Genomic DNA, 57,671 nt, shown 5'->3' with positions numbered 1-57,671 from the left:
TTTTTCGTGCTGCGGAAAAATAGTTCATGCCCCAGCTTTTTTTCCAGGGATTTGATCCCCTGGCTTACTGCTGACTGGGAAATAAAAAGCTGGCGGGAAGCCTCGGAAAAACTTAGGGTGGTGGCAACGTAGTAGAAGCATTTGTATAGTTCAAGGTTGATATCCATGGAAGTGCCTCCGTTTCTGGAAATTATTCTAATGTCTATTATTGAAATTTTATTTGATCCGTTTTTTTGTTTATTGCGATTTTCTAAACTTATAACTTATATATATAAATAATATAAGATATATTAATTTTACTTATGATAAAACCTATGATACTATAATAAGCGAAAATGTACAAGTCTGGCTGCAGTTTCGCGCAGTCATTCATATTTTTCAAAATGAAAAAGCACACCACACTACGATTTCACATTCACGAAAGGAGTTTTCCCATGAGTAACGTAAGACGAGTATACGTAGAAAAGAAACCATCCTTTGCCGTAAAAGCCAAAGAACTGAAACACGAGATCAGTTCCTATCTGGGCATTAAGACTGTAACAAACGTGCGGGAACTGATCCGCTATGACGTAGAGAATATTTCCGATGATGTATTTGAAAAAGCATGCCACACCGTATTTGCAGAGCCTCCGGTAGACGACCTTTACCTGGAGAAATTTGAGGCAGCAGACGGTGCCCGCATTTTTTCCGTAGAATTCCTTCCTGGCCAGTTCGACCAGAGAGCTGATTCCGCTGTACAGTGCGTACAGTTCCTGGATGAGAATGCGCAGCCGATCATCCGCTCCGCAACCACCTATGTGATCGAAGGTGACATCACAGAGGAAGAATTTGAGGCAATCAAGAACCACTGCATTAACCCTGTAGATTCCCGCGAGACAGGTCTTCAGAAGCCTGAGACACTGGTTGCAGACTTCAAGGATCCGGAAGATGTAAAGATCTTCGACGGCTTCCGTGACATGGAAGAAGCTCCATTAAAAGAGCTCTACAGCTCCCTGAACCTTGCCATGACCTTCAAGGATTTCCTTCATATCCAGAACTATTTCAAGAACGAAGAGAAACGTGATCCATCCATGACCGAGATCCGTGTGCTGGATACCTACTGGTCTGACCACTGCCGTCACACCACATTCTCCACAGAGCTTACAGATGTAAAATTTGATGAGGGTGATTACAAAGCTCCTATCGTTGATACTTACAATAAATATCTTGCTGACAGAGAAGTCCTTTATAAAGGACGGGACGACAAATTTGTCTGCCTGATGGATCTTGCTCTTATGGCTATGAAGAAGCTGAAATCCGAAGGCAAGCTTCAGGATCAGGAAGAGTCCGACGAGATCAACGCCTGCAGTATTGTAGTGCCGGTTGATGTAAATGGAAAAGAAGAGGAATGGCTGATCAACTTTAAGAATGAGACACACAACCATCCGACTGAAATCGAGCCATTCGGTGGAGCTGCCACCTGTCTTGGCGGTGCTATCCGTGACCCGCTTTCCGGCCGTACTTATGTATACCAGGCAATGCGTGTAACTGGAGCCGCTGATCCAACCGTTTCTGTAAAAGAAACTCTGAAAGGCAAGCTTCCTCAGAAAAAACTGGTCCGCGGCGCAGCTCATGGCTACAGCTCCTACGGCAACCAGATCGGTCTTGCTACCGGCTATGTAAAAGAAATCTATCATCCGAATTACGTTGCAAAACGTATGGAGATCGGTGCAGTTATGGGTGCTGCTCCAAGACGTGCAGTTATCCGTGAGAACTCTGATCCGGGAGATATCATCATCCTTCTTGGCGGACGTACCGGACGTGACGGTATCGGTGGTGCTACCGGTTCCTCCAAGGTACATACAGAGGCTTCTATCGAGGTCTGCGGTGCTGAGGTACAGAAAGGAAATGCACCTACAGAGCGTAAGATCCAGCGTATGTTCCGTCGTGAGGAAGTCAGCTATATCATTAAGAAATGTAACGACTTCGGTGCAGGCGGTGTATCCGTAGCAATCGGAGAGCTGGCACCTGGTCTTCAGATCGACCTTGACAAAGTTCCGAAGAAATATGCAGGTCTTGACGGTACTGAGATCGCAATTTCCGAGTCCCAGGAGCGTATGGCAGTTGTTGTTGCTCCGGAAGACGTAGAGAAATTCCTTGGCTTTGCTAACGAAGAGAACCTGGAGGCAGTTCCGGTTGCAGTTGTAACAAAAGAGCCAAGACTGGTGCTTTCCTGGAGAGGAAAAGAGGTTGTAAATATTTCCCGCGCATTCCTTGATACCAACGGTGCACATCAGGAGACAACTGTAGAAGTTGAAATTCCGAATAAAGAGGGCAACCTTTTTGAAGAGCGTCCGGACGTAGCGGATGTGAGAGAAAAATGGCTTTCCACACTGGCAGACTTAAATGTATGCTCCCAGAAGGGGCTTGTAGAGATGTTTGACAGCTCCATTGGTGCAGGAAGCGTTCTTATGCCTTATGGTGGTAAAAATCAGCTGACAGAGACTCAGGCAATGGTTGCCAAGGTACCGGTACAGAATGGAACAACTAATACTGTAACTATGATGAGCTATGGCTTTGATCCATATTTATCTTCCTGGAGCCCATATCACGGAGCTGCTTATGCAGTGACAGAATCTGTTGCAAGAATCGTGGCAGCAGGTGGTGATTATAAGAAGATCCGTTTTACCTTCCAGGAATACTTCCGTCGTATGACAGAGGATCCAAAGAGATGGAGCCAGCCATTTGCAGCACTTCTTGGTGCTTATGCAGCACAGATGGGCTTCGGTCTTCCGTCTATCGGTGGTAAGGACAGTATGTCCGGAACCTTCAATGACATTGATGTTCCGCCAACACTGGTATCCTTCGCTGTGGATGTTGCCAAGCTTCAGGATGTGATCACACCAGAGCTGAAAAAGGCTGAAAACAAGCTGGTATGGCTTCGCGCTCCGAAAGATCAGTACGATTTACCGGACTATGCGGCAATTATGGATCAGTACGAGAAATTACACAATGATATGCAGGCAGGCAAAGTGGTTTCTGCATATGCACTTGACCGTCATGGTATTGCTGCAGCTGTCAGCAAGATGGCATTTGGAAATGCAATGGGCGTGAAGATTGAGCATAACCTGGATCCAAGAGACTTCTTTGCACCAGGCTTCGGCGATCTGGTTCTGGAAGTTCCGGCTGAAATGGTTGGTCAGCTTTCCATTACTTACACAGTAATCGGTGAAGTAACAGCTGATGGTAAATTCTCCTACGGAAACGCTGAGATCACTCTGGATGAGGCTTACAAGGCATGGACAGGCACTTTGGAGAAGGTATTTAAGACTGTTTCCGGAGAGACAAACGATGGCCCGAAAGCAATTTTGGTAAAACCGGAAGATCCACAGGCAACCTATGAGAACGGTGTTTATAATACAAAGGACATTTACGTTTGTAAGCATAAAGTAGCAAAACCGCGCGTATTCATTCCTGTATTCCCGGGAACAAACTGTGAGTACGACAGCACCCGTGCTTTTGAGAGAGCAGGAGCTGAGGTAGACGTTAAAGTATTTAAGAACTTAAGTGCAGAGGATATCCGTGATTCTGTGGAAATTTTTGAGAAATCCATTGATCAGGCACAGATGATCATGTTCCCAGGCGGCTTCTCCGCTGGTGATGAGCCAGACGGTTCTGCGAAATTCTTTGCAACTGCCTTCCAGAATGCAAAGATCAAAGAAGCTGTTATGAAGCTGTTAAATGAGAGAGATGGTCTTGCACTTGGTATCTGTAACGGATTCCAGGCGCTGATCAAGCTGGGACTTGTTCCATACGGTGAGATCTGCGGACAGAAAGAGGATTCTCCTACACTGACCTATAACACCATCGGACGTCATATTTCCAAGATGGTTTACACAAAGGTTGTAAGCAACAAGTCTCCATGGCTGCAGAAAGCCACACTTGGCGGTGTATACTGCAACCCGGCTTCCCACGGTGAGGGACGCTTCGTAGCAAACGATGAATGGCTTGCTAAGCTCCTTGCAAACGGTCAGGTAGCTACCCAGTATGTAAATCCAAACGGAGAGCTGGATCAGTCCGAAGAATCCAATATCAACGGATCTACCTATAACATTGAGGGTATCACAAGCCCAGATGGACGTGTTCTCGGTAAGATGGCACATAGCGAGCGCCACGACAATGGCGTTGCAATCAACATCTATGGACAGCAGGATATTCAGATCTTTGAGTCCGGTGTTGAGTACTTCAAATAAAACGTTGCAAATAAAACGTTAAAAAAGAAATATCCTGGTAAGTACAAAGCTTTTTCCACATTGTAACTTATCCAGGATATTTTTTGTATCTTCATTACTTTGATTTTCGTCACCGCAGATGCATTGCCATCAATATAGTTCTTGCGCTATATTTAATAATTTTAATGAAATATTTTCCCGGCTATTTCCATCTAATGTATGTAAAAGGAAATACAGCAATTAATTTCGTGTACTGCAGAACACAAAAAGGAGCGAAAAACCTTATGGAAAATTTGGTGAAAAAGGCAAAATCCGGAGATTCCGGTGCATTTGCACAGCTCATCCGGATGAATACCCAGAGCATGTATAAAGTAGCCTGGGTCTATCTGAAGAATGACGAAGATGTGGCAGATGCCATACAGGAAACGATTTTAAAGTGTTATGAGAAGCTTTCCACTTTAAAAAAGGATTCTTACTTCAAAACCTGGATGATTCGGATCCTGATCAATAACTGCAACGAAATGCTTCGGCACAAAGGCCGCGTTTTCCCTACGATGGAAATGGAAGAGGAAATTTTCGAGGAACCTGGCTATGTAGATTGCGAGTGGAAGGAAATCCTGGCATCCCTGGATGAGAAGTACCAGGTGGTGATGCTTTTGTATTACAGCAAATCCTTTAGTGTAAAGGAAATTGCCGCTCTTCTGGAAATCAGCCAGAATACAGTGCTTACAAGGCTCTCCAGAGCCAGAAAACAGCTTCGTGCAGAGTATGAAGGAGGATATATTCATGGATGATAAATTGTTTGATATTTTTTCAGAAGAAACAGAAGTGCCAGAATGTGTGCTCAGGCGTGTAGATGAGACATTGGAAACGATAGAGAATTCGGCAGAGTCTGATAGAGGGTATCAGAGGAAAAACTGGAAGCGCAGTTTGATCTTGACATTTGCGGCAGTGATGGCATTTGGTGCCACTGTTTTTGCAGCAGAGAAGTATATAGGCATTTCCGGATTTTTCCAGGAAGCTGGAAATAAGATGTCGGAAGAAGCCAAGGGGCTGATTGAAAAAGATCCGGTGCAGCAGGAAGATGGTGATTCCATTCTCACTTATACCGTGAAAGAAGCCCTTTGTGATAAGAACAGTGTCCAGGTGGTGGTGGAAGTCACAGCGAAAGAAAGAGGAAAGTATCTTCTGGCAGGACAAGATGCCTTGAATGAGGATCCTGTAAGAAATCTTGGAATTGAAAGTGATAAGACAATAGAAGAATATGCCGCAGAAAAAGGACTGACCATCGTAAAGGTCGGAGCCAGCTTTGATTTTGATTCAGATCTGGGCATTGAAACAGCAGTGGGAAATTATCGAAATCTGGAAGATGATGTAGTAGATTTCTATTCTTCCGCGGCAAAGACAAATGAGAGTAAGAATCTTACCGTTTCCTGCATCGGAACTGCCACGCTTCCTGATGCTAAGTGCGTTGATGATGTGATGCGTACAAACATTACTTTTCAGCTGGAAGATAAGAGCCAGGGGAAAAACATGACCTATGTGCCTGTGGATGGTGAAGGGATAACCGCCGATGGAAAAGTAAAGATCCTGTCCGCATATATAGAAAAAACAGAAGTGAGCAATTACGTTACAATTCATTACATCTTATTAGAAGGATCCGATAGTATTTCCCTGGATGTAACGGATGTAGATGGAAATGTATGGAAAAGTTCAAACCTTGGTGGTTACGCAGAGGTTGCAGAGGTTGGAAAAGAAGCCACCTTCCAGATAAGCTATCAGAAAACGGACCTTCCCAATGAAATCGGAATACGGGGATATGACTATGAAACGGATACCGCGTATGAGATTGTAAAAATGAAGCTTAAGAAATAAAAGAATCGAATAAAAGTCCCCATTCACTGTTTTTGCAATTGGAACAGCGAGATGGGGACTTTTATTCGATTTCTTAAATTAAGATTATCCGAACTTTCGCATATTGCTCAGATCGGAAAAATCAATCATTTTGATTTCTTCAATGTTGCCGGTTGAGCCCATTGGGCAAACGGCGTAATAAGTTACTCTTATTTTGGGACGCTGTACCTTTTTATTATAGGTAAGCTTTGTGGATGATAATTTAATCTTGGTATTTTTTAGCTTTACCTTTGGTGCGGCAAATACCTGGCTTGAACTGCAAATAAGAAGCAGTAAAATAATGAGGCAGAGGTGGATTTGCCGGTGTAGATGATTTTTTTCATGGCTTTTTACTCCTTTTATGATAAGTTTATTGGGTTTTGTAAAAATATAACTATTTATGACCAGACCGCAGCAGCCATTTCTGGTCAATCTTTTTCACCTCATCATCTGCAAACCGGATATGCAGTCTGACGGAATTGGACAGCTGTACGATTTCCTCTACAGTACCTTCCCCAAATTTGGGATGAGTTACCACATCGTTTACCTGGAATTTTATTTCGCTATGTTTGGCGCTTTTGTAGGCCTGTTCACGGCGATAGGTGTCCCGGATGGGAACTGTCTTGTCGTGAATAGGGTTTTTCAGAGCTTTGTCATAATCGTGCTTCAGAAGGCTTTCTCCGATTCTGTAATAAGGAGTAGGCGCGGCGCCCACAAGAGAACAGCAGTATTTCCAGGCGCTCCCGTGCTTCCCGGCCTGCCAGTTGTACTGCGCCGGTATTTTCATATTGTATTGCATATAATGGGCGTATTCGTGCTTATAAAGATCCAGGCGATCCTCTTTGGAAAGAGGCTTCTTTACGGCATAACCAATAAACAGAAGGGAAAAATAGAAGCCTTCCTTTTCATGAGAAGAAGCAGGTGTATAAGAGCCAAGTACAGCCTCATCGTAACCAAAGCGGATAGGCACAGAAGCTCCACGAAGCCCAAACCTGCGGTCAAGAGTCTGGAACAAAGCGCGGATCTGAGCTTCGTGGATTGTAGTTTCATTATCAAGAAGTTTACGGATGGATGGGTCAATGTTCATGCAGTTACTCCTTTAAAAATTATTAACTGGAAAAATTACGTGCCAAGTTTTATGGCGGTCATGAGCAAGTAGTGAAGCAGACCTGGAATGTCCGCTTTACTGATGAACAAAAAAAGATGCTGCAATCTGCAACATCTATAATAGCGAGAGGGGGATTCGAACCCTCGACACCGCGGGTATGAACCGCGTGCTCTAGCCAACTGAGCTATCTCGCCATATTCATTTAAAAAGTTTTGCTGAAAAGTCTGTGCGTATAAAAGACTATCAGCAAAGTAGCGAGAGGGGGATTCGAACCCTCGACACCGCGGGTATGAACCGCGTGCTCTAGCCAACTGAGCTATCTCGCCATATTTATTTCATAAGTATGGGGCCTATAGGGCTCGAACCTATGACCCTCTGCTTGTAAGGCAGATGCTCTCCCAGCTGAGCTAAGACCCCATATACAAACTGTGAAGATTTATTTCTCTTCCGCAGCTCGCTTTGCTATTATACTATCAACTGTCGCAAATTGTCAACAACTTTTTTTACTTTTTTTCAAAAAAATTTAGAAACATATTTTTTCACTATTTTACAGGAAAAAGAGGAAACTTTTACAGGCAAGGACATTGCCGTAAAAACAGGAATTTTCATTTTAGGTCCTTATTTGCAAAAAGAGGAAAACAACTTGGCAAGCCAGGTTCTTTCCAAAAGAAAAATTCGTGTTATACTGAGCATGTAAACAAGAAGAGCAAACAAAACATACCGGATACCTGCCAGGAGAAAAAAGAGGATGCGTTCAGCAGCCGGGAAGAGCAGCGTATTCGTATGGCCTCTGCAAAGGAACGCGGCACAAAGAAAATATGACTCCGCATATGAAAATCCTTGAAGAAGGGCTCACAAAAAGCCCAGAGACCATAATTGCGACCAGTCAATAAGAACTTTTTCATAAGACATCTTATAGTTGGATGGAGAAAATAGGGAAAAGAAAAAGACTGGCGATACGAAGAAAAGAAAAGGAGAAGATGGTATGAAGATTTTAGATTCCAAATTTATGAAGGGCTTTATTAAAATGGCAGACGATGGTTTCCAGCAGGGCTGGCATGAGAGAAACGGTGGAAACTTAAGCTATCGTCTGAAAGCAGAAGAAGTAGAAATGATCCGTCCGCGTCTGAATGCACCAGGCGAGTGGCAGCCGATCGGTACAGAGGTACCAGGACTGGCAGGTGAGTTTTTCCTGGTAACTGGAAGCGGCAAATATTTCCGAAACATTGCAGTTGACCCGGAAGCCTGCCTGGCCATTATCGAGCTGGACGACAAGGGCGTTAATTACAGAATCCGTTGGGGACTGGTAGAAGGCGGCCGCCCAACCAGCGAGCTTCCCACCCACCTTATGAACCACGAGGTAAAAAAGAAACTTACAAATGGCAGACACCGTGTCATCTACCATGCACACACAACCAACACCATCGCACTTACCTTCGTGCTTCCGCTGGATGACAAGGTATTTACAAGAGAGCTTTGGGAATCTGCCACAGAGTGTCCCGTTGTTTTCCCAGACGGCGTAGGCGTTGTAGGATGGATGGTACCAGGCGGAAGAGAAATCGCAGTAAAAACCGCGGAGCTCATGAAGAAATACGATGTTGTCATCTGGGCACACCACGGAATGTTCTGCTCCGGTGAGGACTTTGACCTGACCTTCGGTCTTCTCCACACAGTAGAAAAATCCGCAGAGATTCTGGTAAAAGTAATGTCCATGGCACCACGCAAGCTCCAGACCATCACTCCAGACGATTTCCGCGCTGTAGCCAAGGATTTCCATGTAACTCTTCCAGAAGAGTTTCTTTACGAAAAAGAACAGTAAATTATAATAAAACTATAAGACCTGTCCATATAAGGTTTTGAATGCATTCTTTTTCATGTGAAGAATACATATCAAAAATGTCTGGACAGGTCTTATTGTTTATATTTGGAAAAATTATCTAAAAAATAGTCGCCTGTCCTCACTTGACAAAGTAGTCCCATTCAACGATAATTAGAACAGACTAATTAGAAAAGGGCAGGTGACGAAATGATCGATAAGGAACTAATGAAGCTCCTTGGCAATGGGAAAAAGTACATTGTATATGCGGTGATTTCCATGGTAATTGGCCTGTTTGCCAATCTGGGGATCACCTTTTCTATATGCAGGGCTATTTCCCTTACCATGGAGAAAGCACTGCCGCAGGCCTACGCGCCGGTGGCAATTTTTGCGTTTGCAGCCATTTTGGTGCGCTACGTCTGCACCAGGTGTACAGGCTCACTGAAAGACCAGATCGGCAGGGAAGTGAAAAAGGATCTGCGTGAGAAAACCTACGACAAGATTGTCCGTCTGGGAGGAAAAAGCACAGCGGATATGAGCATGGCAGGTCTGACCCAGGTGAGCATGGAAGGCATTGAGCAGCTGGACCTGTATTTTTCCAGCTATATACCCCAGTTTTTTTACGCCATGATCGCCCCGGTGATCCTCTTCCTGATTTCCGTAGGCATGGATGCGAAGGTGGCGCTTGTACTGCTTTGCTGCGTCCCATTGATCCCAGTGTCCATTATTGCGGTCTCTAAATGGGCAAAAAAGATCTTTGCAAAGTACTGGGATAAGTACACTTCTATGGGAGACTATTTTCTGGACAGTGTGCAGGGCTTAACAGAATTGAAAATATTCAAAGCAGATGCCAGACAGCATGAAAAAATGAACCAGACAGCCGAAGAATTCCGGCAGATCACTATGAAGGTTCTGACCATGCAGCTGGCCAGCACCACCATCATGGATCTGGTAGCCTACGGCGACGCAGGCCTTGGCATTGCCTTTGTAGTAAAAGACTTGTCAACAGGCAAAATCCCGGTGACAACCGCAATCTTCCTCATGCTGATCGCAGTGGATTTCTTTCTCCCTCTTCGTGCATTTGGAAGCGCCTTTCACATTGCCATGAACGGCGTGAGTGCAGGGAAAAAGATCCTTCATCTTCTGGAAACTCCGGACCCTGTGTGGGGCAGTCGGGAAGCAGAAGGGACAGATCTGACCTTAGAAAATGTTAGCTTTTCCTATGACGGGGAACGGCAGGTCCTGAAAAATATAAACATGACATTTCCAAAAGCAGGTATGAGTGCCATCGTTGGCGAGTCAGGCTGTGGAAAATCCACCATTGTGCGGCTGGCAGACGGAAACAGTGTCCCATTAATGGGATAGATACTTGTGGGCGGAATCCCGCTGAAGGAACTGTCCAGAAGTGATTTTTACAGTCATATTGCAGTGGTCAGCTACAATACCTATATTTTTAACGATACGGTAAGAAACAACTTCCTGCTCGCGGCACCGGAAGTATCTGAAACCCAGATGAAGGAAGCTCTGGAAAAAGTAAATCTCTGGAATTTTATCCAGGAAAACGGTGGGCTGGATAAGGTGATCGCCGAGGATGCAAGCAACATTTCAGGTGGTCAGAAACAGCGTCTGGCATTGGCTGTGAACCTGGTAGCTGACAAGAATATTTATATTTTCGATGAGGCAACCAGCAATATCGACGTGGAAAGCGAAGCCATCATTATGAAAAATATCAAGGCACTTTCCAAGACGAAGAATGTGATCGTCATTTCCCACCGCCTGGAAAATATCGTTCCAGCAGACCAGATTTACTTCCTGGCAGCAGGAGAAGTGAAAGAGCATGGAAATCATACAGAACTGATGGCAGCAGGCCAAGGCTATGCTGAGCTTTATAAACGGCAGAAAGCGCTGGAAGAGGGATACATGGAGGTGATGGCATGAGTGAAGTAAAAAATAAGGCAATGAATGCTGGAACCTACGCAAATAACATAAAAAAAGGCCAGCCCTCTGCAAACCGTGGAAATGGAGTCAGTGGGAAAGAAAAACTTCGCAGAAGCAGCCTGAGTATCATGGGAAGCCTGATCGGTCTTCTTGGAGGTTTTGCAATGGTACTTCTTGGTGCAGTCATCAACGGAAGTATCGGTTATCTCTGCGCCATGGGTGTTACTGTATTTGGTACCCTCGGTGTGGCAAAAGCCCTGGGAGAAAATATAGCACTGTCCTATAACACGGTCATTGCCCTGGCCATCGGCTGTGGAATCCTTCGTGGATTGCTGCGGTACATAGAACAGTACAGCAACCACTACATTACATTTAAACTGCTGGCAATTCTCCGCGACCGCATATTCCGCGTGCTTCGCAAGCTTTGTCCGGCAAAATTAGAGAGCAAGCAAAAAGGCAGCATTATCGCCATGCTGACTTCGGACATTGAAACTCTGGAAGTGTTTTATGCGCATACACTTTCCCCAATCTGTATCGCAACGGTGGTTTCGGTGACAGTATGTATTTTCGTAGGCGTTGCAGTAAGCCCGTGGCTGGCAGCAGCTGCCCTTCTGGGATACCTGGTGATCGGAATTCTGGTTCCAGTGATCTCTTCTGCAGCACTGAAAGAGCCAGGCGTAAATTACCGCCGGGAATTTGCCTCCTTCAACTCCTATTTCCTGGACAGCATCAAGGGCATCCAGGACATCCTGTTCCACAATGCAGGAGAGCAGCGAGAAAAAGAGGTGAATGCACGCTCCGAAAAGCTTCTGAAAGAAACCAGACGAATGAAGAATGCGTCCACGAAAGCAGCAGCAGCCACAGAACTGATGGTTTCCCTATTTATTATTTTTACTTTGGCAGTGGGAATTTTACTGTGTCATAATGGGGACATTACCATCGGAAAAATGGTTCTGGGCGTAGTAACCGTATTTGGAAGCTTCGGCCCTGTAATTGCCATATCTGCTTTGCCAGGAAACCTCACTCAGACTTTTGCAAGCGGTGACCGTGTGCTGAATCTTCTGGAAGAGGCTCCAGTAGTAGAAGAGATCACCAACGGAAAAAATATCTTCTACGAAAATCTGAAAGTAAAAGATCTTTCCTTCTCTTACAACGCCAGCGAACCCGTCTTACGAAATATTTGCATGCAGGCAAAGAAAGGCGAGATCGTAGGAATCGTAGGAGAAAGCGGCTGCGGCAAATCCACCCTCCTGAAACTGCTCCTTCGTTTCTGGAAAAAGGACAGCGGCGAGATAAATTATAACAATATTGACATCGAGCAGATCAATTCTTCCAACCTGCTGGACAACGTCACCATGGTCAGCCAGGTGACATACCTCTTTGATGACACCATAGAAGAGAACCTTCGCATCGCCAAGCCCGACGCCACCCAGTCAGAATTGGAAGAAGCATGCAAGCTTGCCTCCGTCCACGACTTCATAACAACATTACCACAAGGCTACCAGACACGTGTAGGCGCCCTTGGCGACAACCTGTCCGCCGGCGAAAAACAGCGAATCGGCCTTGCACGCGCCTTCCTTTCCGGCAGGGAACTCATCTTACTTGATGAGCCCACAAGCAATGTCGATAGTATTAACGAAGGCATCATCCTCAAAGCCCTTGCCCAGCAGAAGCACAAAAAGAGCATCATCCTGGTCTCCCACCGCGAGTCCACCATGGCCATCGCGGACCGTGTGTATAAAGTAGCGGATGGGGAAATTGTGGAACTGGCTATTTAACGTGCTAAGAAACCATTAACTAAATTTTTTAATCAAACTGCTTGACAATTCATTATCGTTGTGCTATTTTATATAAAAATTCAATTTAACGAACTAAACCGTTGAAGCGGGAATAAAAACATTCGTGCACCCACAGAGAGTCCGGGAGGCTGAGAGCCGGGCGGTAAAGCAGTTTGTTAAATGGGCCGCTGAGGGCGCATTGAAAGGCTGATAGAAGCCAAGTAGCATGCGACGTAAGACATACGTCAGTTGTCAGGAATATGATAGTATTCCGATAAGAGCACGATAATATGATCGTGAATCAAGGTGGCACCGCGGGAGAATATTTGAACCCGTCCTTGACAGAATAGAAAATCTGTCATGGACGGGTTTTTCTGTTAGGCAAAATAAAAATCAGGAGGTGCTCTATGTATCCAACATTTGACAAGATCAGAGAAATGGCAGCAACGGGAGACTACAAAAGAATTCCAATCTGCAAAGAGCTATACGCAGACAGTTACACACCGGTAGAAATGATGCGGATCCTTCAAAAAGCAAGTCATCACTGCTATCTGCTGGAAAGCGCCAGCCAGAACGAGGTGTGGGGAAGATATTCTTTTCTTGGATATGACCCTTCCATGGAAATTACCTGTACAGACGGAACCCTTCGGATACGCAAAACCAGTGAAGAAAAGAACAAACCTGATTTTGCAGAAAAAAACAGCAAGCAAAATGAATGTAAATCAGAGTTAGGAAAAGATACGGCAGGAGAGTTCGAAGAAGTTTCCCAGGTTGCTCACCCAGGCAATGCCATCCGTGAGATTATTAGCCAGTACAAAAGCCCGGTCATGGATGAGATGCCAACCTTCACCGGCGGTCTGGTCGGCTATTTCTCCTACGACTACATCAAATACAGCGAGCCCAAGCTGGAACTAAAAGACGAAGAACAGCAGGACTTCCGTGATCTGGATCTGATGCTGTTCAATGATGTGATCGCATTCGACCATTATTGCCAGAAAGTCCTTCTCATCACCGGTGTGATGACAGCTGACCTGGAAAAGTCCTATAAACGGGCCTGTGAAAAACTGGAAGAAATGACTGCTCTCATCAAAAAAGGTGAGAAAAAGCACTTCCCTCCCATTAAGCTTCAGTCCCCCATCCAGCCCCAGTTCCCAAAAGAAAAATACTGTGAGATGGTGGAAAAAGCCAAACACTATATTCACGAAGGCGATATTTTCCAGGTGGTTTTATCAAACCCAATGAGAGCAAAAGCGGAAGGAAGCTTATTCGACACCTACCGCGTACTGAGGGCAACCAACCCATCCCCATACATGTTTTATTTTTCCAGTGACGACATTGAAATCGCCGGCGCTTCCCCGGAAACACTGGTGAAGCTGGACCATGGAAAGCTGAGCACCTTCCCCTTAGCGGGAACCAGACCTCGCGGAAAAACACCAGAAGAGGATAAAGCACTGGAAGCCGATCTTCTCCAGGACGAAAAAGAACTGGCAGAGCACAACATGCTTGTGGATCTTGGCAGAAACGACATTGGAAAAATCAGTGAGCTTGGTACTGTAAAAGTAGAAAAATATCTGACTGTGGAGCGTTATTCCTGTGTTATGCACCTTGGCTCCACCGTGACAGGAACCATCCAAAAGGGAAAAGATGCCATTGATGCAGTGGATGCCATCCTGCCAGCCGGAACCCTTTCCGGAGCGCCAAAATTCCGTGCCTGCCAGATCATTCAGGAACTGGAACAAAGCAAGCGGGGCATTTACGGCGGTGCCATCGGGTATGTGGATTTCACTGGAAATCTGGATGTGTGCATTGCAATCCGTCTGGTATATAAGAAAAAAGATGAGATCTGTATCCGGTCTGGAGCCGGAATCGTGGCAGACAGCGTGCCGGAAAAAGAGTTTGAAGAATGCCAGAACAAAGCAAGAGCGGTGGTAAGGGCCATCAGCCAGGCAGAGGAGGGATTAGAATGATTTTACTCATTGATAATTACGACAGTTTTTCCTATAACCTGTATCAGCTGATCGGGTCTGTTAATCCGGACATTCAGGTGGTGCGCAATGACGAAATTACTCTGGATGAAATCGAGAAGCTGGAACCAGAGGCAATCGTTCTTTCCCCAGGACCTGGACGGCCGGAGGAGGCAGGAATCTGTATTCCAGTGATCAAAGCGTTTGCAGGAAAAATCCCCATCCTGGGTGTTTGCCTGGGACACCAGAGCATTTGCGAAGCCTTCGGCGGAGTGGTTTCTTATGCGAAGGAGTTAAAGCATGGGAAAAGGGATATGATGATCCAGTGTCACGTCAATATCCTGTTTAATGGACTTCCGGAAAAGTTCCCGGCAGCCAGATACCATTCCCTGGCAGCAATTGAAGAAACACTTCCGGAAGATCTGGTGGTAACAGCCAGGGCAGAGGATGGAGAAATCATGGCAGTGGAACATAAAGAATATCCGGTTTTCGGTGTGCAGTTCCATCCGGAGTCGGTTATGACACCTGATGGGAAAAAGATGATTGAGAATTTCCTGGCTGTGCGGACGCGCTTTGACAAATAGATTTACAACATCAGAGAGGAGCAGAAAAAATGATCAGAGAAAGCATTATCAAATTATCCAAGAAACAGAACTTAACCTATCAGGAAGCAGAAGAGGTAATGGATGAGATTATGAGCGGAAAAGCCACTCCGGTGCAGATGTCCGCTTACCTGACAGCCCTGGCACTGAAAGGAGAGACCATTGACGAGATCACCGCTTCCGCAGCAGGCATGAGAGCACACTGCATTAAGCTGCTCCATGACATGGATGTGCTGGAAATCGTTGGTACCGGCGGAGATGGTTCCAATTCCTTTAACATTTCCACTACCGCTTCCCTGGTGATCGCAGCAGGCGGCGTACCGGTAGCAAAGCATGGAAACAGAGCGGCTTCTTCCAAATCCGGCGCCGCCGATGTGCTGGAAGCTCTTGGCGTTAAAATCACGATCCCGCCAGAAAAAAGCCAGGAACTGCTGAAAAAAATTGGAATCTGTTTCCTGTTTGCACAGAACTATCATATTGCCATGAAGTACGTGGCTCCAATCCGTAAAGAGCTGGGAATCCGCACCGTATTTAACATTCTTGGACCGTTGAGTAATCCGGCTGGAGCCAATATGGAGCTGATGGGCGTTTACGACAAAGCACTTGTGGAGCCACTGGCACAGGTTATGGCAAACCTTGGGGTAACAAGAGGAATGGTAGTTTTCGGACAGGACAGCCTGGATGAAATTTCCATGAGCGCACCAACTTCTGTCTGCGAGATCAAAGATGGTAAATTCACTTCCTATGTACTCACCCCGGAGCAGTTCGGCTATGAGCGCTGCACCAAAGAGGAACTTCAGGGGGGAACTCCACAGGAGAATGCAGAAATCACAAAAGCAATTCTGGAAGGCAAAGAGACAGGTGCGAAACGTCATGCAGTTTGTCTGAATGCTGGTGCCGCACTTTATATTGCAGGCAAAGCAGCTTCCATTGAAGCAGGTGTGAAGATGTCAGAGCAGCTGATCGACAGTGGGGCTGTCCTGAAGAAACTGGAAGAATTTATAGAAAAGAGCAACCAGGAGTAATGAGTAAACACAAATAATAACAAAAATGACAATAATCACATTGCAAAACAAAATAACACCGAAAAGAATAACAATATAACTCATTGGGATAAAGATGACGACAAGAGAGAATGACATCACAGAGAGTTTTTCAGGAGATAGAATGAGTATTTTAAATGAAATTGCAGCGCGCACAAAAAAGCGTATCGCAGAGGAAAAATTCAAAGCCCCATTAAGGGGACTTATCGCCCAGCAGAATTCAGATCCGGCGAAGCACGCCCAGGAAAAAATCTCTTTTCTGGAAGCGTTGAAAAAGCCGGGAATGTCTTATATCTGTGAGGCAAAGAAAGCCTCCCCATCCAAGGGTCTGATCGCACCAGATTTTCCTTATCTGGACATTGCGAAGGAATATGAACAGGCAGGAGCTTCCGCAATTTCCTGTCTCACGGAGCCCTTCTATTTCCAGGGGGCTGACCGGTATTTGCAGGAAATTTCCCAGGCTGTGGAGCTTCCGGTGCTCCGAAAGGATTTTACCGTAGATGAGTACATGATCTACCAGGCAAAAGCATTTGGGGCTTCCGCTGTACTGCTGATCTGTGCTATCCTTGATAACAGCCAGTTAAAAGCCTTTGGGGAACTGGCACAGGATCTGGGACTGGATGCTCTGGTGGAAGCCCATGATGAGTGGGAAGTAGACCGGGCCCTGAATCTGGATGCGAAGATCGTGGGAGTAAACAACCGAAACCTCCATGATTTTACCGTTGACATGGGAAATAGTATCCGGCTTCGAAGCATGGCACCGGCAGATACGGTGTTTGTTTCAGAAAGCGGCATTAAGACAGCGGAGGATATCCGCATATTATATGAAAATAAAGTGGACGCAGTCCTGATCGGGGAAACCCTGATGCGAAGCCCCGACAAGAAGGCTGCGCTGGAAGCACTGAATGCGGGGATTGCCTAACCGTACGCATTTGGCAATGGAAAGAGCATTAGGTGCTGGAAAATAAATTAGTTGGAAAATAACAAGTTAACGAAAAGGAACAGAACAATATGGCAAAGTTAAAAATCTGCGGCCTGACCTGTGAAGAGGACATTGCTGCAGTAAATGAAGTAAAACCGGATTTTGCAGGATTCGTGATCGAAGTTCCGGGGAGAAGACGAAGCCTTACGGCAGAGCAGGTCAAAGTCCTGGTGAAAGGACTGGACAAGGAAATCCTTCCAGTAGGCGTGTTCGTAAATGCCGCCCCTGAACTTCCAATTTCCTTATTAAGAGACGGCACCCTCTGGGCAGCCCAGCTTCACGGAAATGAAGACGAAGACTACATCGAAAAAATCCAGAATATGACCGGAAAGCCCGTGATCAAGGCCTTCTCCATAAAAACCCCAGAAGATGTACAGCGAGCCCTCCATAGCCCCGCCGACTACATCCTCTTAGACCAGGGCACCGGCGGAACCGGAGAACCCTTCGACTGGAGCCTGGTTCCTCCAGTCCGCCGCCCCTTCTTCCTGGCTGGAGGAATTGGCCCCGAAAACCTCCGCACCGCTATCTCCACCCTGCATCCCTGGGCCGTAGACCTGAGCAGCAGCCTGGAAACCGGTGGCAAGAAGGATCCTATGAAAATTAAGCAAATTTCTCGTATGTTAAAACAAATTAATACACTGGAAGCATACCAAAAGGAACGCGAAGCCGAGTTTGAGTAAGAATGTAATAAACTAATCGTTACCAATAACATAAGAAAGGAACACACACCCATGTCAAACGGAAGATTTGGAATCCACGGCGGCCAGTACATCCCCGAAACCCTGATGAACGCGGTGATCGAACTGGAAGAAGCCTATAACCACTACAAAAACGACCCGGAATTCAACCGGGAGCTCACCGAACTTTTAAATGAATACGCAGGCAGACCATCCCGTCTCTACTACGCAGCCCACATGACAGAGGACCTTGGCGGCGCCAAAGTCTACTTAAAAAGAGAAGACCTGAACCACACCGGTGCCCACAAGATCAACAACGTATTAGGCCAGGTACTCCTTGCCAAGAAAATGGGCAAAACCCGTGTCATCGCCGAAACCGGCGCCGGACAGCATGGCGTAGCCACAGCCACAGCCGCAGCCCTTATGGGAATGGAATGCGAAGTCTTCATGGGAAAAGAAGACACTGAACGCCAGGCCTTAAACGTATACAAAATGCGCCTCCTTGGAGCAAAAGTCCATCCTGTAACCTCCGGAACCGCAACCTTAAAAGACGCCGTATCCGAGACCATGCGTGAATGGACCAACCGCATCGCCGACACCCATTACGTATTAGGCTCCGTCATGGGCCCTCATCCATTCCCAACCATCGTCCGCGATTTCCAGGCAGTCATCTCCAAAGAAATCAAAGAGCAGATGCTGGAAAAAGAAGGCAAACTTCCAGATGCAGTCCTTGCATGTGTAGGCGGCGGCTCCAATGCCATTGGAACCTTCTACCACTTTATTGAAGACAAAGAAGTACAGCTGATCGGCTGTGAGGCAGCAGGCCGCGGCGTAAACACTGCAGAGACAGCAGCCACCATTGCTACCGGCAAGCTTGGCATTTTCCACGGAATGAAATCCTACTTCTGCCAGGATGAATACGGTCAGATTGCCCCGGTTTACTCCATCTCCGCAGGTCTGGATTATCCTGGAATCGGTCCGGAACATGCCCACCTTTATGACATCGGCCGCGCCCAGTATGTGCCGGTAACAGACGAAGAAGCAGTGGAAGCCTTTGAATACCTTTCTAAGACAGAAGGAATCATCCCTGCTATTGAAAGCGCTCACGCAGTAGCTTACGCAAGAAAAATCGTACCACAGATGAGAAAAGACCAGAGCGTGGTCATCACCATTTCTGGCCGCGGCGACAAAGACTGTGTGGCAATCGCAAGATACAGAGGGGAGGATATCCATGAGTAACCGAATTTCAGAAGCATTTGCAAAAGGAAAAGCATTTATCCCGTTTATCACCTGCGGAGATCCATCCCTTGAGATCACCGAGCAGCTTGTCTACGCAATGGAGGAAGCAGGCGCAGATCTTATTGAGCTTGGAATCCCATTTTCTGACCCTACAGCAGAGGGCCCGGTGATCCAGGAGGCCAATGTGCGTGCCTTAAGCGGCGGCGTAACCACAGATAAAGTCTTTGATATGGTAGTAAAAATCCGTGAGAAAACCAGTATTCCAATGGTATTTATGACTTACGCGAACGTGGTTTTTTCCTATGGAACAGAGCGCTTTATCAAGAAAGCAGCAGAAGTGGGAATGGACGGTCTGATCCTTCCGGATGTCCCATTTGAGGAAAAAGAAGAGTTTGACGTAGTGTGTAAGCAGTACGGACTGGATCTGATCTCCCTGATCGCGCCGACCTCCCACGAGCGGATCACCCGGATCGCAAAGGAGGCAAACGGCTTTGTATACTGCGTTTCTTCCCTGGGCGTAACCGGAACCAGAACCCAGATCACCACCGATATTGGTGCCATGGTGAAGCTGGTAAAAGCGGCGAAGGACATTCCATGCGCAGTAGGCTTTGGAATCTCCACCCCGGAGCAGGCCAAGAAAATGGCAGCCCAGTCCGACGGCGCTATTGTAGGCTCTGCCATTGTGAAGCTTTGCGCAGCACATGGGGAAAACTGCGTGCCATATGTAAAGGATTACGTAAAGTCTATGAAAGATGCTGTGCGTGAGGCTTAAGCATATTTTTGATAAGCCAGAATATAAAATAATGGAAAAGAAATGGTTAAGTTTTTCCAAAAATAAGCAGAACAGACCAAAAAAATTTAGCCTGTTTTAATTCTAAAAAGACTATAAAAGAGGGCAAAAGCGTTGACATTTTGCCCTCTTTTTTTTATAGTATCATATGTGAATCAATTTTATGTGTAAAATAAAAATGGTAATGAAAAAGAGGAATGAAGTTGGAGAAAAAACTGGTATTTATTTTTAATCCCAAAGCAGGGAAAGGCAAGATCAAAACATCTCTGATGGATATAGTAGATATCTTTAATAAAGGCGGCTATGAAGTGATCATCCGCGCAACTCAGGCCCCGAGAGATGCTTATGAACAGGTAAAATTATATGCAGACAAGGTTGACCTGATCGTCTGCAGCGGCGGTGACGGTACCCTGGACGAGGTGGTTACTGGCATCACAGAAATAGGAAGCAAGGTTCCGGTAGGCTACATACCTGCAGGAAGCACCAATGACTTTGCAAACAGCCTTTTTATGCCAAAGAACATGCTGGATGCTGCTTCCATGATCATGCAGGAGCAGGTGTACCGCTGTGACATTGGCAAGTTTAATCAGCAGACCTTTGCCTATGTAGCTGCATTTGGTCTTTTTACTGACGTGTCCTATGAGACAAGCCAGGATCTGAAGAACATTCTGGGACATCTGGCCTATGTGCTGGAGGGCGCCAAGAGACTTCTGGATATCAAAGCATACCACATGAAAGTGACAACAGAGAGCGGCGTGATCGAGGATAATTTTATTTACGGTATGATCACCAATTCCAGATCTGTAGGCGGATTTAAGAATCTGACTAAGGATGTGGATATGAACGACGGTCTTTTTGAAGTCACTCTGATCGTGCAGCCGAAGAATCCTCTGGAAATGCAGGAGATCGTCCGAAATCTGCTTAATATGGAAGACAATACGGACCTGATCTATTCTTTCAAGGCGCGGAAGCTTTCCTTTGAATCAGAGGAAGAAGTTGCATGGACTCTGGATGGTGAATACGGCGGAAGCCCGAAGACAGTTGAGATTGAGAACCTGCAGCAGGCACTGAATCTTTATCTGAAAAGCACAAAATAAGTGTCCAGAACCTGTAAAATGGTAATATTGTTATGAAAAAATAATATAGAAATAAAACCAGTAATGTGTGTGATGAACGAGAGGAGAGGAAAAATGGGAGATTATGTTAATGTGAAGGAATTATTTGGATGTGATGTGTTCAATGATTCCGTCATGCAGGAACGTCTGCCGAAGAAAGTCTACAAAGAGCTGAAGAAGACCATCGAAGAGGGCAAGGAGCTTTCCATGGAGATTGCGGATGTGGTTGCCCACGAGATGAAGGAATGGGCTATTGAGAAAGGGGCAACCCATTACAGTCACTGGTTTCAGCCGCTTACAGGCGTGACAGCAGAGAAACACGACGCATTTATCACCGCACCTATGGAGAATGGAAAGGTTCTGCAGAGCTTTTCCGGTAAAGAGCTGATCAAAGGAGAGCCGGACGCATCTTCTTTCCCGTCTGGCGGACTTCGTGCCACATTTGAGGCAAGAGGCTATACAACATGGGATTGTACCTCACCAGCATTTGTAAGACATGATGCAGCAGGCGGAACCTTATGTATCCCAACTGCTTTTTGTTCCTACACAGGAGAGGCACTGGATCAGAAAACACCGCTCCTTCGTTCTATGGAAGCCATCAATACACAGGCATTACGACTTCTCAGACTTTTTGGAAATAGTACTTCTAAGCGCGTGACACCGTCTGTCGGTGCTGAGCAGGAGTATTTCCTTGTGGATAAAGAGAAATATATGCAGAGAAAGGATCTGGTTTATACCGGACGTACCCTTTTTGGTGCTATGCCTCCTAAGGGACAGGAGATGGATGACCATTATTTCGGAACCATCCGTCAGAGAGTTTCCGCATATATGAAGGAAGTAAATGAAGAGTGCTGGAAGCTGGGCGTAACGGCCAAGACACAGCACAATGAGGTTGCACCGGCACAGCATGAGCTTGCGCCGATTTATGCACCGGTTAACATTGCAGCTGATCACAACCAGATCATGATGCGTATTCTGAAAAAAGTGGCAAGCCGTCACGGTATGCGCTGCCTGCTTCATGAGAAACCTTTTGCAGGGCTCAATGGTTCTGGTAAGCATAATAACTGGTCCCTGACCACAGATGACGGGATCAATCTTCTGGATCCGGGCAAGACACCACATGAGAACATTCAGTTCCTTCTGGTGCTCACCTGTATTCTGAAAGCCGTTGACAAGCATGCAGACCTTCTTCGTGAGTCCGCAGCAGATGTTGGAAACGACCAGCGTCTTGGCGGCCATGAGGCTCCGCCAGCAGTGATTTCCGTATTCCTGGGAGAGCAGCTGGAGGATGTACTGGAGCAGCTGATCAGCACCGGTACTGCTACGAGAAGCAAGACTGGCGAGAAGCTGGCCACAGGCGTTAAGACACTTCCGGATTTCATGAAGGATGCTACAGACCGTAACCGTACATCACCCTTTGCTTTTACCGGCAATAAGTTCGAGTTCCGTATGGTAGGTTCCAAGGATTCCATTTCCGCATGCAATGTGGTGCTGAATACCATCACGGCAGAGGCTTTTAAAGAGGCCTGCGATGTGCTGGAGAAGGCAGAGGACTTTGATCTTGCCGTACATGACCTGATCAAGAAATATGCCACTGAGCACCAGCGAATTGTATTTAATGGAAACGGCTACGCTCCCGAATGGGAAAAAGAGGCCCGCCGCCGTGGACTTCCAATCCTGCCTTCTATGGTAGATGCCATTCCGGCGCTGACGACAGACAAGGCAGTGGAGCTGTTTGGCGGGTTTGGAGTATTTACGAAGACAGAGCTGGAGTCCAGGGCAGAGATCCAGTATGAGATTTATGCAAAGGCAATTAATATTGAAGCAAAGACCATGATCGACATGGCTACCAAGCAGATTATTCCGGCAGTGATCCGGTATACCACCGTCCTGGCAGAGTCCATCAATCAGGTGAAGGCTGTTGGTCCCATCGATGTGAGTGTACAGATGGATCTGTTGAAAAAGGCAAGCAAGCTTCTGAAGGAAGTGAACAGTGCCATGAATAAGCTGAGCAAGCTGGTAGGTCAGGTTGAATCCCATCCGGAAGGACGTGACAGAGCAGTGTTCTGCAGAGAGAAATTGGTTCCGTCTATGGAGAAATTAAGGGAGCCGGTTGATGAACTGGAAATGTTAGTGGATAAAGAAATGTGGCCAATGCCATCCTATGGAGATCTGGTATTTGAGCCGTAAAGTGATCAGGAGGACTGCAGCCGCAGTCCTCTTTTCTACTAAAGGGGTAAAGCGGGGAAGGTGCAATACGGATGTGATTTCACAGTCATTGTTCCCAACAGGTTGGTGTAATGCCTGCAAACCTCTTGAGACGGGCTTAAAGTGAGTAGAAAATTGGCATAAAGTTTAAAATGAACGAAGGTTGGAAAAATAAATGAGTGAATTTGATTTTTTAGAGGAACAGGGTGTCAATGGGGCGCTTATTAAGGCTGCTGAAGATTTCAGACGTGAGTTTGGTGTTTCAGATGAAGCGAAGCACAGGCTGATAAAACCGGCGCTGCCCTTCTATGGAAAAGAAACCCTGGAGATGGCGATGGCAGCAGTATTGGAGCAGGAGAATCTGCTTCTGGCTGGACCGAAAGCCACAGGTAAGAATGTGCTGGCTGAGAACCTGGCTTATATTTTTGGAAGACCAGTGTATAACGTGTCTTTCCATGTGAACACAAACAGTGGTGACCTGATCGGAACTGACACCTTTGTGGATAATCAGGTGAAGCTGCGAAAAGGAAGTATTTACCAGTGCGCGGAAGAGGGCGGTTTCGGTATTCTGGATGAGATCAATATGGCAAAAAATGATGCAGTATCTGTACTTCACGCTACCTTAGATTACCGCCGCTCCATTGATGTGCCAGGATATGACAAGATCGATCTTCATCCGGCAGCAAGATTTATTGGCACGATGAATTACGGATATGCCGGAACCAAGGAGCTGAATGAGGCGCTGGTGTCCCGTTTCCTTGTGATCGACATGCCGGCACAGAATGAGGAGACACTGGGATTTATCTTCAATCGGATGTTTCCGGATGCGAAAAAAGAAGCTGTTGAGCAGTTTATTGGTGTATTTCTGGATCTGCAACAGAAGTCCATGAACAGCGAGATTTCCACCAAGCCGCTTGATCTTCGTGGACTGCTTGCCGCAATGAAGATCGTGCGCACAGGACTTTCCCCCTGGCAGGCAGTGCGCATGGGAATTGTAAATAAAACATTTGATGTGTTTGAAAAAGAGATCGTGGAGGATGTTGTGCGCACCAGAATTCCACAGGGATGGACACGGGAAGATGTTTATGGAGAATAAAGATAACGAATCTTTAAAGCTTTCTGCAAAAATGGTTGATCTTGAAGATGCGGAGGAATTTTTGAAGGGATCATCTGCTGGAAAAGAAAAAATCATAAACGCAGCGAGCAATAAGGGAACAGAAAGTTTTTTTACGGAAGTGACTGCTACGAAAGAAAGAGAAAAAATTCAGAAAGGAGAGGATGACTGTCAAGAACTAAGCCTCCAGGATTATCAGCTGGAACTGGAAAACCGTATCCGGAATCTGCTCTGGACCATCAGCGGTGACTACACCCAGCAGATGAAGCCGGATGTTTCCTTATTTCTGAGATCCAAGGATATTGCCCTGTATGATGGAATCAAGCAGGGAGCGCTGGCGAAGTTTTTCGACAAGGATTTTCTTGGAATGTATCTGGTGAAGAAGATCTTTATGGGTGCAGACGAGACGGCACTTACTTTTGTTTCACAGCTTTGTATAGAGGAAGCCATTGGAGACAGAATCTGCGAACAGCGCCCTGGAATCTGGGAAATGCAGAGGAAAGCCTGCGAGGACATTCTGGATCAGGAATATGAGGTTATGCCGTCGGCAGCGGATAAGCTGGGGTATCTGAGAGTGAACCTGCTGAGAGGGAGAATTGACCGAGGGCAGAATTTAGAATTAAAGAAGCAGAATAATTCGAATAGTACCAATATTGAATTTCCTAAAGTTGTTTCTATCAGTCAGAATGAAAATTGCGTTGCTGTGAAGAAAGTATTACCTGATATTGGAAAAAATAGTGGCACAACAAATGATGTAATAACAAATATCACAAAAATAGATGCTAAAACAGAAAAAAATAAAGGAATCTATCACTATATTAACTTAATTGCCAGTGCATCCGAAATCCAGGACACCATGTCCCTTATTCGCCTCATAGATACGGTATATAATGAAGTCGCCTCCCCAGATTTTCCCAGGAAGGCGACCTTAGAACAGGTGCTTGCCGTCACAATGGAAGACCTGACCGAATTCGACTGGCAGGATTATCTTTCCGAAGAGATGTACGAGGACGCACTGGAGAGCTACATGGAGCAGTTGACCTCCAATGTGGCAGGTATGGAGAATGCAGACGTTACCAGGGAAATGGAAGAGGAACGCCAAACCAAACAGAAGATCACCGTTCTTCCTCCGGAAGCTCTGGAGAAAGCCCATACCTACGTGGAGCTGAATTTCGGCAGAACCTACCTGAACGAGATGGAAGAGAAGCGGATGAACCAGCTGATGTGCCGGGACATTCACAGCGACTGCAGCCTTTATTTTACGGAAGGGATCCTGAAAAGTCCGGTAAAACGAAATTACCAGTATGAATATGCCAAAAGGTTGAAAAATAAGAATATCTGGCTTTATCATGACAAGCACCGTATTGTGAAGCGAAACATCGCCCTTCTCACGGAGATGCTGAAGAAGTCCCTGATCATCAAAAGTGAAAGCCAGGAAATTCTTTCAGATAGAGGTGTGATCGTTCCTTCCAGGCTTTGGAGGCTGGGAAGAAGCAGTGAAGCGCAGGTTTTTAAACGGGAACTGAAAGGGGATTCTTCGGATTTTGTGGTGGATGTGCTGATCGATGCCAGCGGTTCCCAGATGAGCCGTCAGGGAGAGGTGGCGCTGCAGGCTTACATCATCAGCGAGGCGCTGAGTAACGCAGAGCTGCCCCACAGAGTAATGAGCTATTGTACCTTCTGGGACTACACCATTCTCCACCGTTTCCGGGAGTACGATGATCCAAGAAGCGCAAATGAAAATATCTTTAATTATGTAACTTCATCCAACAACCGTGACGGACTGGCTATCCGGGCAGCAGGCTACGGGCTTTTGAAGAGGGAAGAGGAGAAGAAGATCCTGATCATTCTCAGTGATGGCCGTCCCTATGACGTGATCGTCAATCGCCCCAATGCCAAGAACCCGGCACCTTACCACGGAAAGTACGCCATTACCGATACCGCCGCCCAGATCCGGAAGCTGCGCAGCCAGGGCGTGAGCGTGCTGGGCGTTTTTGCTGGGGAAGAGAAAGATCTGGCGACAGAGAAGAAGATATTTGGAAAAGATTTCGCCTATATTCGAAATATTACGGGATTTTCAAAAATCGTAGGCAGGTATCTTACGAAGCAGTTGGAAGATGACGAGTAGATGAAAAGGTACTAAAACAGATGATATCAACGTTAGAATTTCTTTCTTGCGGTTTGATGCAATAGTAAGATTAGTGTATTATTTTTGAATTTGCTGTGGAATGCATTTTAGCCCGTAACTGTGAGTGACTGAATATTTAATAGGATATGAAAATACGAAGGAGGTAACCCATGTTTCAAAATAACAAAAAAGCTGCCTACCTGGACTACCTGATGATCCTTGTTGGCACAGCCCTTATGGCAACTGCTGTCAACAGTGTCTTCGATATGACCGGTATGGTAACCGGAGGCTTTTCCGGTATTGCAATTCTGGTAAAAGAATGGACAGAAGGCGTGATCCCGGGAGGTATTCCCCTGTGGATCACCAACTTAAGCCTGAACATCCCACTTTTCCTGATCGGAATGAAGATCGGGGGATTTCAGTTTGTAAAAAAGGCTCTGGTAGGAGAGGTCTGTCTGTCCTTCTGGCTGGCTGTGCTGCCCACTTTTGACATTGCAGGAAACGACCTTCTGCTGGCTGCTGTTTACGGCGGCGTGATCCAGGGAGTGGGAATCGGTCTTGTGTTCCTGGGAAGAGGAACCACAGGCGGCACCGATATGATGGCGGCGCTGCTCCAGCGGAAACTCCGCCACTATTCCATTGCACAGATCATGCAGTTTATTGACGGCGCCATTGTGCTGGTAGGTATGTATGTGTTTGGTGTGCAGAAAGCATTGTATGCCATCATCGCTGTTTTCCTCGTCACAAAAGTTTCTGACAGCATGATCGAAGGTCTGAAGTTTTCCAAGCAGGCCTATATCATCACCAGCAAGCCCCAAGAGATTTCCAGAGAGATCATGGACAAGCTGGACCGCGGTGTCACTGGAATCCACGGCAAAGGAATGTACTCCGACCAGAACAAGCTGCTGCTTTACTGCGTAGTGGGACGTAAAGAAATCGTAGCCTTAAAAGAGCTGGTGGACGATATTGATCCGGATGCTTTTGTGATCGTGTCCGATGTGCGGGAAGTTCTTGGAGAGGGATTTATCGAGCGCAAGTAGAAGAAAGTAACGATTCAGAAGGGAGTATTCCGCGTGTAATTGTGAAGGTACTGAACAGTCACCAACGGAAAACTATACAGAAACAAGATGCAAACGCCTAAATATGCGGAGAAATAAGTGCGAAGTATGGCTTGAAATGCAGGCAATATAGAAAAAGTAGAAAAAAATTACTGGAAATTTGTAAATTTTTTCTACTTTCCTCTTCCTTTTTTGGTGATTTTGTATTAAAATAGGTTCATGGATTTTTTGAATCAGTAGATTTTCCTAGAGTTGTCCAGTACTTTGTGCAATATTACAGATAGAAGACATTGATTTTTGGCACATATGGACAGCAATGAAAGACCGATTTATTATTTGGTTCACAGCAAAGATTACGCGAAGCGTTTTTATGAATGCCATACGCAGAAGATATGGGGCGCATGAAGGTGGCAATTGCTGCGAACAGAGCAATGCTTTATTCGGTCACACATAAATTTTACAAGAAGGGATGGAAGGGTAATGATATCAAATCAGGTACTGCAGAATACACTTGAGGGGCTCAAGGAGATATCTAGGACGGAGTTTTGCATCATTGATACAGATGGCAAGACCTTAGCGTCCACCGACAGTGAATTTGAGATTCAGCCACAGGATGTTCAGGCATTCGTGGAATCCCAGGCTGCCAGCCAGCTTGTGAAAGGTTACCAGTATTTCAAGGTCTGTGATGATTATCAGCTGGAATATATTCTGGTTGCCCACGGAGAAGATGAAGATACTTATATGGTCGGTAAGCTTGCTGCTTTCCAGATCCAGAGCCTGATCGTGGCTTATAAGGAGCGTTTTGACAAGGACAGCTTCATTAAGAATCTGCTTCTTGATAACCTGCTTCTGGTTGATATTTACAATCGTGCGAAGAAGCTTCATATTGAGGCTGATGTCCGCCGCGTGGTTATGATCCTGGAACTTGAACAGGAGAGAGAGCGTAGCTCTATGGAGAGCGTGAAGAGTCTTTTCGGCGGCAAGAGCAAGGACTTTATCACAGCTGTTGATGAGAAGAGCATTATCATTGTCAAGGAGCTTGAGGAGAACGAGGGATACGAAGAGATGGACAAGCTTGCCCAGACCATCCTGGATACCTTAGGCCTTGAGAAAGAGAATAATACACATATTGCATACGGAACCATCGTAAGCGAGCTGAAGGAAGTTTCCCGTTCCTACAAGGAAGCCAGAATGGCCCTTGATGTAGGCAAGATCTTCTCCCCTGAGAAGGACGTGATCGCGTACAGCTCCCTTGGAATCGGCCGTCTGATCTATCAGCTTCCAATCCCGCTGTGCAAGATGTTTATTAAGGAGATTTTCGGCGGCAAGTCCCCGGATGACTTCGACGAGGAGACTCTGGTCACCATCGACAAGTTCTTCGAGAACAGCCTGAATGTATCCGAGACCTCCAGACAGCTTTACATTCACCGTAATACACTGGTATATCGTCTGGACAAGCTCCAGAAGAGCACCGGACTTGACCTCCGCGTATTCGAGGATGCCATCACATTCAAGATCGCGCTGATGGTTGTAAGATATATGAAGTATATGGAGACTCTGGAGTATTAATTTTCATATCTGTGACTTCTGTGCCTGCTGCATTTGTTTGTGGTAGGCATGTTTTTTTCTGTGTGGAAACTTCAGACCGGTTATTTGGAAAAGATTCCTGGTCTTACTTTGTGTTTCCTTTGTGAAATCCCTTGCGTTCTTAGCTTTCTCTGTTATAATAAATTACTGTTTGAAAATGGTTATTGTTCACAGGCAATGTTCCGCGAGGTGTTTTGGGGAATAAAGCTTGTAGAAAAATAAGGTTGCATTTTCGCCAGACATATATTACAATAATGTTACATAAAAATTAAGCAAACTGCTGAATTAAATTTTTACATGAAAATCTAAGGAGGATATCATGATTGATCTGATAGATGTGAGCAAGTCCTATGGACCAGGACTGCCGGCAGTGAATCACGCCAATCTCCATGTAGATAAAGGTGAATTCGTATTTATAGTAGGAAACAGCGGCTCCGGTAAATCCACGCTGATCAAGCTGCTTCTGAAGGAACTGGATTCCACATCCGGCAAGATTATTGTAAGCGGCGAGAAGCTTGAGGGAATGAAGCACCGCCGTGTTGCCAAATACCGCCGTAAGCTTGGCGTCGTGTTCCAGGACTTCCGTCTTTTGAAAGACCGGGATGTATATGAGAACGTGGCTTTTGCCCAGCGTGTGGTAAACCGTCCTACCAGAGTTATCCGCAAGCGGGTTCCGGAAGTACTTCAGGAGGTTGGACTTGCCGGGAAATATAAAGCCTATCCGGACGAGCTGTCAGGCGGCGAGCAGCAGAGAGTTGCCCTTGCCAGAGCTATTGTAAACCGCCCGGACATCCTTCTTGCAGATGAGCCTACCGGTAACCTTGACCCGAAGACCTCCGAGGAGATCATGAAGCTCCTTGAGGAGATCAACGAGCGCGGCACCACCGTTCTGGTAGTAACCCACAATAAAGAGATCGTCAATTCCATGAAGAAGCGTGTACTGACCATGCACAATGGAGTGATCATCAGCGACGAGAAAGAAGGAGAATATTATGAGGCCTAGTACCATCTGGTATACTCTGAAGCAGGGTATCAAGAACATCAAGAGAAATTTCATGTTTTCCATTGCTTCTATTATTACGATGGCAGCATGTATTTTTCTTTTCGGAATTTTCTTTTCCATTGTAAATAACGTAAATACACTGGCACACAAGGTTGAGGAAGATGTGCCTATCACCGTTCTTTTTAATGAAGGAACCACACAGGAGCAGATGGATGCAGTTGGAGAACTGATCAAGCAGCGCCCGGAGGTTTCCAAGATCGAGTTTGAGTCCGGGGATGAAGCCTGGGAGAAGATGAAGCAGGAATATTTCGGAGATGATTCCGAGGCAGCAGACGGTTTCAAGGATGACAACCCTCTGGCCAACTCTTCCAACTACCGTGTATACATGAACAACATTGAGAAACAGTCCGAGCTGGTTGCTTATATCAAGACTCTGGACAATGTACGTGAGGTCAACCAGTCTGAGCAGGCTGCCAAGACTCTGGGATCCATTAACCGTATTGTTTCCTATGTATCTGTTGCAGTGATCGTGATCCTGCTGCTGATCGCCATTTTCCTGATCAGCAATACCATTTCTGTTGGTATTACCGTTCGTAAGGACGAGATCGGAATTATGAAATATATCGGTGCTACAGACGCCTTTGTACGTGCGCCGTTCCTTCTGGAAGGTATGATCCTGGGACTGATCGGTGCAGGAATTCCGCTGATCATCCTGTATTTTTGCTATAACAACGTGGTAACCTATGTGTATACCAAGTTCAGCGTACTTATGGGCGTTGTGGATTTTATTCCAGTTGGACAGATCTACCAGACGCTGGTTCCGGTGGCACTGGCACTGGGAATTGGAATCGGTCTTGTGGGAAGCTTCATTACCACAAGAAAACACTTGAAGGTGTGAGAAATCTGTTTTACAATAAGGGCGGTTATTCGCATTCCGCCAGAGAATATATAAGAAAGAATATGGGGGCTGCTGGAGAGATCTGGCGGTCCTTTTGTGTAAAAAGAGATAAAGGGTGTATTCAAGACGGACGCATTAGGGCAAATGATATTCCACGCAAGTTGGTGCAACGCTCCGGCGAGCTGGTAATTGGATGGATCTTGTATAATGAGGAGAACTATAAATGGCAGATAAACAATTTATAAAAGGAGCCATAACTGGTGTGCTTTGTGCCTCCCTGGCACTGGGCGGAGGCTACGTTTGCCTCCAGAAAGCCGGCCGGGCAGGAAGCAACGTGCTGTCGGATGTGGCAGTTACCCAGAAGATCAAGTATCTGGAAGACATTATAGATCAGAACTATCTGGAAGAGGTAGATGAGGATTCCCTGAAAGAAGGAATTTATACCGGCCTTCTTTACGGCCTGGGCGACCCCTATTCCAGATACTACACAGAAGAGGAATACGAGGAAGAGACCCGGGATACCGAAGGATCCTATTCCGGCATCGGCGTAAGCATCACCCAGAATACGGACGGTGGAATCCTGGTGGTGGAATGCTATGAGGGCGGCCCGGCAGACCTGGCTGGTGTGAAGAAAAATGATGTGATCACAGCCGTAAATGGAACGGATGTAACATCAATGACACCTTCCGACGTTTCCAAGATGATCCGGGAAAAAGAGGACGGCACATCTGTTCTGACGGTGTATCATCAGGATGCAGATGAGCCGGAAGAGATCACAGTTACCTTAAGTGATGTGGAGCTGCCTACTGTTTCCTATGAAATGCTGGAAGATTCTATTGGATATTTGAAGATTACCGAGTTTACCATGGTCACACCCCAGCAGTTTGAGAATGCCTACCAGGATCTTCAGGCGAAAGGCATGGAGAAGCTGATCGTGGATCTTCGTGACAACCCGGGCGGCGTGCTTTCCTCCGTGTGTGATGTACTCCGCCAGATTTTGCCCGAAGGACTGATCGTGTATACCGAGGACAAATACGGGGAAAAACAGGAGATGAATTGCGACGGTGATACCCCTATTGACATTCCGCTGGCCGTGCTGGTCAATGAGAACAGCGCCAGCGCTTCGGAGATTTTTGCCGGAGCAGTGAAGGATTACGAGATTGGAACTATTGTGGGAACTACCACCTATGGAAAAGGAATCGTCCAGAGCATCCGCCAGCTCTCCGATGGAAGTGCGGTGAAGCTGACTACGGCGAAATATTTTACCCCCAAGGGCAATGATATTCATAAAGTGGGAATTACCCCAGACGTAGAAGTGAAACTGGATGCCAGCCTTTTGAATAAGTCGGACATTACCCACGAGGAAGATAATCAGCTTCAGGCCGCAATAGAGGCGGTTTCTCGTTGACAAAACCACTCTGTTGGATTAGAATGATAAAAGGATTTTTGCAAAATAACGCGCTGGATCTGCGTGATGAATAGGTAGATTGGCAGAAGGTTATTTTGTTGATAGGTACAATAAATGTGGAGGAACCATAATGAAACACAATTTTAAGAAAATCGAGCCGAAATGGCAGAAAAAATGGGAAGAGCAGCAGGCATTTAAAGCTGTTGACGGAAGTGATAAACCGAAATTCTATGGCCTTGTAGAGTTCCCGTACCCAAGCGGTGCCGGAATGCACGTTGGCCATATCAAGGCATACTCCAGTATCGAGGTACTTTCCAGAAAGAGAAGAATGCAGGGATACAACGTACTGTTCCCAATCGGATTCGACGCATTCGGACTTCCGACTGAGAACTATGCCATCAAGACAAACACACATCCCCGTGAGATCACAGACCAGAACATTGCGAAATTCACCAACCAGCTGAAGAGCGTTGGATTCTCCTTTGACTGGAGCCGTGTGATCGATACCACACAGGAAGACTTCTATAAATGGACACAGTGGATTTTCCTGAAAATGTTTGAGAACGGACTTGTTTTCCGTGATAAAACATTAGTTAACTATTGCCCATCCTGTAAGGTCGTTCTTTCCAACGAGGACAGCCAGGGCGGTAAATGTGATATCTGCCACAGCGACGTTATCCAGAAGTCCAAGGACGTTTGGTACTTAAGAATCACCCAGTACGCAGACAAGCTTCTTGAGGGACTCAACGACGTTGACTATCCGGCAAATATCAAACAGCAGCAGGTAAACTGGATCGGTAAATCCACAGGTGCTTTCGTAAACTTCACAGTTGACGGAATCGACGAGACTCTGCAGATCTACACCACCAGACCAGATACCCTGTTCGGTGTTACCTTCATGGTTATCGCACCAGAGCATCCGCTGATCGACAAATATGCTGACCGCATCACCAACATGGACGAGATCAAGGCTTACCGTGATGAGTGTGCGAAGAAGACTGAGTTCGAGAGAACCCAGCTTGTAAAAGAGAAAACTGGTGTATGCATCCAGGGCCTTGAGGGCGTGAACCCTGTAAACGGCAAGAAGATCCCGATCTACATTGCAGACTATGTAATGATGGGATATGGTACTGGCGCGATCATGGCAGTACCTGCACATGACCAGAGAGACTATGACTTCGCGAAGAAGTTTGGCATTGACATTATCCAGGTTATCAAGGGCGGCGACATCGAGAAAGAAGCCTACACAGGCGACGGCGAGATGATCAACTCCGATTTCCTGAACGGCTATACAAATAAGAAAGATTCCATCAAGCGCATGCTTGAGGAACTTGAGAAGAAAGGCATTGGTAAAGCTGGTGTCCAGTACAAGATGAAAGACTGGGCATTTAACCGCCAGAGATACTGGGGCGAGCCAATCCCGATCGTTCATTGTCCGAAGTGCGGTGATGTAGCAGTTCCTTATGAGGAGCTTCCACTTCGTCTGCCGAAGATCAAAGACTTCCAGCCAGGTGAGGACGGACAGTCTCCACTTGCAAAGATCGATTCCTTCGTAAACTGCAAATGCCCGAAGTGCGGCGGCGATGCCAAGAGAGAGACCGATACCATGCCACAGTGGGCAGGATCTTCCTGGTATTTCCTTCGTTATGTGGATCCGCACAATACAGAGGCTCTTGCAGACCGCAAGAAGATGGAATACTGGATGCCGGTTGACTGGTACAACGGCGGTATGGAGCACGTAACCAGACATATGATCTACTCCAGATTCTGGCATCATTTCCTGTATGACATGGGAATCGTCAATACTCCGGAGCCATATGCGAAACGTTCTGCACAGGGTATGATCCTTGGTTCAGACGGTGATAAGATGAGTAAATCCAAGGGCAACGTTGTTGACCCGCTGGATATTGTAAATGAGTACGGTGCAGATGCACTTCGTACCTACGTTCTCTTCATGGGTGACTACGGCGCAGCTGCTCCGTGGAATGACAGCTCTGTAAGAGGCTGCAAGCGTTTCCTTGAGAGAGTTGCAGGACTGACCGACATCATGACAGACGAGCCGGCAGCTAAGGATATGGAAGTTAAGATTCACAAGGCAATCAAGAAAGTATCCTCCGATATCGAGGCTATGAAGTTCAACACTGCAATTGCCTGCCTGATGACTCTTATCAACGACATCTACGCAGTTGGCAAGATCAGCAAGGATGACCTTGTGATCTTCATCAAGCTCCTTTGCCCATTTGCTCCTCACCTTTGCGAGGAAATCTGGGAGACCATCGGCGGAGAAGGCTTACTTTCCCTTTCCCAGTGGCCAGAGTACGAAGAGAGCAAGACCGTAGAGGCATCCGTAGAGATCGGTGTCCAGGTCAACGGAAAAGTCCGCGGAACCATCGTAATCCCGAACGGCTGTGCAAAAGAGGAAGCTCTTGAGCTGGCTAAGAAGGACGAAAGAGTCGCTTCCTTCCTGGAAGGCAAGACTCTTGTAAAAGAGATTTATGTACCGAATAAGATCGTGAACTTTGTTGCGAAATAAAGATTGCAGAAATAAAGAAACTCCCCGTCAGGAAGCTGGCGGGGAGTTTTGACGTAGCCAGAGAAAATGCAGAGATAGTCCACTGTTGGCTGTAGAAGTATATGGAAAATGCAAAAAACGATTATGACTGCTTTAAGGAATTAAATGTCTGCTCATAATGGAGAATACGTTTTTTTTGATTTTCCAATAAGGTGGTTCGCTTTAATTCAATGGCAATTGTGTAATCTACAAGTTCTTTTCCTGTGCAGTCGAGAAGCCGATATTTCTCGATAAGCTGCTGTTCGGAGATGGATTGAACATCGACAGCTGTAGTCGCTCTTTCTTCTGTTAACCCTAACAGGTAATCCGTAGAGACATGAAAAAACTGCGACATCTTTATAAGGAATGGAAAGCCTGGTTCCCGAATGTCCATTTCGTAATTTCGTAAAGTGTTGGCAGGAATGCCAAGCTCGGCAGCGAAAGCGTCGCGATTGCGATAACCATGTTCTTTACGCAGCTGCATAAGTCTTTTTCCAAAAGTTATGATAAAAATCCCTCCATTTTCTATTATTGATTGACAAAATCATATAGAATAGATATAATATACTCACCAGAACAGCTGGTAGGTAGATGCTTTCTACCCGCTCCTGCTAGTGCGGTAATGGACTTATGAATAGTCGTCCTCGAACTTTGCGGGCCCAGAACGGCTATTTCTTATGTATGGCGAATTCCAGAGCCTGTTTGAAAAATCATTCCTGCAATCTGCACGCCCCCCAACTGCTCGGGAAAATATATTAAATTTAAAATATATATATTTATTATATAGAATAATTCTAATTACGTCAATGAAAAATATCTAAAAAAGGCATAAAATATATAAATATACTCAAAATAAGTAAAAATAAGGAGCTGAAATATGATGAACGGTCTCAGCCAAAAAATATATCTCGAACTCCCTCTCCCAACCGAAGACGATCCCCGCTCAGACCAGCAGCGGATCCTGGATAGCCTGGCGGAAGCCGGTATGGAAGAGCGGATTCATATACCTGTCCACATTTTGCGGCAGTTATACCCCTTACTTGATAACGCAAAGTGGAAAATAACGGTTTCCCTTGTCTGGAATGGGGAAAACTGGGAGTTGATAGAGATAGAGGAAGGGGATACCACCGCGCAGCATTACGGGCTGGCGGTGGATCTTGGAAGTACCACTGTGGTGGCAAGACTCCTGGACTGTAACAGTGGCGAGATTTTGGAGGAAGTCAGCTGCTTTAATAAGCAGATCCAGTGGGGGACAGACATTCTGTCCAGGATCTTTTATTGTAAAGATAATAAGGAAAAGCTGGAAGAAGTGCGGCGGGCTACGGTGGAATCTATTAGTGAATGTATGGAAAAGCTGGACACAAGCTACTCCGCACTCTCCATGGTAGTCGCAGGCAACACCACCATGATCCACTTCCTTCTGGGAATGGACGCCTTCTGCGTCTTCTACACCCCACACGCAGTCCACGCCGACTGCCCCGGTTTTCAGCTGGCACGTGACCTTGACATTCCGCTGAAAGGCTATGTCTATTGCTATCCCTCTAAGTCTAACTACCTTGGCGGCGATATCATCAGCGGCATGATTGACACCGAATTATACAAAAAAGACGAGATCAGCGTCTTCTTCGACATCGGAACCAACGGCGAGCTGGTGATCGGAAATAAAGAATTTCTTCTCTGCGGCGCAGGCGCAGCAGGTCCAGCGCTGGAGGGAGGTGTGGTACGCACTGGCATGCGGGCAGATGTAGGGGCTGTGGATGAAGTGAAGATAAGAGATGGGAATATTTTGGTACATGTAATCGGAAGACCAGAAGAAAAATACCAGATTATGTGTGGAAAAGAAGGATTTCAAGATAGCATTAAAGAGATAGCAAAAAAATCTACTGAAAATGTGGAGGTCACACCCCAGGGAATCTGCGGTTCCGGTATCATCGACCTGATCGCCGAGCTCTTCTTAGAAGGCTGGATCGACATCCGCGGCAAACTTTCCCCGGAAAAAAGTCTTCTCATTCAGCAGCAGGATAACCAGCTCTGTGTAGAATACGCCCCAGGCCTGTACTTCTACCAGAAAGACATCGACGAATTCATCCGTACCAAATCCGCTGCCCACACCATGGTAGAAATCATGCTCCGCGAATCCGGCCTTGACCTAAACCAGGCCGACCGCTTCTACGTAGCCGGAGCCTTTGGCAAACACGTATCAAAAGAATCGGCCATCACCATCGGCATGTACCCCGACATGGACCGCGCCCACATCATCAACGCCGGAAATTCTTCCCTGGAAGGCGCCCAGAAGCTTTTACTCAATCGAAGCCTCCTTAACGACATCGACCAGATCCTGGAAGAAATGGTCTACATCCAGTTCGCCGAAGTAGAAGACTTCCTGGAACTAATGGTAGCCGCCCAGGCCTTGCCGCATACGGATTATAAGCGTTATCCTACGGTTATGGAGAAGCTAAAAGAAAGGCAGAAAGGCATAAAGTTATAACGATCTCTCGTGAAAACAGGAATCTATGAGATTTTGTAATCGATTTTAGTAAACTGGATATTTAGAAGCTGCATGTAAGGGTAAGTCCACTTAAGGCTTGCCCTTTTAGCAATTCGTACAGGAATAATGAGAAAATTGTAAAAAATATCTAAATTTCTAGTAATTTATCACAAAATATGCTATACTATCCCCAAACTAACAGACAGGAAGTGTACGAAATGACAGCACCCAAGAAACCACCAATTACGAAAAGTTTCGGATACGCATTTGAAGGAATTTTCACCTGCATCCGCAAGGAACGGAACATGAAGATCCACTGTGTCATGGCAGTCCTGGTAGTGATCGCAGGCATCATCCTGAAGCTTTCCCCAGTGGAATGGTGCATCTGTCTTGGCCTTTTCGGACTGGTAATGGCACTGGAGCTGGTGAACACCGCCGTAGAATCTGTGGTAGACCTGGTAACCAGCGAGTACAAGCCCCTGGCGAAGATCGCCAAAGACACCGCCGCCGGAGCCGTCCTGATCGCCGCCATCATGGCAGCCATCGCCGGACTGATCATTTTCGTACCCAAAGGCCTGGCATTTCTGGGAGTCCTATAAAGAAAGGAGCACACACTATGGAACTTGGAGAAGGCATCAAAAAAATTTTACTTGCAGGAATCGGCACCGCAGCAGTGACCGCAGAGAAATCCAAAGAGGTTCTGGATGAACTGGTAAAGAAAGGTGAGCTCACCGTAGAACAGGGCAAGGTCCTGAACCAGGAACTGAAGCACAATATCAAAGAGAGCGTGAAGAAGAACGTAAACGTAACCCTGAAGCCATCCAACCCGGACGAACTGAAGGACATCCTTGGCAAAATGACTCCAGACCAGCTTGCCGCCCTGAAAGAGCAGATCACCAAAATGCAGGAGAAGGATGTAGATCCAGAGGAAGAAGCACCGGCTGAGCCAGAAGCCACAGAAGCAGAAGCCGCCGAAGAAGAGGAAGAAGCCGAGGAAGCCAAAGAAGAATACGAGGCAGATCCACAGGAATAAGCAATAACATTTTCGGGAAAAAGAAATATTATTGGAAAGAACCCGAATCCTGCCTTTGTAGTAAGGGGAACAGACATGGGCGAGACAGATAGAAGAGAAAAAGATTACGCAGGCAGCAAGAAATCAAATGGCAAAGACACCGGCACATATAAGGAAAGGTTGAAGGAAATCACCGCCGTCCTCCATAAACACGCCATCACCCGTGGCGTGTCCCCGGAGAAGCTCCGCCTGATCCTCACCGACCTTGGCCCCACCTTTATCAAATTAGGCCAGATCATGTCCCTGCGCTCCGACATTTTGCCCAAGCGCTACTGCGACGAGCTGATGAAGCTTTGCTCAGACGTCCCACCCATGCCATTTTCCGAAGTAGAAGAAGTCCTCCAGGAAGCCTTCGGCTGCCCCTGGCAGGAAGAATTCCAGGAAATTAGGCAGAAGCCCCTTGGCTCAGCCTCCATCGCCCAGGTCCACCGCGCCGTCCTGAAAACCGGCGAAGAAGTAGTGGTGAAGGTTCAGCGAAAGGGCATCTACGAAGTCATGGCCCGGGACATTGGCCTTATGAAAAAAGCGGTGAAACTCCTTCCACCGGTAAGCATTAAGGAAGCCGTAGACCTGAACCTTGTGCTGGAAGAGCTTTGGCGGGTCACCCAGGAAGAGATGAACTTCCTCACCGAAGCCGCTAATATGGAGGAATTTTCCCGCAAAAACAAAAACGTGGCATTTGTAAAAACGCCCATCCTTTACCGGGAATACACCACCGCCAACGTGCTGGTCATGGAATACATCGACGGCATCCCCATCGATGACAAAGAGACCCTCCTGGCCGGAGGCTACGACCTGGACGAGATCGGCAGTAAATTCGTAGACAACTTCATCAAACAGGTGATGGACGACGGCTTTTTCCACGCAGATCCCCATCCTGGAAATGTGATGATCCAGGGCGGCAAGATCGTCTGGATCGACATGGGAATGATGGGCCGTCTGAATGACCACGACCGTGAACTGATCGGCCAGGCCATCGAAGGCGTGGCCCTGAACGACATTGGGAAAATCCAAGACGCCGTTCTCGCACTTGGAGAATTTAAGGGAAAACCAGACCAGAGCCGTCTTTACACAGACATCCGCGACCTTATGGCGAAATACGGCACCGCAGACATGGGCGAAATCGATATCGTAGAGATCCTCACCGACCTGATGGATGTGATGAAAGAGAACAAGATCGTCATGCCCCACGGTCTCACCATGCTTGCACGTGGCCTGACACATATGGAAGGGGTACTTGCCGACATCAGCCCGGATATCAACATGGTCCAGATCGCAGCCGCCCGTTTGAAAGGCACCCTTCTGGAAGATGGCAACTGGAAAAAACAGATGAAAGGCACCGGCAAAAAGTTGTACCGTTCCATGCTCCGCGCCGTAGACATTCCCGCCCTGGCAGCAGATTTTCTCCAGGGCTGCATGAAAGGCCAGACAAAGATCAACCTGGATCTCCACGCCTCCGACGACCTGGCATGGCTGATGCGCCGTCTGATCCGGAACATCGTCCTTGGCCTGTGGGTCATGGCACTTCTGATCAGCTCCAGCATCATCTGCACTACTGATATGACACCGAAAATGTTTGGCATCCCAGCACTGGGAGTTTTGGGCTATTTTGGTGCCCTGGTGATCCTCATGTACCTGTTTATCAAACACTTCATGAAAAAGTAGTGGAAAAAACTTGAAAAAAGACAAATTAAGTGGGTAAAATCACCAAACTTCCTCAGAACCCCCGGAAAGAAAGCCGGGGGGGTTGACACTAAATGAAGAGGGTGCTATCTTATTAAGAAGACTGGAATGATGAAATTTGTCAAAATAGGAAAGAATTGTATGTTAGGAACTGCTAACGTGACGACGGAAATTACGGGAAAAGGTGATTTCTGGAAACGAACAGGTTTTGAAAATTCTGTTAGAGCGCGTTAGCGGGAATATATAATTTTAGATAAGTTATAAATCTAACAATAAGACGGAATTTTACCATGGTGATTCCAGACACGAGAGGAATCACTGAAATTGCAAAGAATTGCTTGGGAGGGAAAAAGGAAAATATGTATCGAAAGGACTCAGAAGGCTGGTTAAAACATGCAGACTTTATTGTGCTGGATCTGCTTTGCCTGCAGCTGGCATTTATTCTGGCATACGCGCTGCGCGGGAAAGGAATGAATCTGTACAGTGACATTTTGTACCGGAACATGGCGGTATTTCTCGGTCTGGCAGATCTGGTAGTGATCTTCACAGCAGGCACTATGAAAAGCGTGCTGAAACGAGGCCACTATAAAGAATTTGTAGCCACCCTGAAACAATCCATCATCGTAGGCGTGCTGGCAATCATCTATCTGTTCATGATCCAGGAAGGCCAGAGTTTTTCCAGAATGATCCTGATCACCACCGTGATCATTTATCTGATCCTTTCCTACGTCATTCGTGAAATCTGGAAAAATTCCTTACATAAAAAAATGGAAAACGGCGGCGACAAGAAGCTTCTCATCGTCACCTCCAAAGACAAAGCTGCCAAAGTGGTCCGCAGCATGCAGGAGAACAACTACGCCAGATACTCCATCGCCGGAGTAGTCGTGATCGACGACGACTGTGTTGGCCAGGAAATCTGCGGCGTCCCTGTTGTGGCAAATGAAAGCGACGTTTCCATGTACGTCTGCCAGGAGTGGATCGACGAAGTGCTGGTAGTGGTATCCGAGCACCTTCCATATCCCAACGACCTGATCGACAAGCTCACGGAAACCGGCGTAACCGTCCACCTGAACCTTGCCAAGATCACCAACAAAACCGGCAAAAGACAGTTTGTGGAAAAAGTCGGCAACTACACCGTCCTCACCACAAGCCTGAACTACGCCTCCTTCGGCCAGTTGTTCCTGAAACGTCTCATGGACATCTGCGGCGGTCTGGTAGGCTGCATTTTCACCGGAATCATTACCCTCTTCGTAGGCCCCGCAATCTACCTCGCCTCCCCCGGTCCGATCTTCTTCTCTCAGGAGCGCGTAGGCAAGAACGGAAAGAAATTCAAAATGTACAAATTCCGCAGCATGTACATGGACGCCGAAGAGCGAAAAGCCGAGCTCATGAAAGAAAATAAGCTGGGCGACGGAAAAATGTTCAAGATGGACTTTGATCCTCGAGTAATTGGAAATAAGGTGCTGCCGGATGGGACATATAAGACCGGAGTTGGCAACTTTATTAGACGGACGAGTCTGGATGAGTTCCCACAGTTTTTTAATGTGCTGAAGGGGGACATGTCCATTGTGGGGACAAGGCCACCGCTGATTTCGGAGACGAATTTGTATGAACCGCATCATAAAGCTCGACTTGCAATTAAACCTGGAATTACTGGGATGTGGCAGGTTAGTGGAAGAAGTGACATTACGGACTTTGAAGAAGTTGTGAGATTAGATAAAGAGTATATTGAGAACTGGAATATTGGATTGGATATTAAGATACTCTTTAAGACTGTGATGGTGGTTGTGAAGAAAGATGGTTCAATGTGATTGGCTTTATAATAAAATGAAATAAATAATTATATATGAAGGAATAAGGCATGAGCCGTTTGTAGTTATCAATGCTGACGATTACTACGGTAAAGAAGGATTTGTGAAGCTGGCTGAATATTTGAAGAACGGTGGAGACTGCTGCATGGCAGGGTTTGTTCTTAAGAATACATTATCCGATAACGGTACTGTTACCAGAGGCATTTGTGTTGAGGAAGATGGCTGGCTCAAAGAAGTTGTTGAAACAAAGGGAATCAGCAAGGACACAGAACTGGATATGGAAAGTTTAGTTTCCATGAATATGTGGGGGTTGAGACCAGAGTTCATGGATTTGCTTGAAAAAGGCTTTGTAGAGTTCTTTGAGAATGGTGGTCAGGGAGAATTTCTGATTCCGACTTATATTGGAGAATTGCTTGAGAAGAAGGCAATAGATGTGAAGGTGCTTAAGAGCAATGATACCTGGTACGGCATGACCTATAAGGAAGATGGTCCGGCTGTTAGAGAGAGTATTGAGAGATTGGTCAAAGAAGGATTATATCCGGAAGAGTTTTGAATAAACAACTCAAGCACAACACCTATCACCTACCAAACCACTCCGAAGGGAGCTGGAGAAGTATTAAAGGATAGAGAGATGTGAGGCAAATGGGTTTTGAAGTAGAGGAAGAAAAGTAAACCGAGGAGGAGAGTAAAGATGGCAGAGAAGAAATTAAAGGTGTGTCTAGTCGGTTCATCTGGCGGGCATCTCACACATTTATATATGTTGAAGCCTTTCTGGCAGGATAAGGATAGATTCTGGGTGACCTTTGATAAAGAGGATGCACGGTCCTTACTCAAAGGAGAAAAGATGTACTCCGTCTATTATCCTTCAAACCGTTCTATCAAAGCCCTTCTCATAAATACATGGAGAGCACTGAAAATCCTGCCTAAGGAGAAGCCAGATCTTATTATCAGCTCTGGAGCTGCACCTGCAATTCCTTTTTTTTGGATTGGTAAGCTGATGGGGGCTAAAACTATTTACATTGAAGTGTTCGATAGAATTGATGCTTCCACAATTGCAGGAAAACTCTGTTACCCAGTAGCGGATAGATTCATTGTGGAATGGGAAGAAATGAAGAAAGTGTACCCGAAGGCTGTGAACTTAGGAAGTATTTTTTAAGTTATCTTTTTCTCGTTTTGCAGAGAAAGAGTATAGATGGGAAAAATGAAGGGAACGAGTTGGAAAGATGATTTTTGTTACAGTAGGAACTCATGAGCAACAGTTTAATAGGCTTGTTGAGTATATGGATAAATGGGCAGCTGAGCATGAGGAAAAAGTAGTGATGCAAACTGGCTACTCTACATACGAACCAAAGCACTGTGAGTGGAGTAAATTGTACCCATATCAGAAGATGATTGCGATGGTAGATGAGGCCAGGATAGTCATCACGCATGGTGGACCTTCTAGTTTTATCATGCCACTCCAGATTGGTAAGACACCGATTGTCGTGCCTAGACAGTACAAATACAACGAACATGTCAACGACCATCAGGTTAAGTTCTGCAAAGAAGTTGAAAGCAGAATGGGTACCATCGTAGTGGTTGAGGATATAGAAAAGTTGGGTGGAGTCATAGAGAGTTATGACGAAATCAAAAAAGAAGGAAAGAATACAAGCAATAATGCGAGGTTCTGTGAAGAGCTTGATAGCATTGTTGATGAGATGTTTGAGGGGAAGAGATGAAAATAGCTGCAGGTATCGTTCTTTATAAACCCGATGTAGGTAGATTTAAGTCTTGCATCAGTGCATTAATGCAGCAGGTGGAAAGGATATACATTTTCGATAACAGTGATTCCTTTGTTGATGAGGCTCAATCAGAATCTATTGTTTATTATACTGAACACAAAAATATGGGAATTTCTTATGCGCTTAATCGCATTATGGAAGCTGCTCTAAATGATGGTTTTGATTGGGTAATCACAATGGATCAAGACTCAATAATTCCTGTAGGGTTGGTTGATGCATATAAATCGGTAATAGCCAGAGCAAACGAAATAGGAATTGTTTGCCCACAAGTAATAGATAAACGTAGAGCCTATATGGAAGTGAAGACAACGCCCAAAGAAGAATATGTTGAATTCTGCATAACTTCAGCAAGTTGCACTTCTGTAAATGCCTGGGAAAAAGTCGGAAAATTTGATGAATGGTTATTTATTGATTTGGTCGATAATGACTTTTGCAAGAGATTAATATTGTCTGGATATAAGATACTTAAACTTAATGACATGATTTTAAATCAAGAGTTCGGGAAAATAATCCCTAAGAGCGAAAGAAGTCAAAAATTTTGGGTTTATGTTAGCAGATTACTCCATAATCAAAATTTTGCTAAGTTCTCTTACCGGAAATTCGTGAGTCCTATGAGAGTTTACTATACGTGTCGAAATATAATCTATGTAAATAAGAAACTTGCTCAATATGGTTCCGTTGCCTATAAAGAAAACTACAATTGTAATTCCTATCTTGGGTTTGTTGCTAGCTTCATTCTGCCTAGCATTCTTAGAGCACAAGAAAAAATAGATGTAATTAAGGCTGTTATTAGAGGTACGCAAGATGGTAAAAAATCTAACCCAATTTGTTGGGCTATACAAAATGGAGCGCATAAATGAGGGAAGTTTTAATCGTTAATACTTCAGGATTGGGCGTTGGTGGAATGACGACTCATATGCTGAATTATATTGAAAAGATAATCAAAAAAAATTATGTAGTTAGATTTACGATAGTTGTGACTGGCGTAAGAGATAATGAAGTGATCGCTAAATTTATTAATGCTGGATGTAGCATTGTTTTCCTCCCTGACAGAAAAAAAGAATTGATTAAGTACATTAAAGAATTATTTGTTTTAGCTAGACAACATAAATTTGATGCTATTCATGTGCACGGAAACAGTAGTACTATGATGATTGAACTGAAAATAGCAAAGATTTGCGGAATACCAACAAGAATTTCGCATTGCCATAATTCTAGGTGTGAGCACCAATTGATTCATAATGTATTTAAGTATTCTTTTATGAAAAGTTATACTCATGCTGTAGCATGTTCAGAATTGGCAGGAGATTGGATATTTGGAAAGAATAATTACACTATTATTCCTAATGCAATCGATATTAATAAATTTAAGTATAATGAGAAAATCAGAAATGTCTATCGAAAAAAACTTCAAATTAATGATGATGCAATAGTACTAGGGCATGTGGGAAACTTTAACGAGCAAAAGAATCACGAGTTTTTAATTGATGTTTTCCGATCTTTTCATAAAACACATCACTCAAAGCTTATTCTTATTGGAACTGGTTCATTAATATCTAAAGTAAAAGAAAAAGTTAATAATTTTGGTTTGCAAAATGATGTTGTGTTTTTGGGGTTAAAAGATAATGTAAACGACTGGATGCAAGCTATGGATGTATTTGTGTTTCCATCACGTTGGGAAGGATTTGGGATGGTTGTGGTTGAAGCACAGGCGGCAAATCTTCCAGTTGTAGCATCTACAGAAGTACCTACAGTTACTAGGGTTTCTAATAGTATAGAATATCTTTCTCTAGATAGCGGCATTAGGCAATGGGAAAAAAGTGTTTTTGAACTATTTGAAAAAACAAATAGAAATGCACAGGTGGACAATCGCGTGAAAGTATATGATATAGATGCTAATCTACAAAAAGTAGTAGATTTATATGGATTAGAATAATTGATAGGTGAAAAAGATGACAATGTTTGGAGCTGTTTGGCTTTTGCTTCTTTTTTATGCATTAGCTAAAAATAACAAGAGGATGATGATCACGCTGGTGCTTTTCTCCTGTGTTTTTCAAAGTTCAAATGTATTTGTTTTTGGTGATACTGCAATTGGCCCCCAAATTATATCCTCAGCTGTTGTTTCAGTATATTTTCTTATATATAAATTTAAATCTGGGCAAATTCGTGTAACAAAAGAAGTTTTTTCGATTGATAAAACATCGGCTGTTTTATTTTTATACATAGTTGTTATATCTGTTGCTCTTGGCGCTTTTGCAGACAATTATATAAGAATTTTCCAGCTAATGTTTTATATGTTATGTTTCTTAATTATGAAAGATGCAGGCGCTCAATTGCCAGATAATTATGTATATGTTACATTACGAAAACTTAGTATATTTATCTTAGTAGTTGGAGTTTTTCAACTTTTATGTACAACCAACATAATACCCAGATATTGGTTTATTAGAGATTTGTTTTGGAATGAAAGCGCGGGAAATGGCGAAGTTGCACAGTTTATGTGGCCTTGGGGTCCATATTTTAGGTTCTTTTCTACCTATCTAGAACCTTCATATTTTGTGGGCTTTTCTATAGGTGCATTGTTTTATTTTATTAATTATAAGGAGAAAAGAAATCAGAATTATATACTAATAGCTGGTCTCGCTATGGCTACAGTACTTTCATTTTCTTCATCGGGATATGGAGCGTTATTAATAACAGGAATCATATATATTGCATTTTCTAGAGAAGGAAAAATGAGGGGTTATATTTTGGCTGGAGGGTTGGCTTCCTTTGTAATAATGTATTTTGGATTTTATGATATCCTTGATAATGTTATTTTTTCGAAATTACAAAGTGGCTCTGCATATGCCCGTGCCACGTGGAATCTTGAAGCTTTAAAGACCTTTAATAGTTCTCCAATTTGGGGTGTGGGTTATAAAAATTGTCGAGCAAGCAGCATGTTCTATACAATTTTGGCAGAATTGGGTACTGTTGGATTTGTTTTGTATAGTATTTTTATGTTTTCAATAGTTAAACCAATACTTAGCAAAAAAAAGAAACTAAAGATTGGCGATGAACAGGTAGGAATAATTTTTGCTTTAATTGGTGTAACAGCATCTCAAATGATTGCGGTGCCGGATTTGGATATTTGTACGTTTTGGATGTGGATGTATTTTCTAGGATTAATAATTGGTAGAAACAAAAGAAGACTGGGGGGATCAAGATGTGTAATGCAATAGTCTATGCAAGTGATAATAATTATATACCACATTTAGCAGCATCGATACTTTCGGTTATTAAAACGAACACAAGCATAAGTGATTTAAATTTTTATATTCTAGACAACGCTATTTCTAGAAGCGAAAAAGATAAGTTGTTTGAAATATGCAATAAGAATGATAGGAAGATAGCATTTTTAGATATCTCTAAGTATATTGAAGAAGCATCGCTTGCAACTTCCTTTAATAAAACTGCGTTCTCTAGACTGTTTATTGCAAGCATTATTAAAGAAGAAAAGGCTTTGTATCTGGATTGTGATACGATTGTCAATGGATCATTACAGAGTTTATTTGAAACCAATCTTACTGGTAATTTAGTTGCTGGTGTTCAAGATACAGTGTTTTCTAAATTACGAATGGATGTAGGATTAGATTATGACGAAAAGTATATTAATTCTGGCGTTTTATTGATTAATCTAAAACAATGGAGAGAAGAATCAATTGAATCCAAGTTTATAGAATGTATAAAATCTTTTAATGGTGACGTACCACACAATGACCAGGGAATAATCAATGCAGTATGTCATGACCGAACGCTGATTATTGATGCAAAATACAATGTGCAAGATGCAATGCTATTATACTCTGGAACACAGATTGAACAAATTTTTGATATCCCTAAGTTCTATGAGGATACTACATTAATAGATGCAAAACAACGACCTGTGATTATTCATTATACGGAAGCAAATTTTGGAAGACCATGGTTCATCGACTCTAATCATCCTTTCCGAAGAGAGTATTTGAAGTACCGGGAAGAATTAAAAGCGTATTGGCCCGTGCCGCACGAAAAAACGAAACTAAAGAAAAGAATAAATAGACGTACTAAACAGTTAATTTATAAATTTTTCCCTTTCTCTTTATACAATAGGATTCTCTTTTTTAAAAATACAAACCATCTTTTTAGTAAAGAAAAATAGGAGCATAGTATATGATTTCGGTTATAGTACCTGTATATAATGTAGAGAATTACATAAGACGTTGTGTGGAGTCAGTATTGTCGCAGTCATATACAGATTGGGAGCTTCTATTAATTGATGATGGTTCAACAGATTTATCAGGGAATATTTGCGGTGAATATGCAGCTAAGGATAGTAGGATTATCTGTATTCACAAAGAGAACGGAGGACAATCATCAGCCCGTAACGTAGGGTTAAAAGAGGCAAAAGGAAATTATATTGCGTTTTTAGATAGTGATGATTGGCTGAGTGAGTCTTTTTTACAAGTTTGTTTAAATGAGATGCTTGATAATGACGCAGACATTGTAACGGCAAACTATTACATGTTTTTTGATAATAATAATTGCAAACCTGTTTTTAACGTCAATAAAAAACATGAAGTTTGTAATAATCCACAGGCTATGAAACGTTTATTAGATAATAATGGAACATCATCTTCAGTATGCGCTAGATTATATAAATCTGAAATAATAAAAGACATAAGATTCCAGGAAGGAATGTTATTTGAGGATGCAGCAATTAGCTATCGTATCTTCTTGAATGCGGATAAAGTAGTTTTTTTATCAGAACCGTTGATGTTTTATTTTCAACGAGAAGGTTCGACTATGTCAAGAAGAGACAAAAAAATAAGACTAGACGAGATTCGTGCTGCGCATGAAAGATATGTTGCTGTTCGCAAATTGTACGATGATGATATATCAACATCGGCATTTGCTGACTATGTTTTTGACATGATTCATGTATCTGAGTGTTTTATTCGAGACGGATATAACTTGTCCGAACTAGAGAATTATAATTTGTTTTTGAGAAAAGAGTTAAAAGAATTTAAATACAGATATTGGATTAACTTCACACTAAGAAAAAAAATAGAAGCGGTTCTGTGGTTTAAATTGCCTACGTTTTTTTATATATGCGTAAAAGTATTACTTATAGTGATGAATTACTAACTAATATCCAGTATATGATGATTAGGATAATGAGCATATGGAAGGTAATGTAAAAAAGAATTTTATATTTTTATCGCTTTATAAGCTGTTTGAAATGCTACTACCAATGATAACTAGCCCATTGCTATCACGTAGATTAGGAGCGGAATCACTTGGCAAATATACATATTATTATTCCATAGTTAGTATGTTTGTAGTGGTAGCAGAACTCGGATCTTATAAATATGGTATTCGAGAAATCGCAAAGGTTAGAGAAAATAAAAAAGACTTAAAACGCGTGTATAGCGAGATATTCTTTACTCGTTTTTTTAATGGATTAATTGTTGGAATTGCGTACATTTTATTCCTATATATTAATAAAGAATTGTATTTAATACAAATATCAATGGCGTTATTTATTATTTCTAATATGATTGATAATTCTTTCTTATACATAGGAATTGAAAAAGTTGGGCCTTTGACACTAAGAGATTCCTTGGTGAAAATTGTGTCATTTATATTAATTGTGCTTCTTATAAATAATGCGAATGATTTAGTGTTGTATGTCTTAATAATGGCATTTAGTACTTTGATATGTAGATTTATTTCGCTATTTTTCTCTTTAAAGTACGTATCATTTGAAATTCCTAATATAAAAAAATGCTTGATGCATTACAAGCCAATGCTAGGTTTGACGATTCCAACACTGGCAGCAGTTATTTATCAATCTATGGATAGGATTATGATAGGGTTTTTTTATAATAACGCCGAAGTTGGTTATTATGACTGTGCTTCGAAAGTATTAATACCACGAAATATAATTACCGCATTAGGAACTGTACTATGCCCCAGTGTAGCCAATTTGTATTATAGAAACAAAATAGCAAAAGCAAACAAAATTCTAGAAAATTCATTCATGGTTTCTATGATAATGTCTTATGCATTCATGTTTGGAATATCTGCAATTGCTTATCAATTTGCACCATGGTTTTGGGGTGACGAGTTCTTTGTATGCTCCCCGATGATTGTTGGCCTATCGATAACAATTCCGATATGGACCGTTGGAGAGGTAATTAGAAATCAATATTTATTGCCAATAGGAAAAGATAAAGAGTATATAATTTCTTTTTTGATGGGAGTTGGGGCTAACGCAATTGCTAATTGTTTACTGATTCAAAAATTTGGAGCCAATGGAGCGATTATTGCTACTATTTTATCTGAAACCATAATGAGTTTAACTCAGGTATACTTTGTAAGGAAACAACTGAAGGTGGGTCTTTATTTAATCGGTACTATTCCGTATTTTATTATTGGATTAATAATGTTTTCAGGTATTCAAATTCTCAATGATATCCTTACAATCTTCTTAAATAATCAGACATTATTGTTATTAATCGAAATATTATTTGGCTCGACATTCTTCATGATAGCTATTTGTTTGTATGAAAATATAACAAATAAACATCTGGTTTTAAAAGTTATTAGAAAAAAAGGAGAGAATTGATATGTACGATTATTTAATAGTAGGATCCGGCTTATATGGATCCATTTTTGCCAGAGAAGCAACGAATAAAGGCTATAAGTGCCTTGTTATCGACAAACGAGATAACGTAGGCGGGAATATATTTACAGAAAAGGTGGAAGGAATCAACGTCCATAAATATGGCGCGCATATCTTCCACACCAACAATCAGAAGGTTTGGGACTACATAACCAAATTTGCTACCTTCAACCGATTCACCAACTCTCCTGTGGCTAATTACAAAGGAGAGCTTTACTCCCTACCTTTTAATATGTACACGTTCAATAAGATGTGGGGAGTTGTAACGCCAGAAGAAGCAAAGAAAAAAATAGAAGAGCAGAGAAAAGAGATTAAGGGTGAACCTCAGAACCTGGAAGAACAAGCCATCTCTTTAGTTGGAAGAGATATCTATGAGAAGTTGATTAAGGGCTACACTGAAAAGCAGTGGGGTAGAGATTGCAAAGACCTCCCAGCTTTCATCATTAAACGACTTCCGGTCCGTCTAACTTTTGATAACAACTACTTCAATGCTCTTTACCAGGGTATTCCGATTGGCGGATTTACTAAAATGGTTGAAAATATGCTAGAGGGAATTGAAGTAAAACTTGGAGAGGATTATCTGAAGGATAAGGCTAAATGGGATGGTATGTCAAAGAAGGTTGTATATACCGGTCCGATAGATGCTTATTTTGATTATTGTCTTGGTACCTTGGAGTACCGTTCTGTTCAATTTGAAACAGAAGTCCTGGACACACCAAACTTTCAGGGAAATGCTGCTGTCAATTATACGGATAGAGAAACACCATGGACCCGCATCATTGAACATAAATGGTTTGAGTTTGGTAAGGATGAGAATGGTAACGATCTTCCGAAGACAGTAATAAGCAGAGAGTATAGCTCTGAATGGAAACCGGGGGACGAGCCTTATTATCCAGTGAATGATGAAAAGAATGGTGCTTTGTATAAGAAGTACAAAGAACTGGCAGATAAGGAAGAAAACGTAATCTTCGGTGGACGTCTTGGAGAATATAAATACTACGATATGGATGCTACGGTGGCATCTGTTCTTGAAAAATGTAAAAAGGAGTTATTGTGATGAAAAATGAATTAATTTCTATAATAGCACCAGTATATAATGTTGAAAAATACCTGAAACAATTTATAGAGAGTATAATAAACCAAACATATAAAAACTTTGAATTGCTTTTAGTAACGGATTGTCCAACAGATAATTCTGAATTGATATGTAAAGCTTATGCAGAAAAAGATGATAGAGTTCATGTTATACCAAATGAAGTTAATATGGGAGTTGCAAAAACAAGAAACAATGGTCTTGCGGTAGCAAAAGGAAAATATATAATGCTGGCGGATAGTGATGATTATTTGTCGGAAGATGCATTGGAAAAAGCGTATCAATTATTGAAAAAAGATAAAACAGATATAGTTTATTGCGGATTCTATACCGATTGTGAAGGTGATATTCAGAGAAAAAAATTCAGGTTTTACAAAAGAAAGTATGATTATGAAAAGGCTATAAAATCACATTTATCATTTCATACGCTCTATGGTTATCCCTGGGGAAAATTGTACAGAAAAGAAGTATTAGTTAACGTGAAAGATCCAGAAGATATGAGTGTTGGAGATGATGGCGTATTTAGTTATCGAGCTTTATATAATGCTAAAAATGGAGTTTCTTTTACAGATTACCCAATTTATTATTATAGGATAAGAAAAGATTCTTTATCAGGACATGGACAACAATTCGCAAAAAGAGATTTAGATATTATCAAACAGGTTTCATATATTAGAGAATGCACTATTAATAAGACTTTTAATAAGTCCTTAGATATTTTTGAATTTGTTATTTTTACTGGAGCGCTTAGCAAGTATTATACTTCTGACGAAAATACAAAAGCAAATTTTGAGAATGAAGCGGAATATATGATTAAACGATGCAAAAAATGTGCGCCAAATTGCTTAATCCATTCAATTAATCCATATTTTAAATTTGATGCACTGAAATGGATAATAAAAAAGAAATATTAATCACAAAAAATATGGATTGTTTGAGGAATCAAGTAATATGAATTTAAGAAATGTCTGGCAAAAAATTTATTGTCGAGTTTATTTAATTATATTGTGCATTTGCAATTATCAAAAAAATATAGTTGTTTCATATGGTCCAGCGATTGGAGATACGTTGTTTTCTCTAGCCTATATCCAGAGTTTAAGTAAGAAAAAAACAATATTTGTGTGTGCGAAAGGAGCAAGATGGGTTTGCAATTATTATGATCTCAACAATATACAGATAAAAACAATACCTAATAGAAGCTTAGCACGTATTGCAAATGGTTTAGAGCCTGATATTAAGCGCGGAATAATAGCGTTTCTATTGAAAAAAAATTTATATATTACTTGTGCTCGTGGATATATGAACTTAATGTCTGCTAAAAATTGGAATTTATTAGATTTCTTAAAAATAGAAGTATTTAAATGTCAGTGCGATTTCAGAAGACCATTAGTACCTCAGATTGAATGCAAAAAATTTGATATCCCCGATAATAGTATATTACTTAGTTTTTCTAATTCAGCCTTTGGGGTTACAAAGGAAGAATGGGAAGACTTAGCTTCATATCTTTTAAATCACGGTTATCATGTTTTTACTAATTGCAAATCTTTAAATGAGCAACCTATAAAGGGAACTAAGCGTTTAGTATTTACGATGGAAGAAATTTATAATGTAGTTGATCGTTTTCATTGTCTTATTGGAATGAGATCTGGTTTTTATGATTTTGTAATTGATAAAGCAAAAAGGATAATATGTATTAATCCTGATTATGTACAATCTTGGTGGAATTTGAAACAATGGGGATCAAATTGCGATGTGATAAATATATCCCATATTGAAGGAAAATTGGTAGAAGAAGTAGTCAATGTAATTTAATGACTTTTGTTTGGAGGAAAAGACGATGAAATGTAATTATATTATAGTACAAGCGGGTGGTCAGGGTACCCGTATGGAATCATTAACTAGAAATAAACCAAAGGCTTTAGTTCCGGTCAATAATCTTCCTATGATTATGCATTTGTTCAGAAAATACCAGGACAAGGAATTTATTGTAATAGGTGACTATAAACACGATGTTCTCGAGAAATACTTGAATGCTTTTGCAGATGTAGATTTCAAAATGGTATGCGCATCTGGTAAAAAAGGAACATGCTCAGGATTACAAGAAGCTATTTCTTATATTCCGGAACATGAAAGATTTATGCTGATTTGGTGTGACTTGGTCCTTCCTGATGATTATGAGATTCCTAAATCAGAAAACAATATAATTGGCATTTCTAAAGATTTTACATGTAGGTGGAAATACGAAAACGATAAGTTTGTAGAAGAAAGAAGCTCTGAACATGGAGTAGCAGGACACTTTATTTTCAAAAACAAATCATTCCTCGCTGACGTACCAGACGAAGGGGAATTTGTAAGGTGGCTCCAGTCAAAGGAGTATACTTTTGAAGAACAGCCTCTATATCGAACACATGAATACGGACTCTACAGTGAGTGGGATAAGCTTCCTAAATCTAGATGCCGACCATTCAATAAAATGGAAGTTAAAGGCGACAAAATTTATAAATACGGAATTGATGATCAAGGGAAAAAACTGGCTGTTAGAGAAGTTGCATGGTATAAGAAATTAAAGGGGATCCACTTTGATAATATTCCAAAGATCTACGAATATGAACCAGCTATTTGCATGGAAAAAATAGATGGTAAGAACATCTATGAATATACAGATGTTCCGTCTGATAAGAAAAAGAATATTCTTGAGCAAATTATTACATGCTTGAAGGAAGTTCATAATATCGAATCAGCTCCGGCTGATAAAGAAAGCTATCGTATTGCATATTTAGATAAAACATACGACAGACTTAAAAAAGTTCGTAATCTCGTTCCGTTTGCCAATGATGAATTTGTTGTGGTGAATGGAAAGAAATGCAGAAACATTTTTTATCATCAAGAAGAAGTTGAAAAAGCAGTAATGGCATATATGCCAAAGCGGTTTAAACTTATACATGGGGATTGTACGTTTAGCAATATGATGCTAAAAAATGATACTATTCCGATGCTGATTGATCCAAGAGGATATTTTGGAAATACCGAAATATTTGGTGACGTTGCCTACGACTGGGTTAAACTTTACTATTCGCTTTACAGTAACTATGATCAGTTCAACCTTAAGCGTTTTAATCTTTATATTAATGAAAAAGACGTAAAATTAGAAATCGCGTCCAATAACTGGGAAGATATGGAAGATGCATTTTTTGACATGGTTGGTGATGAAGTATCTAGGAAACAGATGAAATTGCTACTTGCCATTACTTGGTTAAGCCTTACCACCTATGCGTGGGAGGATTACGACTCCATCTGTGGAGCCTTTTATAATGGATTATATTATTTGGAGGAAGCATTATGAGCAAGGCATATGATAAGTATTTTAAAGAAGATTTAGAGCAGTTTTATAAATCTTTAAACTCTATCGATATACAAGAAATGGATGAACTGATTGATGCATGTGAAAAGACATTAAGGTCTGGACACAAAATTATAGCATCTGGTCTGGGGAAAAACGTACCAATTTGTGATAAGTTTGTAGGTACAATGCTTTCCATGGGTCTTGATGCTAACTTCCTGCATACCAATACAGCGGTGCATGGCGATATGGGTATGGTTAAACCTGGCGATTTGGTTATTGTACTCACTAAGAGTGGGGCAACATCAGAGTCGGTATATTTAGTTGATCTTCTTAAAAATAGAGAAGGTGTTCAACTATGGTTACTTAGTTTTAAGGAACATAGTGTCTTGGCTGACTCTATGGAACACAAACTTATTATTAGTTTGGAGCACGAAGGTGACCTGTGGAACATTGTTCCTAATCATTCTACTACTCTAAATCTTATTGTTCTTCAAAAGGTTGCAATTGAACTGTCTAGGAGACTGAACCTTGATCTTCAGAATGACTTTAAGCCAAATCATCCAGGCGGTGCGATAGGAGATTCTTTAAGAAAATGAAAGATTTGATTTTATCTACTTTAGGGCATACATGGATCTTAGATTTAGATGGAACTATAGTTAAGCATAACGGATATAAGATTGACGGTGTAGACACTTTTCTTCCAGGATCGAAAGAGTTCTTGTCTAGCTTACCAGATAAGGACATGGTTATATTTTTAACTTCAAGAAAAGAAGAATACAGAGAAATAACAGAAAATTTTTTAAAAGAAAACAATATTAGGTATGATCACATCATATATGGAGCTCCATATGGCGAACGTATTCTTATTAATGACGACAAACCAAGTGGCTTAAAGATGAGTGTAGCAATTACAGGTGAACGAGATGCTGGAATAATACCGAGTATTGTTGAGAACAATAATCTTTGATTATTGACTGTGTGCCTATCACCCAAATAAATAATTCAGGAAGCAACAAGCTATCATAACTACCGATGCTGACAGAATGGATCGTTTTAAATATATGTATAGAAATGATGTGGTTATGTATAGGCAGGATGGTTTTGAAGGATGGTTGTATTTATCAATCAGGAATATTGTACACAGGATTAGAATCATGCTAAAGTCAAACGATAAAGGGATAAAACGACCACATTGGGGTCAGACCCCATGAAATACCGATAAAGAAAATAAAACAGAACTAAAAGTTCTATAAAAGAAGCATAAAATATCTTGCAAAAACTTATCATGAGTGATAAAATCTCGTAAATAAGATATCAGAGATGGGATAGGGAGATAAGCAAATGCAGGAGAACATGAAAGAATACCTGACAGAAAAGGAAGCCAGAGAAAAGAGACTGGAAGTATATACAGAGAAGATCCAGGAAAAAGTGTTGAGCAGATCTTCGGAAACAATCCGGCAGTTAGTGGAGGAGAGACACCGCCAGAAAATGACGCAGCAGGAAATAGCGGATATTACAGGGATAAAACCGTCGAATATGGCCCGGTTTGAGAGCGGTGGCAGGGTACCAACGCTGGTTGTATTGGAGAAATATGCGAATGCCCTTGGAAAACATATTGAAATAAAAATCTGTGATGACTGACAGATTTTTATTTGGGATAATCATAAATGATACTATTATTGAAAATAACAAAGTGAAATGGAGGGAGAAAGATCGCAAGAAAATTAAGGGACTGGTATGCGGGAGCAATTTACCACATCATGCACAGAGGAGTGAGAAGAAAACCAATATTTGAAGATGAGATGGATCATCAGGTACTGCTGCAGATAATAAAGACATCATTGAGTAAATATAACTGCTGGCTGCATGCGTATTGTCTGATGACAAACCATGTCCATCTGTTGCTTGAAACAGGCGATATAGAAATCGGGAAGTTTATGAAATATATGTCAGAGTGTTATGCCATTTACTATAACCATAAGTATGGTTACAGAGGGCATGTTTTTGAGAGCCGGTATAAATCCTGCCTTGTAAAAGAAGATGCTTATTTTCTCCAGACAAGCCGTTACATACATCTTAATCCGGTAAAAGCGCAGATTGCAGATTATCCGGAAGATTATTTATGGAGCAGCTATCGGACGATGATAGGGATTGCGGATGATGGGATCACAGAGAAAAAGAAGACACTTGCGTACTTTCCGAAAAACAGTATTTATCAATACAGGGAGTTTGTGGAAGATATAGGACACAAATATATAGTGCAGGAACAGCATATCAGAAAAATGATAGGGGAAGATGAATTATGGCTACCGTGGTAAGAAGTTTTGCAATTCAGGGGATTGATGGGTATCCTGTGGATATAGAAGTAAAGATGCTGGAGGGACAGCCGGTGATATCGATCATCGGTCTTGGAGATCAGGCTGTAAAAGAAGCAGCAGAGAGAATCCAGGCAGCGATTGATGAGAGCGGTTATCCCTGTGTGTTAGGATAATTGTCAGTGAAAGATAATTACTTTTGTGGTAGTATATAGCTATCACAGGAAGGGAGCTTTCACTATGAACTATAGTCCAGAATTAAAGGATG

48 protein-coding genes, 3 tRNA genes and 1 pseudogene (1 of these 52 running past the window's edge) are annotated in these 57,671 nt (G+C 43.3%); 46 read left to right on the top strand and 6 right to left on the bottom strand.

Annotated elements, in window-relative coordinates:
• Positions 1-167: the beginning of a LysR family transcriptional regulator gene (locus tag ACTQ50_RS02970; RefSeq protein WP_441482912.1), read on the bottom strand. It extends 715 nt beyond the left edge of the window; the window shows 167 of its 882 coding nt (coding positions 1-167); the start codon lies at positions 165-167; the stop codon falls past the left edge of the window.
• Between the two features lie 267 nt (positions 168-434).
• Here ACTQ50_RS02970 and ACTQ50_RS02965 point away from each other — a divergent pair, with 267 nt between their 5' ends.
• The 3 genes from ACTQ50_RS02965 (at position 435) to ACTQ50_RS02955 (ending at position 6,086) form a co-directional block, all read left to right on the top strand.
• On the top strand, positions 435-4,232 hold the full coding sequence (locus ACTQ50_RS02965) for a phosphoribosylformylglycinamidine synthase (RefSeq protein ID WP_441482911.1): 3,798 nt from the start codon (positions 435-437) through the stop codon (positions 4,230-4,232).
• Between the two features lie 263 nt (positions 4,233-4,495).
• On the top strand, positions 4,496-5,005 hold the full coding sequence (locus tag ACTQ50_RS02960) for a sigma-70 family RNA polymerase sigma factor (RefSeq protein WP_441482910.1): 510 nt from the start codon (positions 4,496-4,498) through the stop codon (positions 5,003-5,005).
• Positions 4,998-6,086 carry a hypothetical protein gene (locus ACTQ50_RS02955; RefSeq protein ID WP_441482909.1) on the top strand — a complete coding sequence of 363 codons (1,089 nt, stop codon included), beginning with the start codon at positions 4,998-5,000 and terminating at the stop codon, positions 6,084-6,086. The genes ACTQ50_RS02960 and ACTQ50_RS02955 overlap by 8 nt, the downstream gene beginning before the upstream one ends.
• 412 nt (positions 6,087-6,498) lie before the next feature.
• Here the strand turns inward: ACTQ50_RS02955 and ACTQ50_RS02950 are convergent, their stop codons facing one another.
• From ACTQ50_RS02950 to ACTQ50_RS02935, 4 genes are all read right to left on the bottom strand, one after another.
• Entirely contained in the window at positions 6,499-7,191 is a 693-nt protein-coding gene (locus ACTQ50_RS02950) for a hypothetical protein (RefSeq protein ID WP_441482908.1), read from the bottom strand.
• Positions 7,192-7,332: 141 nt separating this feature from the next.
• Positions 7,333-7,406, bottom strand: a tRNA-Met gene (locus ACTQ50_RS02945).
• A 58-nt stretch (positions 7,407-7,464) separates the two neighbouring features.
• Positions 7,465-7,538 (bottom strand) — tRNA-Met (locus ACTQ50_RS02940).
• Between the two features lie 18 nt (positions 7,539-7,556).
• Positions 7,557-7,629: transfer RNA gene (locus tag ACTQ50_RS02935), tRNA-Val, on the bottom strand.
• 568 nt (positions 7,630-8,197) lie between these two features.
• Between ACTQ50_RS02935 and rhaD the strand changes: the two genes are divergently transcribed.
• The 20 genes and pseudogenes from rhaD to leuS all read left to right on the top strand — a co-directional run bounded on the left by rhaD (position 8,198) and on the right by leuS (position 35,093).
• Entirely contained in the window at positions 8,198-9,031 is an 834-nt protein-coding gene (rhaD, locus tag ACTQ50_RS02930) for a rhamnulose-1-phosphate aldolase (protein ID WP_118578371.1), read from the top strand.
• A 207-nt stretch (positions 9,032-9,238) separates the two neighbouring features.
• Positions 9,239-10,966, top strand: a pseudogene (locus ACTQ50_RS02925) (ABC transporter ATP-binding protein/permease).
• A complete protein-coding gene (locus ACTQ50_RS02920; protein ID WP_441482907.1) occupies positions 10,963-12,744 on the top strand; it encodes an amino acid ABC transporter ATP-binding/permease protein in 1,782 nt (593 codons plus the stop codon). The pseudogene ACTQ50_RS02925 and the gene ACTQ50_RS02920 overlap by 4 nt, the downstream one beginning before the upstream one ends.
• Before the next feature lie 407 nt (positions 12,745-13,151).
• Positions 13,152-14,711: an anthranilate synthase component I gene (gene trpE, locus ACTQ50_RS02915; RefSeq protein WP_441482906.1), complete on the top strand. Its 1,560-nt coding sequence runs from the start codon at positions 13,152-13,154 to the stop codon at positions 14,709-14,711.
• Entirely contained in the window at positions 14,708-15,292 is a 585-nt protein-coding gene (locus ACTQ50_RS02910) for an anthranilate synthase component II (protein WP_441482905.1), read from the top strand. Before trpE ends, ACTQ50_RS02910 begins: the two co-directional genes overlap by 4 nt.
• 29 nt (positions 15,293-15,321) lie before the next feature.
• A complete protein-coding gene (gene trpD / locus ACTQ50_RS02905) occupies positions 15,322-16,335 on the top strand; it encodes an anthranilate phosphoribosyltransferase (protein ID WP_441482904.1) in 1,014 nt (337 codons plus the stop codon).
• A gap of 142 nt (positions 16,336-16,477) precedes the next feature.
• Positions 16,478-17,275, top strand: coding sequence for an indole-3-glycerol phosphate synthase TrpC (gene trpC / locus ACTQ50_RS02900; RefSeq protein WP_441482903.1), 798 nt, complete (start codon positions 16,478-16,480; stop codon positions 17,273-17,275).
• Positions 17,276-17,364: 89 nt separating this feature from the next.
• On the top strand, positions 17,365-18,015 hold the full coding sequence (locus tag ACTQ50_RS02895; RefSeq protein ID WP_441482902.1) for a phosphoribosylanthranilate isomerase: 651 nt from the start codon (positions 17,365-17,367) through the stop codon (positions 18,013-18,015).
• A 51-nt stretch (positions 18,016-18,066) separates the two neighbouring features.
• On the top strand, positions 18,067-19,251 hold the full coding sequence (gene trpB / locus ACTQ50_RS02890) for a tryptophan synthase subunit beta (RefSeq protein WP_441482901.1): 1,185 nt from the start codon (positions 18,067-18,069) through the stop codon (positions 19,249-19,251).
• Positions 19,244-20,023 carry a tryptophan synthase subunit alpha gene (gene trpA / locus ACTQ50_RS02885; protein ID WP_441482900.1) on the top strand — a complete coding sequence of 260 codons (780 nt, stop codon included), beginning with the start codon at positions 19,244-19,246 and terminating at the stop codon, positions 20,021-20,023. Before trpB ends, trpA begins: the two co-directional genes overlap by 8 nt.
• 215 nt (positions 20,024-20,238) lie before the next feature.
• Entirely contained in the window at positions 20,239-21,138 is a 900-nt protein-coding gene (locus ACTQ50_RS02880; RefSeq protein WP_441482899.1) for a diacylglycerol/lipid kinase family protein, read from the top strand.
• A gap of 93 nt (positions 21,139-21,231) precedes the next feature.
• Entirely contained in the window at positions 21,232-23,346 is a 2,115-nt protein-coding gene (locus tag ACTQ50_RS02875) for a glutamine synthetase III family protein (RefSeq protein ID WP_441482898.1), read from the top strand.
• Between the two features lie 193 nt (positions 23,347-23,539).
• Complete coding sequence (locus ACTQ50_RS02870; protein ID WP_226820917.1) at positions 23,540-24,460, top strand: AAA family ATPase; 921 nt, start codon at positions 23,540-23,542, stop codon at positions 24,458-24,460.
• Positions 24,450-26,606 (top strand): cobaltochelatase CobT-related protein, encoded by a 2,157-nt coding sequence (locus tag ACTQ50_RS02865; RefSeq protein ID WP_441482897.1) that lies wholly within the window; start codon positions 24,450-24,452, stop codon positions 26,604-26,606. Before ACTQ50_RS02870 ends, ACTQ50_RS02865 begins: the two co-directional genes overlap by 11 nt.
• Before the next feature lie 170 nt (positions 26,607-26,776).
• Complete coding sequence (locus tag ACTQ50_RS02860) at positions 26,777-27,646, top strand: YitT family protein (protein WP_441482896.1); 870 nt, start codon at positions 26,777-26,779, stop codon at positions 27,644-27,646.
• 498 nt (positions 27,647-28,144) lie between these two features.
• On the top strand, positions 28,145-29,233 hold the full coding sequence (locus ACTQ50_RS02855) for a PucR family transcriptional regulator (protein ID WP_441482895.1): 1,089 nt from the start codon (positions 28,145-28,147) through the stop codon (positions 29,231-29,233).
• Positions 29,234-29,570: 337 nt separating this feature from the next.
• Positions 29,571-30,254 carry a cell division ATP-binding protein FtsE gene (gene ftsE / locus ACTQ50_RS02850; RefSeq protein ID WP_226820926.1) on the top strand — a complete coding sequence of 228 codons (684 nt, stop codon included), beginning with the start codon at positions 29,571-29,573 and terminating at the stop codon, positions 30,252-30,254.
• Positions 30,244-31,152 carry a permease-like cell division protein FtsX gene (gene ftsX, locus ACTQ50_RS02845; RefSeq protein ID WP_441482894.1) on the top strand — a complete coding sequence of 303 codons (909 nt, stop codon included), beginning with the start codon at positions 30,244-30,246 and terminating at the stop codon, positions 31,150-31,152. Before ftsE ends, ftsX begins: the two co-directional genes overlap by 11 nt.
• Positions 31,153-31,375: 223 nt before the next feature.
• A complete protein-coding gene (locus ACTQ50_RS02840; protein ID WP_441482893.1) occupies positions 31,376-32,560 on the top strand; it encodes a S41 family peptidase in 1,185 nt (394 codons plus the stop codon).
• A gap of 130 nt (positions 32,561-32,690) precedes the next feature.
• Positions 32,691-35,093, top strand: coding sequence for a leucine--tRNA ligase (leuS, locus tag ACTQ50_RS02835; protein WP_441482892.1), 2,403 nt, complete (start codon positions 32,691-32,693; stop codon positions 35,091-35,093).
• Positions 35,094-35,214: 121 nt separating this feature from the next.
• Here leuS and ACTQ50_RS02830 read toward each other — a convergent pair whose 3' ends face one another.
• Complete coding sequence (locus ACTQ50_RS02830; protein WP_441482891.1) at positions 35,215-35,595, bottom strand: helix-turn-helix domain-containing protein; 381 nt, start codon at positions 35,593-35,595, stop codon at positions 35,215-35,217.
• Between the two features lie 393 nt (positions 35,596-35,988).
• Here ACTQ50_RS02830 and ACTQ50_RS02825 point away from each other — a divergent pair, with 393 nt between their 5' ends.
• The 23 genes from ACTQ50_RS02825 (at position 35,989) to ACTQ50_RS02715 (ending at position 57,579) form a co-directional block, all read left to right on the top strand.
• Positions 35,989-37,599: an ASKHA domain-containing protein gene (locus ACTQ50_RS02825; RefSeq protein WP_441482890.1), complete on the top strand. Its 1,611-nt coding sequence runs from the start codon at positions 35,989-35,991 to the stop codon at positions 37,597-37,599.
• 218 nt (positions 37,600-37,817) lie between these two features.
• Positions 37,818-38,198, top strand: a complete 381-nt coding sequence (locus ACTQ50_RS02820) for a diacylglycerol kinase family protein (protein WP_441482889.1) — start codon at positions 37,818-37,820, stop codon at positions 38,196-38,198.
• 17 nt (positions 38,199-38,215) lie between these two features.
• Positions 38,216-38,632: a phasin family protein gene (locus ACTQ50_RS02815; RefSeq protein WP_441482888.1), complete on the top strand. Its 417-nt coding sequence runs from the start codon at positions 38,216-38,218 to the stop codon at positions 38,630-38,632.
• A 75-nt stretch (positions 38,633-38,707) separates the two neighbouring features.
• A complete protein-coding gene (locus tag ACTQ50_RS02810; protein ID WP_441482887.1) occupies positions 38,708-40,336 on the top strand; it encodes an ABC1 kinase family protein in 1,629 nt (542 codons plus the stop codon).
• A gap of 377 nt (positions 40,337-40,713) precedes the next feature.
• A complete protein-coding gene (locus tag ACTQ50_RS02805) occupies positions 40,714-42,165 on the top strand; it encodes a sugar transferase (RefSeq protein ID WP_441482886.1) in 1,452 nt (483 codons plus the stop codon).
• 103 nt (positions 42,166-42,268) lie between these two features.
• Positions 42,269-42,718, top strand: a complete 450-nt coding sequence (locus tag ACTQ50_RS02800; protein WP_441482885.1) for a hypothetical protein — start codon at positions 42,269-42,271, stop codon at positions 42,716-42,718.
• A 138-nt stretch (positions 42,719-42,856) separates the two neighbouring features.
• Positions 42,857-43,321: a PssD/Cps14F family polysaccharide biosynthesis glycosyltransferase gene (gene pssD / locus ACTQ50_RS02795; RefSeq protein WP_441482884.1), complete on the top strand. Its 465-nt coding sequence runs from the start codon at positions 42,857-42,859 to the stop codon at positions 43,319-43,321.
• Between the two features lie 67 nt (positions 43,322-43,388).
• A complete protein-coding gene (locus ACTQ50_RS02790) occupies positions 43,389-43,883 on the top strand; it encodes a glycosyltransferase (protein WP_441482883.1) in 495 nt (164 codons plus the stop codon).
• Positions 43,880-44,806 (top strand): glycosyltransferase, encoded by a 927-nt coding sequence (locus ACTQ50_RS02785; protein WP_441482882.1) that lies wholly within the window; start codon positions 43,880-43,882, stop codon positions 44,804-44,806. The genes ACTQ50_RS02790 and ACTQ50_RS02785 overlap by 4 nt, the downstream gene beginning before the upstream one ends.
• Positions 44,803-45,882 (top strand): glycosyltransferase family 1 protein, encoded by a 1,080-nt coding sequence (locus tag ACTQ50_RS02780; RefSeq protein ID WP_441482881.1) that lies wholly within the window; start codon positions 44,803-44,805, stop codon positions 45,880-45,882. Before ACTQ50_RS02785 ends, ACTQ50_RS02780 begins: the two co-directional genes overlap by 4 nt.
• A 16-nt stretch (positions 45,883-45,898) precedes the next feature.
• Complete coding sequence (locus tag ACTQ50_RS02775) at positions 45,899-47,167, top strand: hypothetical protein (protein ID WP_441482880.1); 1,269 nt, start codon at positions 45,899-45,901, stop codon at positions 47,165-47,167.
• Positions 47,152-48,126 carry a glycosyltransferase family 8 protein gene (locus ACTQ50_RS02770; RefSeq protein ID WP_441482879.1) on the top strand — a complete coding sequence of 325 codons (975 nt, stop codon included), beginning with the start codon at positions 47,152-47,154 and terminating at the stop codon, positions 48,124-48,126. The genes ACTQ50_RS02775 and ACTQ50_RS02770 overlap by 16 nt, the downstream gene beginning before the upstream one ends.
• A gap of 11 nt (positions 48,127-48,137) precedes the next feature.
• Positions 48,138-49,112, top strand: coding sequence for a glycosyltransferase family 2 protein (locus ACTQ50_RS02765; RefSeq protein ID WP_441482878.1), 975 nt, complete (start codon positions 48,138-48,140; stop codon positions 49,110-49,112).
• Positions 49,113-49,149: 37 nt separating this feature from the next.
• Positions 49,150-50,595: an oligosaccharide flippase family protein gene (locus ACTQ50_RS02760; protein WP_441482877.1), complete on the top strand. Its 1,446-nt coding sequence runs from the start codon at positions 49,150-49,152 to the stop codon at positions 50,593-50,595.
• A gap of 1 nt (position 50,596) precedes the next feature.
• On the top strand, positions 50,597-51,709 hold the full coding sequence (gene glf, locus ACTQ50_RS02755; protein ID WP_441482876.1) for a UDP-galactopyranose mutase: 1,113 nt from the start codon (positions 50,597-50,599) through the stop codon (positions 51,707-51,709).
• A complete protein-coding gene (locus ACTQ50_RS02750; protein ID WP_441482875.1) occupies positions 51,709-52,659 on the top strand; it encodes a glycosyltransferase family 2 protein in 951 nt (316 codons plus the stop codon). The genes glf and ACTQ50_RS02750 overlap by 1 nt, the downstream gene beginning before the upstream one ends.
• A 37-nt stretch (positions 52,660-52,696) precedes the next feature.
• The gene (locus tag ACTQ50_RS02745) at positions 52,697-53,557 is read left to right on the top strand and encodes a hypothetical protein (RefSeq protein ID WP_441482874.1); all 861 of its coding nucleotides are present in this window, start codon (positions 52,697-52,699) and stop codon (positions 53,555-53,557) included.
• Positions 53,558-53,582: 25 nt separating this feature from the next.
• On the top strand, positions 53,583-55,088 hold the full coding sequence (locus tag ACTQ50_RS02740; RefSeq protein WP_441482873.1) for an NTP transferase domain-containing protein: 1,506 nt from the start codon (positions 53,583-53,585) through the stop codon (positions 55,086-55,088).
• Positions 55,085-55,684, top strand: coding sequence for an SIS domain-containing protein (locus tag ACTQ50_RS02735; RefSeq protein WP_441482872.1), 600 nt, complete (start codon positions 55,085-55,087; stop codon positions 55,682-55,684). Before ACTQ50_RS02740 ends, ACTQ50_RS02735 begins: the two co-directional genes overlap by 4 nt.
• Positions 55,681-56,055 (top strand): hypothetical protein, encoded by a 375-nt coding sequence (locus tag ACTQ50_RS02730; protein WP_441482871.1) that lies wholly within the window; start codon positions 55,681-55,683, stop codon positions 56,053-56,055. Before ACTQ50_RS02735 ends, ACTQ50_RS02730 begins: the two co-directional genes overlap by 4 nt.
• 374 nt (positions 56,056-56,429) lie before the next feature.
• Positions 56,430-56,729 (top strand): helix-turn-helix domain-containing protein, encoded by a 300-nt coding sequence (locus tag ACTQ50_RS02725; RefSeq protein WP_055060664.1) that lies wholly within the window; start codon positions 56,430-56,432, stop codon positions 56,727-56,729.
• A gap of 71 nt (positions 56,730-56,800) precedes the next feature.
• On the top strand, positions 56,801-57,406 hold the full coding sequence (locus ACTQ50_RS02720) for a transposase (protein ID WP_441040245.1): 606 nt from the start codon (positions 56,801-56,803) through the stop codon (positions 57,404-57,406).
• The gene (locus tag ACTQ50_RS02715; RefSeq protein ID WP_441482870.1) at positions 57,391-57,579 is read left to right on the top strand and encodes a magnesium chelatase domain-containing protein; all 189 of its coding nucleotides are present in this window, start codon (positions 57,391-57,393) and stop codon (positions 57,577-57,579) included. The genes ACTQ50_RS02720 and ACTQ50_RS02715 overlap by 16 nt, the downstream gene beginning before the upstream one ends.
• The last annotated feature ends 92 nt before the right edge of the window (positions 57,580-57,671 follow it).

This window comes from Blautia sp. Sow4_E7 (assembly GCF_052116245.1).
Classification (GTDB): domain Bacteria; phylum Bacillota; class Clostridia; order Lachnospirales; family Lachnospiraceae; genus Blautia_A.
This window is presented reverse-complemented; position numbering and strand designations above follow the sequence as displayed.

Excerpts from the sequence above, each read along its gene's own strand:
- ACTQ50_RS02825 (WP_441482890.1), top strand. The coding sequence starts at position 35,989 with ATGATGAACGGTCTCAGCCAAAAAATATATCTCGAACTCCCTCTCCCA.
- rhaD (WP_118578371.1), top strand. The coding sequence starts at position 8,198 with ATGAAGATTTTAGATTCCAAATTTATGAAGGGCTTTATTAAAATGGCA.
- ACTQ50_RS02775 (WP_441482880.1), top strand. The coding sequence starts at position 45,899 with ATGACAATGTTTGGAGCTGTTTGGCTTTTGCTTCTTTTTTATGCATTA.
- ACTQ50_RS02735 (WP_441482872.1), top strand. The coding sequence starts at position 55,085 with ATGAGCAAGGCATATGATAAGTATTTTAAAGAAGATTTAGAGCAGTTT.
- trpB (WP_441482901.1), top strand. The coding sequence starts at position 18,067 with ATGTCAAACGGAAGATTTGGAATCCACGGCGGCCAGTACATCCCCGAA.
- ACTQ50_RS02730 (WP_441482871.1), top strand. The coding sequence starts at position 55,681 with ATGAAAGATTTGATTTTATCTACTTTAGGGCATACATGGATCTTAGAT.
- ACTQ50_RS02740 (WP_441482873.1), top strand. The coding sequence starts at position 53,583 with ATGAAATGTAATTATATTATAGTACAAGCGGGTGGTCAGGGTACCCGT.
- ACTQ50_RS02960 (WP_441482910.1), top strand. The coding sequence starts at position 4,496 with ATGGAAAATTTGGTGAAAAAGGCAAAATCCGGAGATTCCGGTGCATTT.
- ACTQ50_RS02860 (WP_441482896.1), top strand. The coding sequence starts at position 26,777 with ATGTTTCAAAATAACAAAAAAGCTGCCTACCTGGACTACCTGATGATC.
- glf (WP_441482876.1), top strand. The coding sequence starts at position 50,597 with ATGTACGATTATTTAATAGTAGGATCCGGCTTATATGGATCCATTTTT.
- ACTQ50_RS02880 (WP_441482899.1), top strand. The coding sequence starts at position 20,239 with ATGAAGTTGGAGAAAAAACTGGTATTTATTTTTAATCCCAAAGCAGGG.
- ACTQ50_RS02920 (WP_441482907.1), top strand. The coding sequence starts at position 10,963 with ATGAGTGAAGTAAAAAATAAGGCAATGAATGCTGGAACCTACGCAAAT.
- ACTQ50_RS02785 (WP_441482882.1), top strand. The coding sequence starts at position 43,880 with ATGAAAATAGCTGCAGGTATCGTTCTTTATAAACCCGATGTAGGTAGA.
- ACTQ50_RS02750 (WP_441482875.1), top strand. The coding sequence starts at position 51,709 with ATGAAAAATGAATTAATTTCTATAATAGCACCAGTATATAATGTTGAA.
- ACTQ50_RS02875 (WP_441482898.1), top strand. The coding sequence starts at position 21,232 with ATGGGAGATTATGTTAATGTGAAGGAATTATTTGGATGTGATGTGTTC.
- ftsX (WP_441482894.1), top strand. The coding sequence starts at position 30,244 with ATGAGGCCTAGTACCATCTGGTATACTCTGAAGCAGGGTATCAAGAAC.
- trpC (WP_441482903.1), top strand. The coding sequence starts at position 16,478 with ATGAGTATTTTAAATGAAATTGCAGCGCGCACAAAAAAGCGTATCGCA.
- ACTQ50_RS02810 (WP_441482887.1), top strand. The coding sequence starts at position 38,708 with ATGGGCGAGACAGATAGAAGAGAAAAAGATTACGCAGGCAGCAAGAAA.
- pssD (WP_441482884.1), top strand. The coding sequence starts at position 42,857 with ATGGCAGAGAAGAAATTAAAGGTGTGTCTAGTCGGTTCATCTGGCGGG.
- ACTQ50_RS02910 (WP_441482905.1), top strand. The coding sequence starts at position 14,708 with ATGATTTTACTCATTGATAATTACGACAGTTTTTCCTATAACCTGTAT.
- ACTQ50_RS02765 (WP_441482878.1), top strand. The coding sequence starts at position 48,138 with ATGATTTCGGTTATAGTACCTGTATATAATGTAGAGAATTACATAAGA.
- ACTQ50_RS02830 (WP_441482891.1), bottom strand. The coding sequence starts at position 35,595 with ATGCAGCTGCGTAAAGAACATGGTTATCGCAATCGCGACGCTTTCGCT.
- ACTQ50_RS02965 (WP_441482911.1), top strand. The coding sequence starts at position 435 with ATGAGTAACGTAAGACGAGTATACGTAGAAAAGAAACCATCCTTTGCC.
- ACTQ50_RS02870 (WP_226820917.1), top strand. The coding sequence starts at position 23,540 with ATGAGTGAATTTGATTTTTTAGAGGAACAGGGTGTCAATGGGGCGCTT.
- ACTQ50_RS02715 (WP_441482870.1), top strand. The coding sequence starts at position 57,391 with ATGGCTACCGTGGTAAGAAGTTTTGCAATTCAGGGGATTGATGGGTAT.
- ACTQ50_RS02790 (WP_441482883.1), top strand. The coding sequence starts at position 43,389 with ATGATTTTTGTTACAGTAGGAACTCATGAGCAACAGTTTAATAGGCTT.
- ACTQ50_RS02770 (WP_441482879.1), top strand. The coding sequence starts at position 47,152 with ATGTGTAATGCAATAGTCTATGCAAGTGATAATAATTATATACCACAT.
- ACTQ50_RS02955 (WP_441482909.1), top strand. The coding sequence starts at position 4,998 with ATGGATGATAAATTGTTTGATATTTTTTCAGAAGAAACAGAAGTGCCA.
- trpE (WP_441482906.1), top strand. The coding sequence starts at position 13,152 with ATGTATCCAACATTTGACAAGATCAGAGAAATGGCAGCAACGGGAGAC.
- ACTQ50_RS02725 (WP_055060664.1), top strand. The coding sequence starts at position 56,430 with ATGCAGGAGAACATGAAAGAATACCTGACAGAAAAGGAAGCCAGAGAA.
- ACTQ50_RS02895 (WP_441482902.1), top strand. The coding sequence starts at position 17,365 with ATGGCAAAGTTAAAAATCTGCGGCCTGACCTGTGAAGAGGACATTGCT.
- ACTQ50_RS02780 (WP_441482881.1), top strand. The coding sequence starts at position 44,803 with ATGAGGGAAGTTTTAATCGTTAATACTTCAGGATTGGGCGTTGGTGGA.
- ACTQ50_RS02760 (WP_441482877.1), top strand. The coding sequence starts at position 49,150 with ATGGAAGGTAATGTAAAAAAGAATTTTATATTTTTATCGCTTTATAAG.
- ACTQ50_RS02950 (WP_441482908.1), bottom strand. The coding sequence starts at position 7,191 with ATGAACATTGACCCATCCATCCGTAAACTTCTTGATAATGAAACTACA.
- ACTQ50_RS02820 (WP_441482889.1), top strand. The coding sequence starts at position 37,818 with ATGACAGCACCCAAGAAACCACCAATTACGAAAAGTTTCGGATACGCA.
- ACTQ50_RS02840 (WP_441482893.1), top strand. The coding sequence starts at position 31,376 with ATGGCAGATAAACAATTTATAAAAGGAGCCATAACTGGTGTGCTTTGT.
- trpD (WP_441482904.1), top strand. The coding sequence starts at position 15,322 with ATGATCAGAGAAAGCATTATCAAATTATCCAAGAAACAGAACTTAACC.
- ACTQ50_RS02855 (WP_441482895.1), top strand. The coding sequence starts at position 28,145 with ATGATATCAAATCAGGTACTGCAGAATACACTTGAGGGGCTCAAGGAG.
- ftsE (WP_226820926.1), top strand. The coding sequence starts at position 29,571 with ATGATTGATCTGATAGATGTGAGCAAGTCCTATGGACCAGGACTGCCG.
- ACTQ50_RS02805 (WP_441482886.1), top strand. The coding sequence starts at position 40,714 with ATGTATCGAAAGGACTCAGAAGGCTGGTTAAAACATGCAGACTTTATT.
- ACTQ50_RS02815 (WP_441482888.1), top strand. The coding sequence starts at position 38,216 with ATGGAACTTGGAGAAGGCATCAAAAAAATTTTACTTGCAGGAATCGGC.
- ACTQ50_RS02865 (WP_441482897.1), top strand. The coding sequence starts at position 24,450 with ATGGAGAATAAAGATAACGAATCTTTAAAGCTTTCTGCAAAAATGGTT.
- ACTQ50_RS02745 (WP_441482874.1), top strand. The coding sequence starts at position 52,697 with ATGAATTTAAGAAATGTCTGGCAAAAAATTTATTGTCGAGTTTATTTA.
- trpA (WP_441482900.1), top strand. The coding sequence starts at position 19,244 with ATGAGTAACCGAATTTCAGAAGCATTTGCAAAAGGAAAAGCATTTATC.
- leuS (WP_441482892.1), top strand. The coding sequence starts at position 32,691 with ATGAAACACAATTTTAAGAAAATCGAGCCGAAATGGCAGAAAAAATGG.